Here is a 56,227-nt window from a genome sequence, read left to right as displayed (position 1 = left end):
GTGAAACGTTGCCGCCGGGGGACGCGACCGTCGTCGTCCTGGACGACCCTTCCGAGACAGCGGAGCAGCCGGGCACCCCGCCCGAAGCTCTCGCCGGCCCGGAAGACCCGGCGTACGTCATCTACACCTCGGGCTCGACCGGGCAGCCGAAAGGCGTACCCAACGGTCACCGCGGCATCGTCAACCGGCTCGACTGGATGCAGCGCGCGTACCGCCTCGACGGCACCGATTCGGTCCTGCAGAAGACCCCGGCCGGGTTCGACGTGTCGGTCTGGGAGTTCTTCTGGCCGCTGATCACCGGTGCGCGGCTCGTGCTCGCCGAACCCGGCGGCCACAAGGACGCCGCGTACCTGCGTGAGCTGCTCGCGTCGGAAAACGTGACCACCGCGCACTTCGTGCCGTCGATGCTCACGCTTTTCCTGGCCGAACAAGGCGTCGAGACCTGCACCGCGCTGCGGCGGGTCGTGTGCAGCGGCGAGGAGCTGCCGCTCGACGCCGCCCGGGAGTTCGTCCGGCGGCTGCCGGGCTGCGAGCTGCACAACCTCTACGGCCCGACCGAAGCCGCCATCGACGTCACCTCCTGGCACTGCACGCCCGCCGCGCTCGCCGACGTCGCGTCGGTACCGATCGGGGCGCCGATCCAGAACATCCGGATCTACGTGCTCGATCGTGCCGGGCGGCCCTGCCCGGTCGGCGTGCCCGGTGAGCTGTACATCGCCGGCGTCGGCCTGGCCCTGGGGTACCACAACCGCCCGGAGCTGACGGCCGAGCGGTTCGTGGAGGACCCGTTCCACAGTGGACGGATGTACCGCACCGGAGACCTCGCGCACTGGCGCGCGGACGGGACGATCGCGTTCCTCGGCCGGATCGACCACCAGGTCAAACTGCGCGGCCTCCGCATCGAGCTGGGGGAGATCGAGACTACCCTGCGCGCCCAGCCGGACGTGCGCGACGCCGCCGTGATCGTCCGAGAGGACACGCCGGGGGACAAGCGGCTGGTCGGGTACGTCGTCGGCGACGCCGAGCCCGGCGCGCTGCGGACGGCGCTCAAGCAGAGCCTCCCGGACTACATGGTCCCGCCGTCGTTCGTCGCGCTCGACGAGCTGCCGCTCACCCCGAACGGAAAGCTCGACCGCAAGGCGCTGCCCGCGCCGGTCGCGTCCCGGGACGCGACCAAGGAACTGGTCGCGCCGTCGACCTCGGTCGAGACCCTGCTCGCCGAAATCTGGCGGGACGTGCTCAAGGTGGACGAGCTGGGCGTCGACGACGACTTCTTCGACCTCGGCGGCCATTCGATGCTGGCCACCCAGGTGGTGGCGCGGATCGGCAAGGCGGGCGCGGGTCAGGTCGGCGTCATGGACCTGTTCCAGCACCGCACGATCCGCGAGCTGGCGTCCTTCATGGACGGTGACGACGCCGACCGGCCGCGGCACCTGCTCTACGAGCTGACCAAGCCGGCCAAGCAGCGGACGCTGACCTACGTCTGCTTCCCCTACGGCGGCGGCAGTGCGATCGTCTACCAGCCCTTGGCCGATGCGCTCCCGGAGGGCTATTCGCTCTACTCGGTCGCCATCCCCGGCCACGACGTCGGCCTGTCCGAGGAGGCCCTGCCCTTCGACGACCTGGTCGAGCGGCTGGCCGACGAGATCCTCGACCGCATCGACGGTCCGCTGGCCATCTACGGCCACTGCGGTGTCGGCAACGCGCTCGCCGTCGCCGTCTCCCGGCTGCTCGAAGAACGCGGCCGCGAGCTGGAAGTCGTCTACATCGGCGCGATCTTCCCGTTCGCCCGGATGAAAGGCGCGGTGGGCACACTGCGCACGCGGCTGGAGAAGCTGCGCAGCAACCGGTACTACTCGAACTGGCTCAAGGGAATGGGCGTCGACACCGACGACCTCGACCCGGCGCAGGCCGATCGCATCATCACGAACATGCGCGCCGACAGCCGCGCCGCCGAGGAGTACTTCAGCGGCCTGCTCGACGCCCGCGTGGCCAAGCTGCGCGCGCCGATCGTGTCGGTGGTCGGCTCCGAGGATCCCGTCACCGACTTCTACGCCGAGCGGTACCGGGAATGGGAGTTCCTCACCGACACCACCGCGCTCGTGGTGCTCGACCAGGCAGGGCACTTCTTCCTGCGCTACCGGGCCGAAGAACTCGCGGAGATCGTCACGCGCGTGCACCCGGCGCTGGACGATCCCGGTGAGCTCGACGTCCGCGTGCGCGGCGAAGACGCGGGCTGGGCGGTGCACGAGACCCATCGGGCCACTGTGGACGAAAAGCCCGCGGTGCGACCGAGTATGGGCCGGTTCGTCACGATCACGATCGGGCAGCTGGTGTCCTCGACCGGCTCGGCGCTGACGTCGTTCGCGGTGCCGATCTGGCTCTACACCCGCACGGGCTCGGTCGCCGACCTCGGGCTGCTGTGGGCGCTCGCGCTGCTGTTCGGCGTGCTCGTCCTGCCGGTGGCGGGCGCGCTGGTCGACCGTGGTGACCGTCGGCGGATCATGATCGCGGCCAGCAGTATCGCGGGCGGGATCCAGCTGATACTGGCGTTGCTGCTGGTCACCGGGCATGTTCAGCTGTGGTTGTTCTACGTGCTGATCCCGCTCGGGTCGGTGGCCTCCTCATTCCAGCGCATCGCCTATCAATCGTCGGTGGCGCAGCTGGTGCCGAAGCAGTACCTCGGGCACGCGATGGGGCTCGCCCAGCTGTCCACCGGATTCGCCCAGCTGCTGATGCCGGTGATCGCGGCCGGGCTGCTCGCGACGATCCAGCTGTCCGGAATCCTGATCCTGGACATGGCGAGCTACGCGTTCGCGATCGTGGGCCTGCTGCTGGTGCGGTTCCCGGACGTGCTGGGCTGGCGCCCGCGCGAACCGCTGCTGACGGCGATCGCGGGCGGGCTGCGGTACTCGTGGAACCACCGCGGTTTCCGCACGATGCTGCTGTACTTCGCGCTGGCCAACGTCTTCCTCGCCCCGGCGCTGGTGCTGCTCTCGCCGCTCGTGCTGTCGTTCGGCTCGGTCACCGACGTGGCGAAGGTCGCGCTCGCCGAGGCCGTCGGCGCGGTGGCCGGCGGTATCGGGATGGCGCTGTGGGGCGGACCGCGGCACCGGCGGATGGTCGGCGTGCTCGTCGGCAACGTCGGGATCGCGCTCGGCAGCCTGGTGATGGGCCTGCGGCCGTCGCTGATCGTCGTCGCGGCCGGGGTGTTCCTCCTCGCCGCCGCGATGTCCGTGTCGCAGGGCATTTACGCGACGCTGGTGCAGGTCAAGGTGCCGCAGCGGTTCCACGGCCGGGTGTTCGCGATCAACCAGACCATCACGTGGTCGACGCTGCCGATCGGGTTCGCCGTGCTGGCGCCGCTGGCCGTCGGCTGGTTCTCGCCGTTGCTGGCGCCCGGCGGTGCGCTGACCGGGTCGGTCGGCGCCGTGCTCGGCACCGGCGAGACCCGGGGCATCGGGCTCGCCTACGTCGTCTTCGCGCTGATCCTGCTGCTGATCAACGTGGGCGGGTTCTCGATGCGGCTGCTGCGCCGGTTCGACACCGAAGTGCCCGATTCGCTGCCCGACGACCTGGTGGGGGCTCAGGAACGGGAGCGCAAGCTCGCGGGGAAGGAAGCCGCATGAGCACGGCTGTGCTGGTCAGGGAGGCTCGCGGGCACTGGGTCGGCGAGGTCGCGCCGTCGATGCGGGCGGCCGGGCACCGCGTCGTGCTGCTCGCCCCGCCGATGGACGCGGCCGAGCGTGCGTCGCTGGACGGCGTGGTGGACGACATCGTCGCGCTCGACGACGTCCACGACCCGGAAGCCGTCGCGGCGAAGGCCCGGGAGATCGGCGGCGGCGCGTTGGCCGGGATCTTCACCGGCTCGGACGGCGCCATCGCGAGTACCGCCCGCGCCGCGGAACTGCTCGGGGTGGCGCGCTGCCCGGCGTCGGTGTTCGCCTTGTGCGCGAACAAGTTCGCGGTCCGGGAGGCCCTTGCCGCGGCCGGGCTGCCCGGCCCCGCGTACGCCCTGATCTCCTCGGCCGCCGAAGCGGCGTCGGTCGCCGCGCTGGTCGGCTTCCCGGCGATCGTCAAACCGGTCAACGGGGCGGGCAGCAATCTCGTCCGTACGGTGTCCACTGTGGACGAGCTGGCGGCCGCGTACGAGCTGCTGGCCGCACGGTTGCCCGAGTCCGCGGATCCGCGCTACCACCGTCCCTTGGGGACACTGGACCCCTCGGTGACCTTTCTCGTCGAAGGGTTCCTGAGCGGTCCGGAGTACGCGGTGGACGTGCTCGTCCGCGACGGGGTGGCCGAACCGGTCGAGATTCTCGACAAACCGCTGATCGACGAGCGGAAGTTCGAGCTGGCGCTGTCGTGCCCGCCCGCCGGGCTCGCCGCCGACCGGGCCGAGCTGGTCACCGCGGTGGCCGTCGCCGCCGTCCGCGCGCTGGGGCTCGACAACACCTGTGCCCACGTCGAGCTGATCGACGACGTCGACCGCGGCCCGACGATCGTCGAGGTCAACGCGGGCAGGCCCGCCGGATCGATCATGCCGCTGCTGGCGAAGCTGCGCACCGGCATCGACGTGTTCGCCGAGCTGGCCGCGCTCGCGATGGGCGATCCGCCACCGGTGCGGGAACCCGCGAAACTGCCGATCCCGCTGGGCATGCTGATCCTTTACGCGGCCGGTTCGGGCCGGTTGACCGGTATCGGCGGGCTCGACGAGATCGCCGACCTGCCCGAGGTGATCGACGTCGTCACCACGGTCTCGCCGGGGCAGGTGCTCACCGACGAACAAGAGATCTACGCGGTCAACCTCGTCGTGGCCGGGTTCGCCGATCACGACGACCTCGCCGCCCTGCACGCGGAGGCGAGCAAGCTCGTCCGGCTGGAACTGGAGGAAGTGTGAGCACCGCGTTCGTGGTCTGCGAGACCGCAGGCCAGTGGATCGCCGACTTCGTGAGCGCCATACGCGCGAACGGACCGAGGGTCGAGCTGGTCACGCAACCCCTGGAGCCGGCCGAGCTGGCACAGATGGCGGAACTGGTGGACGGCGTCGTCGTCGTCGACGACGTCCGTGACGCCGAAGCCGTGGCCGCGGCGATCCGGGAGCGGACCGCGAGTCCGGCCGGGGTGATGACCGCCGCCGAAGGGATCATCGCGAGCGTCGCCCGCGCGGCCGAGCTGCTCGGTGTCGTGCGCTGCCCGGCGTCGGTGTTCACCTTGGCGCACAACAAGTTCGCGGTCCGGCAAGCGCTGGCCGCCGCCGGATTACCGGGCCCGCGCTGCGCGTTGATCTCGGCCGAGTCCGAGGCGGCGTCGGTGGCTTCGGCGGTGGGGCTCCCGGCGATCGTCAAGCCGGTGAACGGCGCGGCGAGCAATCTCGTGCGCACCGTGTCCACTGTGGACGAACTGGCGGCGGCGTACCGGCTGCTGGCCGAGCGGTTGCCGCTGTCGGAGGACGCCCGGTACCACCGGCTCGTCGGGTCGATCGACCCGCTGAAGGTGTTCCTCGTGGAGGGCCTGCTGCGTGGGCCGGAATACGCGGTCGACGTCCTGGTGCGCGACGGCGTCGCGGAACCGGTGGCCGTGGTGGAGAAGCCGCTGATCGACGAGCGCAAATTCGAGCTGGGCATGGTCTGTCCGCCGCTCGAACTGTCCGAAAAGGACACCGAGCGGCTGTTCGCGGCGGCGACGGCCGCCGCGCTCGCGCTGGGCCTGGACAACACCTGCGCGCATCTGGAGCTGATCGACGACGCCGAGCTGGGCGCGACGATCGTGGAGGTGAACGCGGGCCGCCCGGCCGGTGGCGCCCAGCCGGTGCTGCTGAAGCTCGCGACCGGCATCGACGTCATCGCCGAGGCCGTTTCGCTGGCACTGGGCACGCCGCCGCCCGCGCGAGGTGCGGGCCTGCCGGTGCCGGTGGGCTACCTGATCTTCTACGCCGAGGGCACCGGGCGGCTGGTCCGCGTCGACGGCACCGGCGAGGTCGCCGACCTGCCCGAGGTCCTGGAGGTCGTCACGATCGTGCGCCCCGGCCAGGTGCTCACCGACGACCAGGAGATCTACGCGGTGAACGTGCTCGCCGCGGGGTTCGCCGACACCGAAGACCTCGCCGCGCTGCACGCCGAGGCCGCCAAGCTGATCCGATTCGAACTGGAGGAGTCATGACCGCCGAACTCACGGCGAACCTCGGTCACGTCGAGGGCAACGACCACACGAAGATCACCGTGTACGCGGCCACAGGCCTGGACTGGGTGCGCGCGCACCGCGAAACGCTGCAGGACCGGCTGCGCGAGCACGGCGCGATCCTGCTGCGCGGGATGCCCGCCGACCTGACGGTGTTCAACCAGATCACCGAAGAGGTCGGCGGCTTGCTGCTGACGTACACGGAGCGGTCGACGCCGCGTTCGGCGGTCTCGGGCAACATCTACACCTCGACGGAGTACCCGCCCGCCGAGTCGATCCCGATGCACAACGAGAACTCGTACTCTGCGCACTGGCCGGACCGCCTGTTCTTCCTGTGCGACAAGGCGGCCGAAACCGGCGGCGCGACGCCGATCGCGGACAGCCGCGCGCTGTACCGCCTGCTGCCGGAGGATCTGCGCGAGCGGTTCGCGGGCGGCGTCACCTACACGCGGGCGTTCCGCGAGGGCCTCGGCCTGACCTGGCAGGAGGCGTTCCAGACCGACGACCGCCAGGTGGTGGAGGACTACTGCGCTGCCAACGGGCAGACGTTCGAGTGGACCGACGAAGGCCTGCGGACGCGGCACGTGCGCCCGTCCTTCGTCGAGGAACCGCATACCGGCGCGATGGTGTGGTTCAACCAGGCCAACCTGTTCCACGTGTCGAGCCTGGGGGAGGAGGTCAGCGAGGCGCTGCTGGAGCTGTACCCCGTGGAAGACCTGCCCCGCAACGCTTTCTTCGCCGACGGCGCACCGATCCCGCAGGCGGACCTGGACGCGATCAAGGCGGCGTACGACGAGGTCAGCTACGCCTTCCCGTGGCAGCCGGGTGACATCATGGTGATCAACAACATGCTGATGGCACATGGGCGCGAGCCGTTCACGGGTACGCGTCGGACGCTGGTCGCGATGACCTGAGCTTCGTCCTCCGGCCTCAGGGTCGGATGCGGGCTGCGATCGTGTCGCGAAAGCCACTTTCGGGACATCAGACGTCGCGAAAGTGGCTTTCGCGACGCGTCGGGCCAGACGGCACGCCGGAGAGGTGGTGAAGCGCCCCTTACCTACCCTGGTTGACCGAGTTGAACAGTACGTGAAGGCCCCCTTCATTGCGCCTAGCGCAATGAAGGGGGCCTTCACGTACTCCGACCAACCGAACGACGCGAGACCACGACCACTTCCCGCGGATGCCACAGCCAGAGTCACCCCGCCCTGGCATTGACCTTCAGCGTTGGCAAGGAGGCCTTCACCACCTAGGCGGATCACTTCGCAACACGCCACACTCGCCGAACCCGAGCTTCATTCCCGCCGGGCGGGCATCGTGACGACGAATCCCGTGCTGCGCCCCAGATCGTCCAGCAGCCAGCCCATCCGTTTGGCCGTCCGCAGGATCAGCGCCGAGTCGACGATCGACAGCGGGGCCAGGTCCTGTTCCAGATGTTCCTGCATCCGCATCGATTCCTCGATCGAACGCATCCAGGTGGTCACCAGCAGATTCGCCGGGCCGGGCAGGCTCGCGATCTGACGGATGGCCGGGTTGGCCCGCAGCCGGTCCACGCAGGTCGGCACGTGCGCGACGGGCACCTGGCACCACCAGTTGACGACGATCGGCGACGGGGTGAGCCCTTGCGCGATCTCGCAGCGGAACGTCAGTGCGTCGGCGGCGATCAGGTGACCGAGCTGGCGCCGGACGGTCGACACCGGGCGGCCGGTGAGCCGGGCGAGATCCGCGGCGGTACGGCGGCCGTCTTCGCCTAGTGCCGCGGTCAGCGCGGCGTACGGCTCCTGCCACGGCTGTAGTGCCGTTTGCCGTCCGCCTCCGCCACCGGACGGCGGCAGCTGCGACAACGCCTGCACACGCTCCCGGTCCAGCGCGCCCACCCGCCACGAGCTGCCTTCGACGTGCAGCCGCGACACGAGATGCGAACGGATGTTGAGGACGCCGGGAAGCCCCGGGATCGCGTCCAGCAGCAGCGTGGAGAGATCGTGCATGCCGAGGCCGAACACGGTCAGCACCAGGCTGTACTCGCGGGACGCCTCCTCGATGCTGACCACCGACGGCCAGGTGGACAGTTCGCCGATGAGTGCCCGGACCTGGCCGCTCGCGCAGCGGATCTCGACGTAGGCGGCCTGCACCCGTGACCGCCCGGGCACGCGTGGATACGCCGTCACCCAGGCGCCGCCTCCGTCGCGCAGCCGCTCCCACCGCCGCGCCAGCGTCACCGGCGACGAGCCGAGGGCGTCGCCCAGCTGCGCCCAGGTCGCCCGAGGGCGGAGTTGCAGAGCGTGGATGAGCGAAAAGTCCTCCTCATCCAGGGTATCGATCACCATTTGTGCTTCCAGGGCCCGATCGTTGAGCGATTCCGACAATTCTAGCGCGATATCGGACGCGGATTCGCACACTCGACGACCAAGACGCCGACGTCCGACGAAGAGGAGATCGACCGGTGGACCTTCACGACGACGCTCGAAGCCTGCAGGACGAGCTGGTCCGGTTGCGCAGCGACCTGCACCGCGAACCCGAGATCGGTCTCGACCTGCCCCGCACCCAGGAGCGGGTTCTGCGCGAACTCGACGGGCTCGGCCTGGAGGTCTCCACCGGGACCGGCACGACGTCGGTGACCGCCGTGCTGCGCGGGACAGGCGCGGCCAGGGACTCGGCCAGGCCGCGCACGGTCTTGCTGCGCGCGGACATGGACGCGCTCCCGGTGGCCGAAGAGACCGGGCTGGACTTCGCCGCCACGAACGGCGCGATGCACGCCTGCGGCCATGACCTGCACACCACGTCCCTGGTCGGCGCGGCCCGGCTGCTGCACACCCACCGCGACCGCGTCAACGGCGACGTCGTCCTGATGTTCCAGCCCGGTGAGGAGGGCTGGGACGGCGCCGGTGTGATGCTCCGGGAAGGCGTGCTCGAGGCGGCAGGCAGGCGCGCCGACGCGGCCTACGGGCTGCACGTCTTCTCGTCGATGCTGCCCAGCGGGCAGTTCGCCAGCCGTCCCGGCACGCTGATGTCCGCGTCGTACCGGCTGCTCGTCACCGTGCACGGTGAAGGCGGCCACGGGTCGATGCCGCACCGCGCCAAGGATCCGATCTCCGCGACCGCGGCGATGATCACCGCGTTGCAGACGATGGTCACCCGGCGGTTCGACATCTTCGATCCGGCCGTGCTCACCGTCGGCGTCATCCGCGGCGGTACCAAACGCAACGTCATCCCCGCCACCGCCGAATTCGAGGCCACCGTCCGCTGTTTCTCGGACGCCGCCGGCGCGCTGCTCGACACGGCGATCCGCGAGACGATCGACGGCGTCGCGCGAGCGCACGGTGTCACCGCCGACGTCGCGTTCGAGAGCGAGTACCCGGTCACCGTCACCGACGTCGACGAGACCGCGTTCGGCGCGGAGGTCGTCCGGGAAACGATCGGCGAGCGGTACTACACCGAACTGCCCAATCCGGTGGCCGGGTCCGAGGACTTCTCCCGGGTGCTGGCCGAGGTGCCGGGCACGTTCCTCGGTCTCGGTGCGCTGATGCCCGGGCTCGAACCGGACACCGCGCCCAACAACCACAGCCCGTACGCCGACTTCGATCCGTCCGTGCTGTCCAGGGCCGCCACCGTCTACGCCGAACTCGCCGTCCGCCGTCTCGACCGCTTCGCCGAAGGAGCCACCCGATGAGCGCGCCGTCGGGCACGGACCGCCGCCGCACCCTGTTCGGGCTCGGGGCGGGCAACGCGATGGAATGGTTCGACTGGAACATCTACGCGACGTTCGCGTCGTTCTTCGCCGCGCAGTTCTTCAACGCCCAGGACGAGGTTTCGGCGCTGCTGAGCAGCTTGGCGGTCTTCGCGGTCGGCTTCGCCGCCCGGCCCCTCGGCGGCTTGGTCTTCGGCTGGATCGCCGACCGCAAGGGCCGTCAGCTGGCGATGACACTAACGGTCGCGATCGCCGCCGGAGGCAGCCTCGTCATCGGCTTTTCCCCTACGTACGGCCAAATCGGCGTGTGGGCGTCGGTGATCCTCGTGGTGGCACGGCTGGCCCAAGGTCTCGCGCACGGCGGTGAGCTGCCCTCGGCGCAGACCTACATCGCCGAGGTCGCCCCGCCCGCCCGGCGAGGGCTCTGGTCGAGCCTGATCTATTTCTCCGGCACCTGCGGCGTGCTCGCCGGCACGCTGCTGGGCGCGGTCCTCTCCGGTGCGCTGAGCCACGATCAAATGCTCTCCTTCGGCTGGCGGATCCCGTTCGTGCTCGGTGGCGTCTTCGGGCTCTATTCGCTCTACATGCGGATGCGCATGCGGGAAACCGGCGTGTTCCTCGCCGAGACGGCCAAGGACGACGCCGCCGGCAAGAAGGCCGAGAAGGGCCGGATCTGGCAGACGATCAAGCGGCATCCGAAGCTGCTCGTTCAGGTCGTCGGGCTGACCGTCGGCGCCACGGTCATCTACTACATGTGGGCCGTCGCCGCGCCGTCCTACGCGATCACCGTGCGGGGCGTCGACCCGACGGGCGCGCTGTGGGCGGGTGTGTTCGCGAACGTGATCTTCCTGATCGCCTTGCCGCTGTGGGGAAGGCTGTCCGATCGCATCGGCAGGAAGCCGGTCCTGTTCATCGCGATCGCCGGTCTCCTGGTGCTGAGCTTCCCGCTGAACGCGATGGTCGGCGACCAGGCCTGGCAGCTGTTCCTGGCGATGTCGATCGCGCTGGTCTTCATGGCCGGGTTCTCCTCCATCGGCCCGGCGGTCTACGCGGAGATCTTCCCGACCCGTATCCGCACCATCGGCGTCGGCGTGCCGTACTCGATCGCGGTCGCGGCCTTCGGCGGTACGGCGCCGTATCTTCAGACGCTCCTCGCCAAGAACGGCTACCCGTCGCTGTTCGTCGTCTACGGCATGGTGCTCATGGTCGTCAGCGCCTTGGTCGTCTTCACCCTTCCTGAAACCAGGGGTGTCGACCTGCACGAGAAGGCCGACGCGGAAGCCGGGGCAAGGACCGCCGTCTGAGCCTGGACGCCCACCCGATGACCTGCTCACTGCAGACGCGGGTGGGCGTCCTCGCCGGCGGGGAAGGCGGTACCGGTGAGTTCTTCGGAGATCCGCCAGATCCGTGCGGCGTCGTCCTCGCCGCGGAGTCGCGAGTAGACGGGCTGCTCGGCGGGCGCGCCCGCCAGATGCCCGAGCCCGCTGGGGCCGTACAGGCGGCTGCCGCGTGCCTCGGGCGAGGTGGCGGCCATCAGGGCGGGGAGCAGCGCCGTCTCGACCGTCCCGAGGAGGATGCCGCGGCCGGCGAGCGCGCGGATGACGCGGACACCGATGGTGTCCCGGGTCCGGCCGACCTCGGGACGCGCGGCGAGGAGGTTGGTGGCGGCGACACCGGGGTGGGCGAGGTTGCTGGTGATTCCCCAGCCCCCGGCCTGGCTGCGCCGGTCGAGTTCGAGCCCGAACAGGCCGAAGGCGATCTTGGACTGGCTGTACGCGTGGCGGCCGTTGTACGACCGTTCCCAGTTGAGGTCGGCCCAGTTGACGGCGTGCTGGTTCGCGGCGACGCTGATCTGCGAGGTCACCCGCGCGCGGCCCTCGCGCAGCAACGGCAGCAGGTGGGCGACGAGGGCGAAATGGCCCAGATGGTTGCTGCCGAATTGCAGCTCGAATCCCTCGGCGGTGGTCTGCCGGTCCGGTGGGGTCATCACACCGGCGTTGTTGACGAGCAGGTGGATCGGCCGGTTCTCCTCGCCCAGCGTGGCGCCCAGCGCGGCGACCGAGCCCAGCGACGACAGGTCCAGGTCCCGGAGGGAGACGTTCGCTTCGGGGTGCTGCTGTCGGATCTTCGCGATGGCCGCTTCGCCCTTGCGGGGATTGCGGACGGGCATGACGACTTCGGCGCCGGCGGCGGCGAGGCGGGCCGTCAGTCCCAATCCGACCCCGTCGCTGGCGCCGGTGACGACGGCGAGCTTCCCGGACAGATCGGGAACGGTGATGTCCGGTCGGGTGCGTGCCATGTGCTGCTCCTGGTTCTCCTGCCGTGGACGTGTTCTTTCAGCCTGCGCCGGATCGACGACGACAACCACGGCCTGTCGATCCCAGGCAAACCTCCGGCGGCGGAGGCAGACTGAACCGGCATCGGGACCAGAGAGGAAGCAGCCGTGATCGATCGAGCCGGGCTCGCCGGGTTCCTGCGCCGTCGCCGCGAGTCGCTCCAGCCCGAAGACGTCGGGCTCCCGCGCGGGCAACGGCGCAGAACGGCCGGCCTGCGCCGCGAAGAGGTCGCCACGCTCTGTCATATTTCCACCGATTACTACAGCCGGCTGGAGCGGGAGCGCGGACCTCACCCGTCCGAGCAGATGATCGCCTCGATCGCGCAGGGCCTCCACCTGTCGCTCGACGAGCGAGACCACCTCTTCCGGCTCGCCGGGCACAACCCGCCCGCGAGGGGCACGACCAGCGAACACATCAGCCCGGGCCTGCTCCGCATCTTCGACCGGCTCACCGACACACCCGCCGAGATCGTCACCGAGCTCGGCGAGACGCTCCGGCAGACCCCGCTCGGGGTCGCCCTGACCGGCGACACCACCCGGTACACCGGCCCGTCCCGCAGCATCGGCTACCGGTGGTTCACCGACGAGGCCACGCGGACCCTCTATCACCCCGACGACCACGCGCTGCACACGCGCGTCTTCACCGCGGGGCTCCGCAAGATGGTCACCCTCCGTGGACCCGCCTCACGGGCGGCACATCTCTTGGACCTCCTGCTCGACCGCAGCGAGGAGTTCCGCACCGCGTGGAACGACCACGAGATCGGCGTCCACTACAACGGCGTCAAACGCTTCGTGCACCCCGAGGTCGGCCCACTGGAACTGACCTGTCAGACCCTCCTCGATCCCGACCAGTCCCACATGCTCCTCGTCTACACCGCGGTCCCCGGCAGCGAAAGCCACGAGAAACTCCGGCTGCTCGCGGTCATCGGGCCCCGGCACGCCGTCGCGTACGCGCCGCCGGACGCGTGAGAATCGTGCTGGATCGCATGGCCGGGAGCGGGGTCATGGCCGGAGATCCAGCACCACGTGCTCAATGCCCGGCCAGGTCCATCGTGAACAGAAGCAGCCCGAAGAACAGTTGCAGGGCGGCGACGCAGGCGCCTGCGACGACAAGGCCGTCCAGCCGATAGTGACGGTCGGTGAACACCGACCACGCCGCGGCGGCCAAGGCCAGCACCGAGGCCACCTCGCCGTAGGGGAGCAGCCAGGCGAGCAAGCCGAGCACGAGACAGACAGGACCGAGCAAGCCCTTGGCACCGGGACGATCCTTCGCAGCCAGCCGTCGTGTCACGCGCCGATCTCCCCTGCAGCTCGTCTGGCGCACACGCTACCGCTGAACTCGGACCGGCCGGTTCGCCGTCCCGCGGTCACGCGAAAAATGATCCGCCGCGCGCTGCGCACCAGATCCGACTGTGGACAGGAACCCCGCGGCCATGTTGGGCTGTGGTCGGCGATTTTCTTCCTGCGACGTCGAGGAGTGGCGCCCTGAGCCTGTCGGAGTACCTCCGGGAGAACTGGATCGACGTCGTCAACGACGCGATCCTGCACGTGGATCTCACCCTGGCGGCGATGGCACTGGCCGTGCTGATCGGAATGACGATCGGCCTGCTCACGTACCGGCGCCGGTGGCTCGGCGCGCTGGCGACCACGACGACGGCGGCGTTCCTGACCGTGCCGTCGATCGCGCTGCTGGGCATCCTGATCGGCCCGTTCGGGCTGGGACTGACGAACGTGCTGTGCGCGCTGGTGCTCTACGCGCTGCTGCCGATCACGCGCAACACGATCGTCGGGCTGCGTGGTGTCGATCCGGCCGTGGTGGACGCGGCGCGGGGGATGGGGTTCGGCCGTCTCCGGCTGCTGTTCCGCGTGCGGCTGCCGCTCGCCTGGCCGGTGATCCTTTCCGGTATCCGTGTCTCGACGCAGATCACGATCGGTATCGCGGCCATCGGCGCGTACGTCAAGGGCCCTGGCCTGGGCAACCAGATCTTCGACGGGCTCGGCCGGTTCGGCTCGGTCAACTCCCTGAACCAGGTGCTCACCGGAACGCTCGGGATCATGGTGCTGGCGCTGCTGTTCGACCTGGCCTTCGTGCTGGTCGGCAAGCTGACGACCCGGCGACGTCCCCTTCCCCGCCGAGAGGTGGCTCCGGCGACGGCCGGGGGAACGACCGGAACGGGCGGCGAGACGATCGAGCTGCGTGACGTCGGCAAGCACTATCCCGGACGAGCGGTACCGGCGGTCGAACACCTGACGATGCGTATCCCCGCGGGCGAGATCGTCGTGCTGACCGGCCCGTCGGGGTGCGGGAAGACGACGACCATGCGGATGATCAACCGGCTCGTGGAGCCCACCTCGGGCGTCGTCACGATTGGCGGCACCGACGTCTCAGCGCTCGATCTCGACGAGCACCGGCGCGACACCGGCTACGTCATCCAGCAGATCGGGCTCTTCCCGCACCTGCGAGTGGACGCCAACATCGGCGTGGTGCCGCGGTTGCTCGGCTGGACCCGGCGACGTATCGCCGACCGGGTGCGCGAGCTGCTCGAAGTCGTCGGCCTGACCCGTGAGCACGGCATCCGTTACCCGCGTGAGCTTTCCGGCGGCCAGCAGCAGCGCGTCGGGGTGGCGCGAGCGATGGCCGCGGACCCGCCGGTGATGCTGATGGACGAGCCGTTCGGCTCCACCGACCCGATCACGCGTGCCCGGTTACAGGACGAATTCCTTCGCCTGCAACGGGAAGTGCGCAAGACGATCGTGTTCGTCACGCACGACTTCGACGAGGCGTTGAAGGTCGGCGACCGGATCGCCGTGCTGCGGCCGCGCTCGGTGATCGCGCAGTACGACACGCCCCAGGCGATCCTCGCCGCGCCGGCGGACGATTACGTCGCGAGCTTCATCGGGCCGAAGCGGAACCTGAAGCGGCTCGCGCTGATCCGGGTGCGTGACCTGGACCTCCGGCAGGAAGAAGGGCCGGACGGCTTGCCCGCGGTCCGGCCGGACGCCACCTTGCGAGACGTGCTGGATGTGATGGTGCGGACCGGTAGCACCGCGGTGATGGTCACCGGGGACAGCGCCGCGCGGCCGCTGGGGGTGTGCGATGTGTCCAGCCTCGTCGCGGCGCTGAAACCCCCCGGCGAGGCGCCCGCGATCCCCGCCGCCGAAGAGGTCCCTGTCGCGGGTCCGGACACCACCGTGCCCACGCGGCCCCGTCGGCGCCGGCTCGGGCTGCTGGTGCGCCCGGTCCTGCTGATCCTCGCCTTGCTGGCGCTGTTCCTGATCGTGCGCGCGCAGCCGCTCGACTCGATCGAACAGCGATTCCTCGACGCCGGCGAGATCTTCACCGAACTGGGCGCGCATCTGCGGCTCACCGGGATCTCGACGGCGTGCACCATCGCGATCGCCCTCCCGCTCGGGATCCTGCTCACCCGCGCCGGCGCCCGCTGGGCCAGGCCGATCGGGCTGGGGCTGGGCAACCTCGGCCAGGCGATCCCGTCGATCGGGCTCGTCGTGCTGCTCGCGCTCTGGATCGGCACGGGCACCGCGACGGCGGTGGCGGCGCTCGTCGTCTACGCGACCTTGCCGGTGCTGCGCAACACGATCGTCGGGCTCGACGGCGTCGACCCGACCGTCGTCGACGCCGCGCGAGGCATGGGCATGGGCAAGACGGCCATCCTGTGGCGGATCGAACTGCCGCTGGCGGTTCCGGTGATCCTCGCCGGGATCCGGACCGCGCTGGTGCTCACCGTCGCGAGCGCGACGCTGGCGACGTTCATCGACGGCGGTGGTCTCGGCGGCGGCCTCGTCGCCGGAATCGGGCTGTACCGCCCGATGCTGAGCTTGACCTTCGGAATCCTCGTCGCCGTACTGGCGCTTTTCGTCGACTGGCTGGGGCTGGTCGCCGAGGAGATCCTGCACCCGCGAGGTATGTAGCTCGACCGATTTCAAGGAGGACCAACCCATGCGGATGCTCCAGCGCACGACCGCGGCGCTCGCGCTCGTCTTGGCGGCGGCGCTCTCGGCCGGCTGCACGATCGGTGGGGACGAAACCGGCGCCCAGGTCGGCGCGGGCTCCATCAAGAAGATCGACGCGCTGAACGGCGCCCAGATCCGGGTCAGCTCGAAGGAGTTCGACGAGCAGCTGCTGCTCGGCCAGATCGCTCTCGTCGCACTGCGAGCGACCGGGGCGAGCCCGCAGGACAAGACCAACATCACCGGCTCGAGCAACGTCCGCCAGGCGCTCACCACCGGCGCGATCGACCTGTACTGGGAATACACCGGCACCGCCTGGATCAGCTACCTCGACCGGACCGAGCCGATCAGCGACCCGCAGGCGCAGTTCGACGCGGTGAAACAGGCCGACACCGCCAACGGGGTCACCTGGTGGGCACGCTCGCCTGCCAACGACACCTACGCCCTCGCCGGCAATCCGGCGACCCTGGCCCGGACCGGCGTCAAAACCCTGTCCGACTACGCGGCCCTGGTGAAGCGGGATCCGGCCGCGGCCTCGATCTGTATGGGACCGGAGTTCAAGAGCCGGGACGACGGGTTCCCCGGCCTGGCGAAGACCTACGGGTTCACCTTGCCCGACCCGCACGTGCACTTGCTCAACGACGCCGTCGTCTACCCGAGCGTCGGCAAGGGGGACCCGTGCGGCTTCGGCTCGGTCGCCTCCACCGACGGGCGCGTGGCCGGGCAGGGGCTCACCGTGCTCGACGACGACAAGCACTTCTTCCCGATCTACAACCCCGCGATCACGATCGCCGCTCCGCTCGCCCGGAAATATCCGGAATTGGAGCAGGTCTTCACGTCGATCGCCGCGAAGCTCGACACGGCGACGCTCACGGACCTGAACAAGAAGGTCAGCGTCGACGGCCAGAAGCCCGCCACGGTCGCCCAGGAATGGCTCAAGGCCGGGGGTTTCATCAGCTGAACCGGTCGGCCATGGCACGGGCCGGGCGGTGGCGCCCGGCCCGTGCGTGCCGTCAGGCCAGGCGGACCTGGAAGACGGCGACCCGGGCGTCGTGCCCGTCCACGCGCATGTCCACGGTCTTGGTGTCGATGAACTGCTCCTGGACGACGCCGTTGCCCGCCAGCCAGTTGATGCGGTCGATCCCGGTGCCGAAGCACCGGCGCTCCGCGTCCAGGTTGGTGGCCTTGTAGTAGTTCGGGTTGTTGGTGTCCGCGGTCCAGAAGACCAGGCGCCCGACGTTGTGGTGCGCGAGCACGCGGCTGGCGTGGATCCTCTTGTGCTCGTTCCACTCGTCGCGCAGGTCGGCGCGCTGGTCGCCGTTGTACGCGTTCGCGATGTAGTGCGAGTTGATCAGCGCGAACTGGAGCGTCGGGTGGCTCTGATGACGCACCACGACCTCGTTGATCCAGCGCGGCGGGGTCACCCCGGTGATGCCGCCGTGCACGTACGTGGTCTTCGCGCTCGCCACTTCCCAGGGCTGCGGGATCGAGATCGGGATCCGGAACGACGAGCTGTGCCGCAGGAACGCGTTGTTGTACAGGGGCCCGAAGTAGTGGTCGATCATCGCGGGCTCACCGGTGTCGCCCTCGTTGATCTCCTGCCAGCCGACCAGCGGCCGCACCTGGGAGTCACAGTTGCGGACGGCGTCGATCGCGGCCTCGCGCGCCCCGAGGTTGTCGCGGCCGACGTTGGCGGTGACGATCGGCAGCCGGAACCATCCCGTCGCGGCGGAAGCCGTGCCGGTACCGGCGGCCATGACGCCGAGCGCGGCACCTCCACCGAGAGCGAGCGCCTTGCGTCTGTTGAGCATTCCGGACACAGCAGATTCCCTTCTCGCGCTGTCACTGCGGGACAAAGCCCGTCAAAGTGTCACAGAATGCGGCGCGATTGTGACCCCTGCGCGCCAAAACTGCCGCTTGCCGGTCACCGGGCTCGTCCTGTCAGGCGATCACGGTCGGACGGAGTCGCCGGAAGCCCGTGTCTGCCGCAGGATCCACGCGACCGCGGTCGCCAGCAGGGCCAGGCGCAAGATCCGGGAACCGCCACGCCGTTCCTCGGCCGGCCGGGTGGGGACGGCCGGTGGCGTGGCCGCCGCGCGGGCTTCTTCGATGGAATGGCTCAGTTCGGCCAACCGCGCCTGCAGCTCCACCACCTGATCCCGGGAAGGCGCGCGGCGGCTGAGGAAGACCTGGAAAAGAACGAAGGTCACCGCCGCGCCGACCAGCCCGGCGCCGACGTTGGCGAGAGCGCTCGACAGAAAGGCGGCCCTGGACTGGCCGTCGGCACTGGCGACGAGAAAGGCGACGATCCCGACGACCAGCCCCGCCGCGAAAGTCCCTGCCGCGAGAAGGGAGTTCGCCGTCTTCTCCTTCATGGCCGCCCAGGTCTGGCCTCGCCGCCAGCCGGCGAGAACGAGCATCGCCGCGCAGACCAGCAAAGCCGCCGCGGAAACCAGGAGTTCGAGAGACTCGGCCCGCGAGTCCGATTTTTCGGTGACGAAGTACGAATGCACGTACCGGACTTCGTCGCCGTATCGGACCTCCAGCCATCGCCGCGAACCATGCGACTCGCCACCGGTGACATCGGCCTTGACGATGATCAGCTGCTGGTCCCGGTGGTAAGTCGCGGTCGACTCGCATTCGACCGACGGGCATCGCCGCATATTCGCCTCGTCACCGGAGATGTAGGCGACGTCCATTCCCGCGACGCTGGTCGCCGGACCTCCGAAGAACAGCGTCACCCCGATGACGAGAACGGCCGCGATGCCGGCGACGCCGAGCCAGAAATCGCCGCGCCGAGTTGAACCTGCCACAGGGAGCCTCCCGCCTGGACCGACGCGAGCGAGCCTAGCGGTGCTCTGTCTTCGGCCGTCTCGCAAGGCGAACGCACGGTCGATCAGGAAAGCGCCCCACCGCTTGCCGCGCGGCTCGCTCGCCCGACGTGGCCGCGTCGGGCGAGCGAGGGCATGTCGACTGTTAGTCGACGGCCCGTTCGGTGAATACGGCTCAGCGCCGGTAGTGCACCTCGCCCCGAAGCGCGGGTGACGTGGGGCTGCCGCAGCGCTGTTCGAACGTCGCGTCGAGGGCGACCAGCCCCTCGGCGCCGCGTTCGATGTGAGCGATCGTGAACGTCGAATAGTCGTCGACGCACCCCAGGCCGTTGGAGACGGCCAGGATGTGCGCTCCCTCCGCGTGGCCGTAAGTTCCTGCTTGCAGGGTTCCGGACGGCGCGGTGAAGTCGAGCGCGATGTAGTCGAATCCGTGGTCGGTCTCGGCGTCCACCCGCAGGGTTCCGTTGTTCTCCCAGAACCTCACCTCGTTCTCCGGCGAGGCGGCCCAGTGACCGCTTCTGCCGTCGACGGGGTGGGCGCCTTGTTCGGCAGTGAAGTCGAGGCTCGCGACGGTTTCGGCGACCGCGGCGGGCGCTGTCGCGGTGGCCAGTCCGGCGGCGATGGCGAGCGTGGTGATGGCACGAGGAAACATCAGGGAACCCCCAGTGTCGGTCGCTCTCTGCGGAGCGAGTCCATACCGATGTTGCCGGTACTCCTCCCGCCTGCCACGAGTAGAACTACTCAACTGGGCGTGCGCTGCCCGGGCGTCGTTCGCCCACTGCGGATCATGTTTTCGACGAGGGCGGGCCTTCCGGCAGGCGTGGGTGTCTGGCAGCATTCCGGGCAGGGTCAAGCTCGTCTGGGGAGGTTCCGTGATGGTCCGCCGTGTTCTGTCCGGTGTGGGTGCGCTGGGCGTGTCCGCCGTATTGCTGGCCGCCACGGCCGGCATCGCGAACGCCCATCCGGGCGGCGACCGCGCCATCTGGTCGGCGCCGACGGTGCCGATCCCGGTCACCATCCACGACCTGAAACCGCGTGTTTGCTACAACGTCCATGGCCTGCTCGGAGAGAAGGCCGACTACCTGGCGAACCGGACCAAGTCGTCGGTGCTCAACCTGTTCTCCGAACCCGATTGCGGCGGCGGCCTGTTCATCGACGCCATCTTCCCGCCGGACGATTCCGGGAACCGGTCGGAGTCCCGCAAGAGCTACTTCAGCTTCAACGTGTCCCCGCTGTCGGGAGGCGGCGGAGTCTGATCGAGCGGGATCGCCGGGCCGGCCCGGACGATTACGGGAGATCGAAGGGCGCGGGGGAGTGGCCTTCCCAGATCTGGCGGGATGCCTGTTCGGGGTAGGGCAGAGTCTTCGGCTCGGTGTCCAGGACGCCGGTGAGGTACCCGCCGGGCCGGTGAGCGGGCCAGCCCGCGTCGCCAGTGGTGACGAAGCGGACCCATGTCTCCTGGAGTTCGCGGGAGACCGCGACGGCTTCGGGAGTGGGCTCCTCACCGATGAGCTGGGTGCCGACGGGGCTGTCCAGCGTGCCGAACGCCAGGGGTACGTCGAGACTGTGGCAGGCGCCCAGGATGCCGCCGAGGGCCGGGGTGACCCAGCACAGTTCGAACAGGTACGAGGTGCCGCCGGCCGCGGCGTTCGCCTCGGCCAGCTTCTGTGACGGCATGCGGAAGAGGGCGTCGGAGTACACCGTCTCCACCAGCTCCTCCGGGCCTGCCTGCGGGAACAGGGCGCGGTAGGCGCGCGCGCCGTCCGGCTGTGGGGCGTGCAGTTCCAGGGCTGCGCGGGCGTCTTCCTCGGTGAAGGTGCCATACCGTCCGCTGATGACGCTGAAGTACCGGAATTCGTCCCGGGCGTGGCCGACGAGCAGTTCGATCCCGCTCGCGCGTGCGCCGGTCAGCGCGGGCCATGGCGTTTCCGTGAGGACCTCGCCGTCGATGACGGGGCACAGCGCGGTGCCGGTCTCCGTGAGGCGTCCCCAGCTGTCCCGGTGCGCCTGGAGGCCGGCGTTGAACGAGGTGAGCTCGGCGGCCAGGTGCCATGGCTCGATGTCGCGCAGGGCCTCGGCGGTGGGGGCCGCCACGCCGAGCCGGTCCGCGAACGTGGCGGTGACCTGCCGTGCCAGCGCGGGCGTGCTGTGCAGCCCCGGCACCGAATGGGCGATGGCCCGCCGGAACAGGCCGCGCGCCGACTTCATCGTCAGCAGGGCGGCGACCGAGCCCGCGCCCGCGGACACCCCGCCGACGGTGACCCGGCCGGGGTCGCCTCCGAAGGCGGCGATGTTGCGCTGCACCCACTCCAGCGCCGCGATCTGGTCGAGGAATCCGCGGTTGGGCGGCACGTCGTCGAGGAACGCGAATCCCTCCGCGCCGACGCGGCAGTTGATGGTCACCACGACGATTCCCGCCTCGGCCAGGGCTGCCGGGTCGTACATCGGGTCGCTCGACGCCGCCGAGAGGTAGCCGCCCACGGGGATCCACACCAGCACCGGCAGTGCCGCCGCGCCGGGATCCGGAGTGCCGACGTTGAGCGTCAGCCAGTCGGTGCCCTGCGGGGGAACGTCGATCGGCAGGGACAGCGGCGCCACGGGGCCGAACTCGACCGCCTGCCTCGTCCCCTCCCAGCGGTCCGGCGGCGCGGGCGCGGCGAAGCGGAGCGCTCCGACCGGGGGCCGGGCATAGGGGATGCCGCGGAACACCGTGTGCCCCTGCCGCCGGAGCCCCTGCACCACGCCTTCCGTGGTCCGTACCTTCGGCTGTTCGGACATGACGTTTCCTTCCCTCGGGCGACCCAGGATTATGGGTCAGGTGTATTATGTCAACTGTATTGAAACACTCCTGGTACGGGGAAGGGCCGGCGATGCCGAAACAGGTGGATCACCGCAGACGCCGCGAAGCGATCGCCCGCGCACTGTGGCGGGTGGTGGAGCGGAGCGGCGTCACGCAGCTGACGATGCGCGTGGTGGCGCAGGAGGCGGGCATGTCACTCGGGCAGCTGCAGCACTACTTCGTCTCCCGGACCGACATGCTGTCGTTCGCCATGGATTTCGCGTCCGAGCAGACCTCGGTGCGCGTACACCAGGGGCTCGAAAAACTCGGTGACCGTCCGCATCCCCGCGACGTGCTGCGACTGACGCTCACGGAAATGCTCCCCCTGCATCCCGAAGCCCGCGCGACCAGCCGGATGAGCGCCGCCTATCTCCTGGAGGCGTTGCACGACGAGGCCATGCACGAACAGGCCCGCCGCGGCCTCGTCCAAGGGCGGGTCCTCGTCGAGCAGTTGGTCCGCCAGGCGATCGCCGACGGGTACATCGACTCCGGCCGCGACCCGGCGACCGAGACCAACCTTCTCCTCGCCCTCACCGGCTTCACCCCCCTGATCGAACTCGACGTGATCGAGCCCCGGGACGCGCTCGCCGCGATCGACGTGCATCTGGACCGGCTGTTCAGGATCACGTGACTGCCTCGGGTCAAGATGCCGTACGGCAGGTCGACCTGCGCGACGAGGGGGCGGGCGTGCATGGCCGGCCCCTGCACAGGTAGGTGACCTACTTGCCTTTGGCCGGCTCCGCCCACCACGGCCTCACAACCAGCCGTTGACCTCCGCGAGCCGGGCCGCTTCCGCGCGAGTCCGGGCCCGGGTTTTGCCGATCGCCGACGACAGGTGGTTGCGCACGGTTCCTTCGGAGATCCCCACGGCTGCAGCGATATCCGCCACCGTGCCCCCGTCGGCGGTGGCTCGCAGGACATCGGCCTCGCGGTCGGTGAGCGGGCTGGCGCCACTCGCCAAGGATTGGGCGGCGAGAGCGGGATCGACGAAACGAAGTCCGGCGTGGACCCGGCGGATGGCGTTCACCAGCTGCTCGGGCGTGGAGTCCTTGACCACGAACCCGGCCGCCCCCGCGGCCATCGCCCGCGACAGGTAACCGGGGCGGCTGAAAGTGGTGCAGATGAGCACGCGGCAGGCCGGTAGGGCGCGGTGCAGCTCGGCGGTGACGGAAAGGCCGTCGCGGCCGGGCATCTGCACGTCCACCAAGGCGATGTCGGGTATGACGCGTTTCGCGGTCGGCACCACCTCGATGCCGGAGCCGACCTCGGCGACCACGTCCAGGTCGGGTTCCATCCGCAACATCGACGCCAGCGCGCCGCGGACGAGCGCCTGATCGTCGGCCAGCAGAATGCGGATCATGCCGGGCTCGTTCCGGCTGGGCCGCGGGCGATCACCCGGAAGCCGCCGCCGGGGGACTCACCGTACTCGAGGGTGCCGGACACCGAGGCGAGCCGCTCGGCGAGACCGGTAAGGCCGTGCCCGGAGTCCACCGGGCCGGACACGGCGCCGTCGTCGATGACTTCCACCCAGTCGAGGCCAAGCCGGACACGGCAGGCCCGGGCATTCGAGTGCCGCAGCACGTTCGTGACCGCTTCCCGCACCACGTAACCGAAAACGCCTTGCAGCTCGGACCTGACGTCGTCGGCCGCGGCAGGCAGTTCGGCGAGTACACCGGCGGCTCGCAAGGCCACCCCGGCGCCGGCGATCTCGTTGGCCAGCGACACCGCGCGATAGTCCGAGACGGTCGCACGCACGTCGGACAGCGTTTGCCGGGACAGGGTCTCCAGATCGCGGATCTCGGCGAGCGCGGGCGCCGGGTCGGTGGCGGACTCCAGGATCCGCCGGGTCAGCGACAGTTTCACGGTCATCGTCGAAAGGCTGTGCCCGAGGACGTCGTGCAGATCTCGCGCGACGCGCTCCCTCTCCTGGTTCACCGCCATCCGCCGGACCTGTGCGCGCGCGGCACGCAGGTGCCCGATCGTGAAGTTGAGCGCGAAAACGACGCCCAGCGCGGCGGTGACGACGACGAGCGTGGCCACGGGACCCCACTCCACGTGGCCGTCCCTCACCTGCATCCAGCCGATCTGTCCGACGGCCACGGCAAAGCCGAGCGGTAAGGAGAAACGCAGAGGCAGCACCATGAGCCCGACCGCGATGGCGTAGGTCAGATCGGTCAGATACGCGGGAGTGGCGAGCATCAGGGCGGGCGCACTGCCGAGGGCGCACATCACGGCCACGATCACGATCCGCTGCTTCCGCGGCGCGAGCGGGCCGTACCACGGACCGAGCAGGCAGCTGACGCAATAGCCGAGGAGAAAGGCGATCGCCGGACCCTTCACCGGTTCGTCCGCGCGACCGGCGATGTCGGCGATCCGCGCGATCAGGAACAGCGACGAAAGGCTGGTGATCGCCACGACGGTGCCACGTCCCCGGCGGCCGCCGCGGCCGTCCCGCCAGAAATCCCAATCCGGCCACTGCCGGGCCGAGAACTCGTCGGGATCTCGTTCACGCACGACGGTCATGCTACGGCGGCGGCTCCCCATATCGATCATGATCCGGCCCTCGGCGTGCCGGTGCGTCGCTCATCCGTCACCGGACGGGCCATGACAGATGGCACGGATCCGGCCGCCCCGGCGATGGTCCCGTAGGAGCATGCTGACCGCGACGAAAACAAGTTCGCTGGGCCACGAGTACACGGTCACTCGCGACGACTCGGAACTGGGCACGTTCTCGCTGCGAAAAGGCCGGATCGTTGTCGACGGAGTCGAATACCGAATCCGGCGGCGCCGGTTCAGCGGCGTTCACGAGCTGCTCGCCGCCGACGGGACGGCCCTGGCCACCACTGGCCGGATCCGTCGCAGTTGGACCCTGCACGTGTCCGGACGGGACTTCGAATTCCGACGGACCGCGACGGCCGACCGGGGCTACACGATGGCCGGCGGCCACGGCGCGACGGCGGGGACAGTCGGCCGGAACGGGTCGGCCGCGTTCGTCGACGTGCCCGGGCTGAAGGCGGAAGTGCAGGTTTTCGTGCTCGTGGTGGTCCTGCTACGCCGCCGCCGTAAGCGCGCCGCGGCGGCGGTTCGCGGCAGCGCATCGTCGGGCGGCTGAGCTCCGCAAGTCCCTCACGAACACGGCCGAAAGGAGTCCAAATGTCCAGATTTCGCAGTGAGCGATGCAAAGGCGTGCGGCTTGCCTTCGCAGGTGTCGTCCTGGCGGCGATGACCATCAGCACGCCCCCTGTCTTCGCGGCCGACGATCCGGCGAGTGCGTCAGGCGTTCCCGGCGGTTACGACAGCCAAGCGGTTTGCGGGGGCGCACTGGTGATGTTCGGTTGCCAATCCCGGGTCGCCACGGCGAAGGGGTCGCAGATGATGGTGCGCGGTGCCGAGCCGATCGGCTGGGGCGCCGCCGATCTCCGCGCCGCGTACCGGCTTCCCTCGTGGTCTCCCCACCGCGGCACCGTCGCGCTGATCAACCTCGGCCCCTACCCGACGCTGGCGGAGGACCTCGCGGTTTACCGGAAGCAGTACGGACTTCCCCCGTGCGGCCCCGCCGACGGTTGCTTTCGTCAGATGGACTTCGCGGGCGGCCCGGCCCTGCCACCACCGGCCACCAGCGAGGAGAAGGAGATCGCACAGGGCTCGGCCATCGAGACCGCCCTTGACGTGGACATGGCTTCGGCGACGTGCCCGTCCTGCCGGCTGCTTTCGGTGCAGATCCCGATCGGGAACGGGCCGACGGACCCCACCAAGGCCAGTGGCTACGACCGCTACGCCGCCGCGTTCGGCAAGGCCGTCCGCACCGCTATCGCCGGCGGGGCGGACGCCATCAGCATCTCCTACACCCTCCCGGGGAGTGAAAACGCGCTGCGCGGGCCGATCGCCGAGGCACTGGACCACCGCGGCGTGGCGATCACCGCGGCGGCCGGGGACCGCGGTTTCAACGGCAACGGCAACACCTCGGCCGGCTTCACCCCCGGCTTCACCGGGAGCGCCGCCGTGTGGCCACAAGCGCTCCCCACCGTGACCGCGGTCGGAGGCACCACACTCGTCAGGCGGAACCACCGGTACCTGCAAGGCGCGTGGGCACAGGGAGGTTCCGGCTGCACCCCCGGCGTCACTCCGCCAGAGAACCAGCCATCGGCGCTTTCGGCGCTGTGTCAAGGTTCGCGAGCAGGTACCGACGTGTCCGCGGTCGCCGAGAACCTTGCGACCTACACCTCGTACCGGCCGGCGGATCATGCGGAGGCCGGCTGGCTGGTGCTCGCGGGAACGAGCGCGGCGGCCCCGCAAATCGCGGGAATGTACGCGGCCGGCGGGAACCTGCGGGACGTGCACGGGCCCAACACCTTGTACCGGGCGCCATCACGTGCGTTCTCCGACATCGAATCCGGCGCCAACCTCATCCCGCCGTTGAGCGGAACCGATGGCCAGTGCTCCGCGGCCTGGGAGACGAAAGCGAACCTGCCTCTCACCCGGTTCGACCAGCGGATGTGCCGGGCACAGCCAGGCTGGGACGGACCCACCGGCCTAGGCGCCCCGCGCGGCCTGCTCGGGTTCTGACAGATATCGGACGGCTGGTCTTCGAAGTGCACACCTATCGGGAAATCGGCGAACTGCCGCATATTTCCGGTAAGACCGTGGAACACCACATGGCACGCATCCGTGCCGAACTCGAGGCCAGTGACCGCCGAACCATCATCGCCTTGCTGAGTGGAAGGCTCGCCGGCGGTGAAGGTGGGTAAATCGCGCCTTCACCGCCCACGACCTTTCGGGCTAGCGGAGCTGAATCCCGCCCTTTGCGACATTGCCCCGGTTCGTGCAGTCGGCGACGGAGCCGATGTACACGCTCTCCGCCACTGTCTTCCAGATTCCGTACGTGGTGGAACCGTTGCCACACTGCGCCACCGCCCGGTACTGCGAGATGCCGGCGGGCAGGCGCGAGCACTTGACGTGGAAGTTCACGCCGCTGGCACTGGTGTTGTAGGTGCAATCCTCGGTGACGGTGGCGCCGGCCACGCCGGGCAGCACCGTCATCGCGCCGCCGACGAGAACGGCCAAGGTCAGCAATGAGTTGCGAATTTTCATCGGTTTCCTTCCCCAGAAAACGACTTCGCCGAAGTAAGCCCCCATGTCCACCGGTGGCATTACGTGAAGCCGCTCGATTGACATTGCGTGCCGAAGCGTAGCAGGAACGGAACAGTTCGTGTCAAGGATTTCCTTGTCTTCCGAACGGTCATGGATGAGAAAACAGAAAATGCTGGGCGCTATCGAATCGTTCAGTTCCAAATGTCCTGATAAAGGGCATGAAAGAATAGGCCTCACCCGATCGGAGTCGGGCGGCGATGGCCGAGCCGGCCTTGTGTTTTCGAGCTCTCGCCCCGTTCGGCTTGGTCATATCGCTGGATAGGCTGAACTTCAGCGGTTCAGCCTTGACGGGGCGAGTGTTCGTGCTAGGGCAAGCCCCTGCTCACCGGCCCCGACCGATCCGGGCCCCCACAATCCGGGCGCCAGCAGGCTTGTCCTCGAAGATCATGAGCAGAAACCCCTCACCGTCGCCGGTATCGCCGGCGTCGCGCTGCCTCATGCCGAACTGGCCTATCTGTCGGCATGCAGCACCACCGACACGGCAGCGGACTACACCGACGAGGCCGTCACCCTCGCCACTGCGTTCCAGCTGGCCGGATACCGCGCCGTGGTCGGGGCACCTTGGCCGATCAACGACCATGCCGCCGGCTCCATCGCCCATGACTTCTACGCCTACCTCACTGCGAACGGCAGTACAGAACCGGATACCGCGGCGGCGGCCGCGGCACTGCACCACGCCCTCCGGAAGCACCGCGCGCGGCGACCCCACCTGCCGACCCAATGGACCGCCTACGTGCACACCGGCGCCTGACAAGTCTTTGCTTCCGGCGGACGCTCGGAGAGCCGCCGCGGGCGAGGGCTGAGCGATGTGGTCACGCGTTTCGGGCGGCTCGGTCCTGTGGCCGGCGCGGACGGTCCCTTAGCGTTGGGGACCACTACGTCGGAACTCGGAGGGACAGGCTCGTTGCCGAGGCGGGGCTCCGCTGGCCGGTCTCCGACGACGGCGAAACCGGGGAACGGTCGTCAGCCGGGCCGGACACCACAGTGGACAGAGACAAAGAATTTCGTGGCACTCCACAGCATTTCGGCGAGACTTCCGGATAGGTCGTCCGGCAGACTGGATTTCGGATCCGAAAGGAGCTCGTCCTTGCGCACTGCCCGGCCATCGGCACGTCTGCCGTCCGGGCTCGGTTTCGCCGATGGCGACTGGCTTCACGCTTGCCGAGTGGCGGTCGGCCTGCTCGTCCCGGGATTGGCACTGCTCTTCGCCGGGCGGCCGGAGCTGATCATCTTCGCCGCCTTCGGTTCGTTCACCGGGATGTATGGGCGGGCCGAGTGCCGGGGGCTCCGTCTTCGGCATCAGGTGCAAGGGGGAGCGATCCTGCTGACCGGCGTCGCCTTCGGGACGCTCCTCTCCGCCTGTCACGCCCGGCCGTGGGTCCTGGTGGTCACCGAGTCGGGTTTCGCGTTCGCGGGCGCGCTGGTGGCGAACCGGCTCGACCTCGTCCCCCGAGGACCGTTCTTCGGGATCTTCGCGCTGGGGGCCATCGCCCTCGTTCCCGCCGACCCGGCGGGGTTGCCGATCTGCGCCGGGACGGCCGTGTTCTGTGTCCTCATCGGACTCACCGGCCCGAAGAGAACTGTTGGCAGGCAGGCGGTTCCACCGCCGGGCGTGATGTGCGGGCCGGATGCCTGCGCACGAGGGCGCCGAAGGTCGTGTGCTCTGGTCCACGCCGCTCGCTACGTGCTGGCGATTTCGGCGGCGGGCTTCTGCGGCCTGCTGCTGGGCGTCGAGCACGCGAACTGGGCGATGGCCTCCGCGGCGGTGCCGTTGGCCGCCGTCGATACGCGCAACCGGCTCCATCCCGGCGTCCGCAGTGTCGTCCACCGCAGCGTTCACCGGGTCCTGGGCACGTTCGCCGGACTCGGCGTCACCGCGCTGCTGCTCCTTCCCGATCTCGGTGGGACGCTGCTGGCCTTGTCGGTGATCGTGCTCCTGTTCCCGACGGAACTGTTCATGTCCCGTCACTACGGACTGGCGACCGCCGGGCTGACGTCGCGCCGCTTCGGCGATCGAGCCGGGACTGTGGGCCCGGCTCGCCGGGACTTCCGTCTCTCCTCCTGAACTCCTCACTGGTCGAAGCTGGGAAGTGACCAGACGGGAGAGCGAAATGAAGATCCTCGTAGCGGCGGCCAGCCGCCACGGTGGGACCTGGGAGATCGCGGAGGAGATCGGCCGCGCCCTCGCTTCGGAATTGCGCGGACACGCCACTGTGCGGGTGTCGCGGGCCGAGGATGTCACGACGGTCGACGAGTTCGACGTCGTTCTGGTGGGCAGTGGCGTCTATCTGGGGCAATGGCTCGAGGCGGCCAGAGACGTCGTCGGCGACCACGCCGAGGCCCTCAGGGCCAAGAAGGTGTGGCTCTTCTCCAGCGGCCCGGTGGGGACGCCGCCGAAGCCCGCGGAGGATCCCGTGGATGTGGCCGGGCTGATGGTGTCGTCCGGGGCACGCGGGCACGTGGTGTTCCCGGGCCGGATCGACCGGAGTCTGCTGCGGTTCGCCGAACGAGCGGTCGTGACAGCGCTCCGGGTCAAGGACGGTGACCACCGGGATTGGCCGGCGGTGCGGGCTTGGGCGGGCGAAGTCGCCGCCGCCTTGACGCCTGCTTGGACGGGAGAGGTGAGTGGCCATGTCGAGCGTGGCTGAAGGCGCGGTGGTCGTGGGAATCGACGGCTCGGGGTCCGCCCGGCGGGCCGCGGTGTGGGCGGCAGGTGAGGCGGCCAGGAGGGGGAAGCGGCTCCGCCTGGTCCACGTGTACATCGTTCCTCCGGTGCGGATGCCCGGGGTGGTGCCGTCGGCCGAGGCGATCCGGTCCGCGTTCGAGGCGCAGGGGGCGCGATGGCTCGCGGAGGCCTGTGATGCGGTGGCCGAGCGCTATCCGGACCTGGTCGTCGAGACCGCGGCACGGGAATGGGCTCCGGTGGCGGCGCTGATCCAGGAGTCGCGGGCGGCGACCATGATCGTGCTGGGCTCCCGTGGGCTGGGTGGGTTCACCGGTCTGCTGGTCGGATCGACCGCGGTGGCGTTGGCGCAGCACGGTCATTGCCCGGTCGTCGTCGCGCGAGGGAAACGCCCGGAAGACGCTCCACCGGAGGCTGGCCCCGTCGTCGTGGGCACGGATGGTTCCGAGTCGAGTGACGCCGCGTTGGCCTTCGCCCTCGACGAAGCGTCGCTCCGTGGCACGGATCTGATCGTCGTCAGGGTGTGGAACGAGGTCACCGAGCACGAGTCGGCCCTGACAGTGAATCCGGACGCGGTCGAATCCTCGGAGCGGCGAGCGACCGATGAGCAGCTGGCGCCATGGCTGGCCAAGTTCCCGGACTTGACCGTGGAGACGGTGATCGCCCGGGGCCGCCCGGTCCGTGCCCTGCTCGGTTTCGGCGAGCGTGCCCAGCTGCTCGTCGTCGGATCGCGGGGCCGCGGCGGGTTCCAGGGGATGTTGCTCGGCTCGACGAGCCAGGCCCTCGTCGCGCACTCGGACTGCCCGGTGGCCGTCGTCCGTCCGGCTCTGACCGGCCGAGAAAGCGAGTGAGGAGCATGCGAGCACGGGATTTGATGTCCGCCCCGGTCGTCACGGTGACGCCCGGCACCACGGCCAAGCACGCGGCCGAGCTCTTGGCGGAGAACGGATTCACCGCGTTGCCGGTGGTCGACGAGGACGATCGGCTGATCGGCATCGTGACCGAGGCGGACCTCATCAGGAACCAGTTCCCGCACGACGTCCGCTCGGGCCCGGAGCACGAGGCACGGCCGAGGCCGGGGTTGACCGTCGCCCAGGTGATGACGACGCCCGCCACGGGGATGAGCACGGGCGCGGACGCCGCCGATGTCGGCAGGGCTCTGCTCGACGGACGTATCCGCGCGATGCCCATTGTGGACGGTGCCAAGGTGGTCGGAATCCTCACGCGAGGCGACTTCGTGCGTGCCTTCGCCCGCTCCGACGAGGCGATCGCGGCGGACGTCCGCCATCACCTGGCGATCTACGGCGGCCCGGGCCGGTGGACGGTCGAAGCGCGCGACGGTGTCGTGCGGATCGGCGACGCCTACGACAACGACACCGATCGTCACGTGGCCAAGCTGCTGGCCGAGGCGGTTCCCGGTGTCGTGGAAGCGAAAGTGACCTACCAGGAGGACGAAGGATGAACACGACGGACCGGAAGATCGTCGTCGGGGTGGACGGGACCGAGCCGGGAAGGGCGGCCGTGCGGTGGGCCGCCGCCGTCGCCGAGGAACGACTGCTGAAGATGCTCATCGTGCACGCTCTGCGCGTCGACAAGCTGGCTTACGGAGCCGGGTTGGCGGGCCCCACCCCGTGGTACGACGTCCTCGCCGAGGAAGGCAAGCGGGTTCTGGAAGAGGCTGTCGCGCAGGCGCATTCGGTGGCGCCCGGCGTCGAGGTGGACACGCGGATGCCGGCGGACTCGCCGGTGCCCACCTTGATCGACGCGTCGAAGTCGGCGGCGATGGTGGTCGTCGGCGGTACCGGGAAAGGCTTCTTCGGGGAGATGACGATCGGTTCGACCGCGTCGGCGGTCGTCGCGCACGCTCATTGCCCCGTGGTGGTCATGCGGGGCCGGAAGAACACCTCCGCGTATCCGGCGGAGGGGCCGATCGTGGTGGGGCTCGACGGCAGCCCGCTGAGCGAGCGTGCCCTGGAGATCGGCTTCGAAGAGGCCGCGTGGCGGAAGGCCGGTCTCGTCGTGGTCCACGCGTGGCGGGACGTCACCTACGACGACGCATACGGGATGGCGAGGCTCGTCGTGCAGTGGGAGTCGATCGAGGAAGAGGAACGTCGGCTGCTGGCGCAGCGTCTCGCGGGCTGGCAGGAGAAGTATCCGGACGTCAAGGTCGAGCGGGTCCTCGTGGAGGACCGGCCGCGGCACGCGCTGCTGGAGTGGAGTGCCAAGGCGCAGCTGGTGGTCGTGGGCAGCCGGGGGCGTGGCGGATTCACCGGGCAGTTGCTCGGTTCGACCAGCCAGGCGCTCGCGCACCACGCGGAATGCCCGGTGATGGTGGTCCGGCCGGAGAAGTCGCGGTGACCGTTCTCGGCGCACCTGCCGCTCCGGCGGTCCTGACTTCGGGCGAGTTGTCCCAAGTGGACGCTCAGTGGCGGGCGGCGAACTATCTCGCCGCCTGCCAGATCTACCTGATGGACAACCCGCTGCTGGAGACTCCGCTCCAGCCCGAGCACGTGAAGCCGCGCCTGCTCGGTCACTGGGGTACGTCTCCGGGGCTGAACTTCGTCTACGTCCACCTCAACCGGGCCATCGTGCGGCGGAACCTGAACGCCATGTTCGTGACCGGACCCGGCCACGGCGGTCCGGCGCTGTACGCGAACACGTGGCTCGAAGGCAGCTACTCGGAGGCGTGGCCGGAGGTCTCCTACGACAAGAGCGGCCTGCGAACACTGTTCCGGCAATTCTCCTTCCCCGGTGGGGTGCCCAGTCACGTCGCGCCGCAGGTGCCGGGGTCGATCCACGAAGGTGGCGAACTCGGTTACTCCCTCGCGCATGCCTACGGGGCCGCGTTCGACAACCCGCACCTCGTCGTCGGTTGCGTCGTCGGCGACGGCGAGGCGGAAACCGGCCCGCTGGCCACGAGCTGGCATTCGGGGAAGTTCCTCAATCCCGCTCACGACGGTGCGGTGCTGCCGATCCTGCATCTGAACGGCCACAAGATCGCCAACCCGACCGTGCTGTCGCGGATCAGCGGCACCGAGCTCGACGAATTGCTGCGGGGCTATGGGTATGCCCCGCGCTACGTCGAGGGCGACGATCCGGCGGTCATGCACCAGGCGATGGCCGCGGCGCTGGACGGCGCGCTGGACGAGATCGACGGGATTCAGGTGCGGGCCCGCGCCGCGGCCGGGCCGGCGGGGCCGGTGACCTGGCCGATGATCGTGTTGCGCAGTCCCAAAGGCTGGACCGGGCCGTCCCTTGTGGACGGTAAGCGGGTCGAGGGAAGCTGGCGCTCGCACCAGGTGCCGATCCCCGACGCGCGCGGAAACGCGGAGCACCGGCGGCAACTGGAGGAATGGCTGCGCTCCTACCGGCCTGAACTGCTCTTCGACGAAGAAGGCAGGCCGACGTCCGAGGTCACCGCGCTGATCCCGCGGGGCGACCTCCGGATGGGTTCGTCACCGCACGCCAACGGCGGCCTCGTCTTGCGGCCGCTGAGGTTGCCGGAGGTCTCGGCGCACGCCATCCCGCTCGTCCGCCCGGGCGGCGCGGTCGCCGAACCGACCCGGGTGCTCGGCCGTTGGCTGCGGGATGTGTTCGCGCTGAACCGCAAGGCGGCGAACTTCCGGCTGTTCGGCCCGGACGAGACCGCTTCCAACCGCCTCGACGCGGTGTTCGACGTGACGGGAAAGACCTGGCTGTGCGGGATCGAACCCGTCGACGAACATCTCGCCCCGGACGGCCGGGTCATGGAGCTCCTTTCGGAACACCTTTGCCAGGGCTGGCTCGAAGGCTATCTGCTTTCCGGCAGGCACGGCCTCTTCTCCTGCTACGAGGCGTTCGTGCACATCGTCGACTCGATGCTCAACCAGCACGTCAAATGGCTCAAGGTGCACCGGGAGATCCCATGGCGGCGGCCGGTCGCGTCGCTGACCTATCTGTTGACCTCGCACGTCTGGCGGCAGGACCACAACGGTTTCTCCCATCAGGACCCGGGTTTCGTCGACCATGTCGCCAACAAGAGCCCGGAAGTGGTCCGGGTCTATCTGCCGCCGGACGCGAACACCCTGCTCTGGGTCGCCGAGCACTGCCTGCGCAGCCGGGACTACGTCAACGTGATCGTGGCGGGAAAGAACGACAGCCCTGTCTGGCTCGACGGCGAGGAGGCGGCCGTGCACTGCGCACGCGGTGCCGGGATCTGGGAGTGGGCGGGTACCCATCCGGACTCCGAACCCGACGTCGTCCTCGCCTGCGCCGGCGACGCGCCGACGGTCGAGGTGCTCGCGGCGGCCAAGATCCTCCGGGAGTACCTGCCCGAACTCGCGGTCCGGGTGGTGAACGTGGTCGACCTCATGCGCCTGCAGCCCGCCGCGGAACACCCTCACGGGATGACCGATCGCGAATTCGACGCCCTGTTCACCACCGACCGGCCGGTGATCTTCGCCTACCACGGCTATCCCTGGCTGATCCACCGGCTGGCCTACCGGCGGGCGAACCACGACGAGCTCCACGTGCGCGGCTACATCGAGCACGGCACCACCACGACACCGTTCGACATGCTGGTGCGCAACAACATGGACCGCTTCCAGCTCGTGACCGATGTGATCGACCGGGTGCCCGGACTGCTCGCCCGTGCGGGTGCCGTCCGGCAGCTGATGACGGACGCGCATGTACGGCATCGCAGGTGGATCGTCGAGCACGGCGAGGATCTTCCCGAGGTTCGCGATTGGACGTGGGAAGCATGACGGATCGACAAAGGAAGGAAGTACGGATATGACAACCCTGGTACCCGGTTCCCGGATGACCCTGCCCAGCATCGCGGCCTGGCTGGAGAACCCGTGGCCGTTCGCCGAACACAACCCGGTGCGCATCGAAGAGTCCGTCGAGGACGGCAAGTACCTCGTCCGGGCCGAGCTTCCCGGATTCGACCCGGAGAAGAACATCTCGGTCACCGCGCACGAGAGGCTGCTGACGATCACCGCCGAACGCGAGGCCAGGACCGCGGAGCACGGCCGCAGCGAGTTCTACTACGGCAAGTTCAGCCGGACCGTCTCCCTGCCCTCCGGTGCGCAGACGGCGAAGACCACCGCGGGCTACAAGGACGGAATCCTGGAAATCTCCATGCCGGTCGAGGACAAACCGCACGAGAAGCAGGTCAAGATCCAGGTCGGCAAAGGCTGACCATTCCGGTCCGGGCGGGCGCGCGTCCCCCAGGGCGCGCCCGCCCGGCACACTTGTGCCCGAGGGAGTCTTCATGCGTGTGCTGACGTTGAATCCCGGCTCTTCGAGCCTGAAATCGTCCTTGGTGGTCGACGGCACGCCGGTCGGGTGGGCCGCGACGGACCTCGACGACGCGGAACAGGCTCTCGGCCGATGGTCCACAGTGGACGTCGTGGGCATCAGGTTCGTGCACGGCGGGTCCAGGACCGGTCCGGTCCGGCTCGCACCGGACGTCGTGGACGCGCTCGAACACCTCAACCCGTTCGCGCCGCTTCACCAGCCGCAGGCGGTCCGCCTCGCCCGGGAGGTGTTCCGGTCGCGCCCTGGCTTGCCGGTGATCGCGTCCTTCGACACGGCCTTCCACTCCCATCTCCCCGATGAGGCTTCGAGATACCCGCTGCCCAGGGAATGGACGAGGCAGGGGCGCTTGCGGCGCTACGGTTTTCATGGTCTTTCGTGCCGTCACGCGGCGCGTCGTGTGCCGGAACTGCTCGACGCCGAGGAGCCGCGGTTCCTGTGCTGCCACCTCGGCGCCGGTGTCTCGGTGACGGCGATCCAAGCCGGCCGGAGCCTCGACACGAGTATGGGCTTCACCCCGTTGGAAGGGCCGGCGATGGCGACCAGGTCCGGTTCGCTGGATCCCGGGCTGGTGCTGCACGTCATGCGAACGGCGCCGATGTCGGTCGAGGAGATGGAAGACGCGCTGAACCACCGTTCCGGTCTCGCGGGGATGAGCGGGACCGACGGCGACCTTCGTTCCGTGCTGACGCGGGAAGCGGCCGGGGATCCCGACGCGTTGTCGGCTATCGCCGTCTACCTGCACCGGATCCGCCGAGAGATCGGCGCGATGGCGGCAAGCCTCGACCGGATCGACGCCGTGGTGTTCACCGGTGGTGTCACCGAGCATCAACCTGAGCTGCTCGCGCGACTGACCGACAGGCTGGGCGTCTTCGGGATCGCGGTGGATCCGGCTCGGTGTCTCGGGGACGGCGACCGGGTGATCAGCCCGAACGGTGCGCCGGTGACCGTCTTCGCCATGGGAACCGGGGAGGACGTCGAACTGGCGCGGGACGCCGAGGCGGTCATCTCGGTGGACCACGTGTATTAAAGGGTGAAGCAAGGGGGCGCGGAGTCGGTCAGACCCGTGATGCTGCGGGATGTCGCGAAAGCCAGGCGGATTCATGCGGTGGTCGCAACGTGCTCTGTTTAGGACAGTAGCGTGGTGAGTTTTTCGAGTGGGGTGTGCCAGTCCAGTGTTTTGCGGGGGCGGCTGTTGAGTCGTGCGGCGACTGCGGTGAGGTGTTCTGCGGTGTGCTGGTGCAGGTTGGTCCCTTTGGGGAAGTACTGGCGAAGCAGGCCGTTGGTGTTCTCGTTCGTCCCGCGTTGCCATGGGGAGTGCGGGTCGCAGAAGTAGATGGCCAGGTCGGTGGCGAGGGTGATGTCGGCGTGACGGGCCATCTCGTTGCCCCGGTCCCAGGTCAGTGACCGCCGCAACTGGTGCGGGAGGGTCTGGATCGCGTCGATCATCGCGTCCCGGACCTGGATCGCATCGTGGCCGTGGGGCAGGTGCAGCAGTATGACGAACCGAGTGGAGCGTTCCACGAGGGTGCCGATCGCGGACTTGTTACCGGCACCGGTGATCAGGTCGCCTTCCCAATGCCCCGGGACTGCCCGGTCCTCGGCTTCGGCCGGCCGTTCGCTGATCTCGACGAGGTCAGGGATCCGTGACCGTCGTGCCTGTGCTTGCTTGCGCGGGCGGCGCAGCGCCCGTCCTGTCCGCAAACACGCGGTGAGCTCGCGGCGCAGCGCTCCCCGGCTCTGCACATACAAGGACTGGTAGATCGTCTCGTGTGACACTCGCATCTCCGGCCGGTCGGGGAACTCCATCGCCAGCCTGGCTGTGATCTGCCCCGGAGACCACTCCTGCAGCAACCGCGCCTGCACATGATCCCGCAACTCGCGATTACCGGCCTCGGCCAGCTTCGCGGTCTTCGGCCGCCGGGCCCGATCCCGCGCCGCCGACTCCGCCCGATGCGCTCGATACCCGCCCCGGCCACCGTTGTTCGTCACCTCCCGGCTGATCGTCGACGGGGCCCTGCCCAGCTGCCGAGCGATCTCCCGATACGAGAGACCCCCGGACAGACCACGAGAGATCTCCTCCCGCTCAGCCAAACTCAGATAGCGCTCACCCAACGAGCCAGGTGCGTTCCCGATCACCCCACCAGCCTGCGCGAACCACCGCCGCCCGGTCTCGTGCGACACATCCACCAAACGGGCGGCACGCTTAGGCAGACACCCCGCCCGCACCGCATCCCAGAACCGCACCCGCACCACACGCGGCAACACCAACCCACCAGCCACCACAACTCCCAGCTCACGAAGGATGTTGCAACGACCCCATGAATCCGCCCCACTTTCGCGACACTGGATGTCCCGGAAGTGGCTTTCGCGACATCGTCGCCGGCGAGGAAACGCTCAAGGGCCGACCGCCAGCCAGGCACTGGAGGGGACTTTCCCCTCGTCTCGTGCGGTGAAAGTCCCCTTCATCCCACAAGAACTTATGGCGCGAACTGATGACTCGGGACACCAGGCGTGCGCCGAGGCCTTAACTGACAGTCCAAAGATCAGGAAGCGGTCGGACTGAACCGGTGAACCGCCTGCGTCGACACCAGCACGACGGGACACGTCGCATGCCTGACACAGGCCGTGGACACGCTGCCGAAGACGAGCCTGCCGACCGCGCTCTTCGTGCCCGTGCCCAGCACGAGCATGTCCGCGTCGCGCGCCGCCGCGAGCAGTTCCGACGTCGGATTCCCTTGCCGCAGCAGGGTCTTCACGTCGATGTCCGCGTGAAGCTCACTCTGGATCCGTGCGACCGCTTCGTCGAGCGAGTAGTGCTTCCTCACCGGAACCCTGCCGTGTGGCTGGAGGGCGAACGACGTGCCGGGAAGGAGTTCCTCCCTCGGCAGGACCATTAGGACCTCGACCTTGTCGCCGACTGCGGTGGCTTCGGTGATGGCCCACCGGATCGCTTCCTCGCTCTCGGCCGAGCCGTCGGCGCCCACGAGAAGGTGTCGGGTGGTGTCGGGATTCGTGTTCATGGTTGATTCCTTTGCGCGGATGGCCCGGCACGGAGAAGGTCCTGCCAGGTGATGACGCCGATCACGCGGCCGTTTTCGAGGACCGGGACGGATCGGAGCCGGCGCTCCAGCATCTTCGCCGTCAGATCGGTCAGGTCGCCATCGGGATGGGCACCGGCCGCCGGTCGCCGCATCAGGGCGCTCACTTTGGTGCGCCCGCTGAGCATGACGCCGCTGTCCGGATCGCCGTCGGAAAGGTAACGCGCCCGGAGCAGGTCCTCTTCGGCCAGCACGCCGAGCAGCTCGCCGGTGTCGCCGACGACCGGCAGCGAGGTGAATCCCTTGCCGGTCAGCACGGCGATCGCTTCGCCGATCGTGGCCGCGGGCGTCACCGCGATGACCGGTGTGGTCATGACATCACGTACTCGCATGTAGCCAGTCTCGGTTCGCCGGGTGGGTCCGGAATACGGCAGGAGGTCCCGGCCCGGCGGGACCGTCGCCTCTCTTGCCGGGCGGTGTCGCCGAGTGATGGTGGTGGCAACACGTTTCCGGCGATCCGCAGCGGAGGTCCAGGTCATGAACACGTCGTCTCGCTGGTCGCGAGCCTGGCACATGGTTCATCCAGGGCGGAATCCGCTCGCTCGCCGCGAAGATCGCATCGAAGCGTTCACGGTGCTTCTCGCGGTTGCCCTAGTGGTCCTTGCCTTGCCGGTCGCCGCGGTGGTCGCTTCCGGGGTGTTCGCGGTCCGCGCCGAGCAGGTGGCGACCGAGCAGGCCACCAGGTACCGCGTGGAAGCGACCCTGCTCGAAGGCGGCGCGCCCATCGCCATCGGAGGCCGGTCGGGTGTCGTCCACGACACCTCGCCTGCCAAAGCGACGTGGGTCACTCGTGACGGGGACAGCCGAGCCGGCGAGGTCCAGGCGACGCGGGGGAGCCGAGCCGGCGCGAAGGTCCCGGTCTGGCTCGACGAGTCGGGGAACCCGGTCGCCGCACCTCTCACCGGTCTCGACGCCCGCCTCATCGGTTTCGGGACGGGAGTCGGCCTTTGGCTCGCCTTCAGCGTGGTCGTGCTGGCCGGTTACGGCTGTGGCCGGGTGCTGCTCGACAGGGCTCGATGGGCGCGATGGCAGGAGGAATGGCGCGAGTTCGCGTCGCACTAGCGGGGTGCCGAAGGTCCCGGCACACCGGGCCCACGGCCACTGCCGCCCTCGTTCGCGACGCGAGACGCTGAGATCGTCGAAAGGCAGGTGCAGCAGGATGTTCCTCACTCGTTCGCCGGTCGTCGCGGACGCGTTGCGTGCCGCGGTACGGGCGCCGTCACCGCACAACTCCCAGCCGTGGATCTTCGAGCTGGCGCCGGACACGATCGACGTCGTGCTCGACGAAAGCCGGATCCTCGACGCCTGCGATCCGGAGGCGCGTGAGGCGCGGCTGTCCTGTGGCGCGGCGTTGCTGAACCTGCGCCTCGCCATCGCCGCCGCGGGCCGGATCAGCGAAGTCGAGCTGGCGCCTACACGCGACAGGCCCGCTCTGCTGGCACGGGTCACGCTTGGTCCTCGCCACCGTCCCACCGCGAGCGAACGACGTCTGGCCGCCGCGATTTCCCGGCGATACAGCAATCGCCGCCCCTTCACGGACGAGCCGGTGCCACTCCGCGTACGGACCGCCGTGCGGGAGGCGGCCCGTGAGGAAGGTGCACGTCTGGTCCTGCTCGACGAGGCCGGCCTGCTGGAGGCGGCCGCGGGACTCATCCGCCGCGCCGATCACGTCCAAACCCTGGACGCGGCCTTCCAGCGAGAACTCCGGGCATGGACTCGGCGAAGCGCCGAGGACGACGGTGTGCCGGCCTACGCGGGAGGTCCTCGCTCAGCGGGCGGGCTGCTGCCTGGGCGGTACGTCAAGGAGGACGGTGCTCCCCGCGTCTTCGAGCAGGACCCGGTGGTCGCGGTGTTGACCATGCCGAACGACGCGCCGATGTCCCAGGTCCGCGCGGGGTGCGCGATGCAGAGGGTCCTGCTCACCGCCACGGACGCCGGACTGAGTGCTTCGTTCTACTCCCAGCCGATCGAGATCACCGCCGTACGCGCCGAGCTGCGTGACTTGCTGGGGGGCTCCAGCCATCCCCAGGCCGTCTTCAGGCTCGGTTACGGCTCTCCGGGTGTGAAGACGCCGCGCCGCCCGATCGAAGCGGTCGCCCGCGACAGGATCGAGGAGGAACGGCAGTGACGACTTCGGCCACCGGAGTCCGGGTGCATGCCTGGTCGACTGAGGAAAAGCGGATCATCGTGGCGGCCGCACGACAGGTCCCGAAGCGATGGATCGACGACGTCTGGACGCTGTCGGTCCACGAGGACTCGCTCGACTTGTACGAACGGCTCGCGAACAACCACTGGGTGCGGGACCGGGGTGGGCGTACGCGGCTGATCGTCTGCGGGGCGGTACTGGCGAATCTCGAATGTGCGATCAGGATGCTGGGTTGGGCGCCGCTCACCGATCCGAGTTGCGACGTCCTCGCCCTGGATCGGGTCGCCAGGCTCACGGCGCGGCGGCGGGCCCGCCCTGTGGCGGCCGATTTCGCCCGTTTCGCCGCGCTGTCCGGGCGGCGGACCAAGCCGGCTCCGTCCTCGGTGTCGACGTGGGGACGAGACGTCGCCGAGGCGACCGAGGGCGGCGGCATCCGGGTCCGGGTGCTCACGCCGTCTGATGTTCGTGATCTGCCCAAGGTGGGCAGGCAGGTCGCCAGGAAGGTGACTCCGGAAGCCTCCTGGACGGCCTTCCTCGTCACCATCGTGACCGAAAGCCGTGAACAGCTCGTCCGGTCTGGCGCGGTCGCGCAGCGATTGTTGCTCACGGCCACCGAGTACGGCCTGGAGGGTACCGCTTTCCCGAGCCTTTCGACGCTCCCGCCATCCGCGGAGCGCTCGCCGCCATCGACGGTGTCCCCGGATTCCCGCAGATGGTCGTCGTGGTCGAAGAACCTCGGAAAACACCGGCACAGAGGGGAAGAACGTCATGACGGACAGTGCGACCGAGAACCGGATCGTCGTCGGTATGGACGGTTCGGCGGGTTCTGCCGCGGCAGTGCGCTGGGCGGCCGACCAAGCGGTCAGGCAGGGTGCCGCCTTGCAGGTGGTCACCGTGTGGGTCCACGACGAGATGCTGGACGACGCGTCGGCCGACCGGACCGTGGCGGAGGCGAGAGACGTCCACTTGAAGGCGCTGGAAGCCGCTACCGCCAAGGTCCTCGATGCCCATGAAGGGCTCGACATCACCTACGACGTCGCCCAGGGGGATCCCGGCGAAACGCTGGTCGAGCGTTCGAAAGGTGCCGCTCTCCTCGTGCTGGGCAGCCATGGCACGGGCAAGATCCGTGAACTGCTGGTCGGCTCGGTGTGCAAGACGGCCCTGCGGCACGCGACCTGCCCGGTGGTGGTGATCCCGCCGCCCGCGGCGGCGCCGGAAGGCAGGCTCGGCCGGCTGCTGAATTCCGTTGCCTACGAGCCCGGTCCGATTCTCTGAGCAAAGCCGGAAACAGGAGACAGCCATGAAAGCGCGGCCCGAGTTCGTCACCGTGATCACGCGGCGAAACCCGCTCATCCGCTGGTCCGACCGGCTCGAAGCCGCGCTGAAAGTCGGCGCCTTCCTGCTGGCTCTGCTGGCGATCCCGTTCGCCGCGGCCGCCGGATCCGCGGCCTACGCCGAAGGAAGGGAGCGCGCGGCGGAACAAGCGGCGAGCCGTCAGGAGACGACCGCGGTGCTGATCGCCGACGCCCCGCCCGTACACGTGCGCCTCGACGGTGTGCCGCTCGACGAGAAGGTCGAGGTCGCCGCCCGTTGGACGGGGCCCGGCGGGCTGATTCGTGAAGGCGTGGTGACCGTCGATGCCGGGATGGTGACCGGGAACGAGGTGCGGATCTGGCTCGACGCGCGCGGGTATCCCGTCGAGGCGCCGGTCACCGACGCCGATGCCCTGAGCCAGGGCATCGGCGTCGGCACGGGGCTGTGGCTGGGCTGGCTCACCCTGGTCGCGGTGGTCTTCCTGGCGTGCCGGGCGGGGCTCGGCCGCGGCCGTGCCGCCGAGTGGGCGCGCGAATGGGAACAGCTGGCCTGGAAGGAGAAAAGATGAGAATCCTGGTGACAGAAGCCACCTTCGACGAGTCCCGGGAGATCGCGGCCGCGTTGCGGGACCTGGGGTGCCGGGTCAGCCCGTGCCATGTCCGGTCCGGGGTGTGCCGAGCGCTCGCACCCGGCGGGACCTGTCCGCTGGACGAAGCGGACCGGCCGGATCTCGCCGTCGACGTCCGCGGTGCCGAGCCCGGTCTGACCGCACGGGAATTCGGCGTGGTGTGCGCGCTGCGGAAGCGGGTGCCGGTCGTGATGACCACGGCACGGGACACGGGTGGTCCGGTCGTCCCACCGGGTTTCGAAGACCGCGTCACGGCTTGTCCGCCGGAAGACCTCTTCGAAGCGTGCAGGGGATTCCTGCGCTCACGTGCTTGACCGAGAACGATCACAAGGAGGTTTCGATGCGTGCTTCGGAGATCATGACCAGCCCGGCGGTGGCGACCACACCCGCGACATCCCTTCGCGAGGCGGTGGCAGTGCTGACCGAGAAGGGATACGCCGGTCTTCCGGTCGTCGACCACGAAGGCCGGGTGCTGGGGACATTCACCGAATTCGACGCGTTGCGGGGAATCCGGGCGGGCGGTGACGGAATCACGGTCGGCGCGTTGATGTCCACGCCGGTGGAGGTGATCTCGCCGTCCACCGACGTCACGGAGATCGGCAGGCGGATGCTGGCCGACCGGCTGCGTTGCCTGCCGGTCGTCGAAGAGGGCGTGCTGGTCGGTGTGGTGAGCAGACGCGATCTGCTCCGCCCGCTCGTCAGGCCCGACGACTCGATCGCCGCACAGGTGCACGGCCTGATCAGCGACTACGCCGGACATCGTCCGAAGTGGACTGTCGAGGTCGACGGCGGTTACGTGAACATCGCCGGTGAATTCCGGGACGAGGCCGAACGGCGGGTGCTCGACGCGCTCGCCCGGACGGTGCCGGGCGTGGTCGCCGTCGTACTGGTCACCCGGAATCCGGCGGCGACATGACGGCCGGGACGAGTGCCTTGCTGGCGGACGGCGACATGGTCACCGTCCGCCGCTTGCGTGCGGGGGACTTCGACGCCGTTCTGAAGCTGCATCAGCGGCTGGACGAGCACGACCGCTATCTTCGCTTCTTCACCGCCCATCCGGGGAGACTGGATCTGCTGAGCCGGTTGGCGATCGAAGGCCCGGGAATCGGTGCGTTCCGGGGGGAAGACCTCATCGGTATCGCCCATTACCGCCCACGGTCCGCGGACGACGCCGACGACGCGGCCGAAGTCGCCCTGGTCGTCGACCGCGAGGTACAGGCACATGGGGTCGGCACCCTGTTGCTCGAACACCTCGTGTCCTTGGCCCTGGCCCAGGGACTCCACCGCTTCGTCGCACTGGTGCTCGCGGAGAACACCCGGATGATCAAAGTGTTCTCCGACCTCGGCCTCCCGTACGTCATCGGAAGGGGAGGACCGGAGCTCGACGTCGAGATCGAGCTCGGCGAGCCCGACCGATACCTCGAGCGCGTCGAGGAGCGGGAACGGCTCGCCGACGTGGCGAGTCTTCGCGCGGTACTGGCCCCGGCCTCGGTAGCCGTCGTGGGGGCCGGCAGGCGTGACGACTCGGTGGGCAGGGCGATCCTGCGGAACCTTCTCGCCGCCGGCTATACCGGCGACGTGTACGCCGTGAACCCGCACGCCAAGGAGATCCTCGGCGTTCCCTGTACCCCCTCGGTGTCCTCTTTGGATCCCGCGGTCGAACTGGCGGTGATCTGCGTACCGGCGGAATCCGTTCCCGACGTCGTCGAAGACTGCGGACGGGCGGGTGTGCGCTCGATCGTGCTCGTCACGGCGGGGCTGACCGGGACGCCGCTGGAACATCGCGTCCGCGAACTCGTCGCCCGGTACGGGATCCGGCTGGTCGGGCCCAACTGCTTCGGCGTGGTCAACAGTGCTCCGGCGACCCGTCTCGACACGACCTTCGCGCGCCGTGCCGCGCGGGCAGGCCGGATCGGGGTGGTGACGCAGTCCGGCGGTTTCGGGATCGCGCTGATGGACGCACTCGCCGGGCTGGGGCTCGGACTGTCCACTTTGGTGTCCGCCGGTGACAAGTACGACGTGAGCGGCAATGATCTCCTGCGGTGGTGGCGCGGCGACGGGGAAACCGACATCGCGGTGCTGTACCTGGAGTCCTTCGGCAATCCGCGAAAATTCAGCAGGCTTGCCCGCACTCTCGCGAGGGAGAAGCCGGTTGTGGCCATTCGCGGGGCATCCGCCCCGGCGGCACAGCGGGCCGCGGCCGCGCACACGGCCGCGCGAGCGGTCCCGGCCGCGACCAAACTGGCGTTGTTCGGCCAGGCCGGTGTCCTCGTCGTCGACACGGTGACCGAAGTCCTCAGCATGCTCGCCGCGCTCTCGTGGCAGCCGCTCCCATCGGGTCCGCGGGTGGTCGTCGTGAGCAACGCCGGGGGTGCGGCGGTTCTGGGGGCGGAGGCCTGCGTTCGCAACGGTCTGGTCCTGCCCGAGCTGAGCCGGAAGACGCACGACACGCTCCGGCGGCTGTTGCCCGAGCACGCGAGCGTGGGCAACCCGCTGGACACGAGCGCCGCGGTCACGGCCGACATCTTCGCTTCGTGCGTCACCGAGGTCTTGGCTGACGAAGGTGTGGACGCGGTGATCGCCGCCGGCGTGCCGACCGGCGTCGGAGATCCGCTGGCCGGGCTGGTCGCACGACCGGAGAGCAAGACCGTCCTCGCCGTGCGGCTCGGCCAGCTGGAGTCCGTCGCCGCCCACAGCGGGATTCCTTGCTACGCCGATGTCGAGGAGGCCGCGGCCGTCATGGCGAAGCTGTCCGAACGGACCCGCTGGCTCGAGGCGGGGAAGGGCGGCCTGCCCCGGCTCACCGGGATCGATCTCGCGACGGCGACCCGGTTGGTGGGCGAATACCTCTCCGCGCATCCGAGCGGTGGCTGGTTGTCCCGAAAGGACGGTGAGGATCTGCTCGGCTGTTTCGGGGTCCGGGTGACCCTGCGGCGATTCGGTGATCGCGAGCTGCTGGTACGCGGCCAATCCGACGACGTGTTCGGTCCGGTCGTCGTCCTGGGGCTCGGCGGTATCGACGGAGCCTTGCTCGACGACAGATCGACCGGCCTGGGGCCGCTCGGCACCAACGACGCCGAAGCGCTCATCGACAGCCTGCGCGCGAGCAAGACGCTGTTCGGCGGGAACAGCGCTCTCGACCGATCCGCGCTCGCCGACGTGCTCCTGCGAACCGACCGGATCATGGAGCCGGTGCCGGAGGTCGTCGACGTCGACCTCGACCCGGTCTTCGTGTCGGCGGAAGGAGCTACTGCGGGCGCTGTCCGGGTGCTCGTCCGGCCGCGGCCATGGACCGATCACCACCTTCGCCGGCTGTGAGAAGAACGAAGTCCCGGCACCGGGAAACGGTGCCGGGACTTCGGTTTCCGGACTGTCACCGGAGCCAAGGGTTCCTGTCCACGAAGGACAGTCGAGTCCAGCGCTCTCCGAGCCCCCAGGTGTTTCCGGCGGCGGTCGCGGCGAGCGCGATGAGCACGAGGGCGTAAATCACGTGGTACTCGATGAGGGGGTTCGTCGACATGGTCGGCTCGCCGGCGCCGTTCGTCCGGTCGAGCGGCCATTCGGCGATCCACATCAGCAGCATCATCACGGTGCCGGTGATGGCGGAGATCCGCATCCCGATCCCCAGGGTGACGGCGAGACCGATGCCGAGCAGACCGGCCGTGAACAGCCAGTCCGCCCACCAGGTTCCGCCCCAAGAGCGCAAGGTTTCGTCGAACGGGCCCACGTCGACCCGGCTCAAGAAGCCCTTCGTCGGCGAGCCACCGTTGATCCAGGCGTTGCCGGAAGCGGTGGCGTAGCCGAGGCCGAAGGTCTTGTCGACGAACGCCCACAGGAACAGCAGACCGGTGGCGACACGGAGCACGGCGAGGCTCATGGCACCGGCCGACCGGCCGGAATGGGCTTCCTGATGCTGGACGGGAACGCTGCGCCGGTGTCCGCTTTCGGTGGTGGCCATCGACTTCTCCTCTGTTGGCAGTTTCACGATCGCTTCGAGTGTGTTACGACACGGCAGGCTGCTCTGGGGTCGAAAGGCCCAGGTACGCGAGGCCATCGTCATGCGCCGCGGCGAGACTCGCGCGGCATGCGCGAATCAGCTGCCGGGTCGCCCGCGTCGGCGCCGCCCGTCCACAGCCCGGGCAGGAGAAGGTGACGTCCCCGGCCAGTTCGTCGACCGCGACGGAGAGCGCGAGAGAGCAGGAGCGGCACCAGCGGTGGCCGGTCACGACGATGACGTGCAGCGGCGAGGACACACATTGGTGCAGCCAACGGCGATGGGTCCGGCAGGTGATCCGATCGAGAGGATCTCGATCTTTCTCTTCCTCGAGGTCTTCCCGTGACAAGGTGATCGCGAGCCGCCGGTCCTTCAGATCCGCATAGCGAGCGAGGGGAGCCTGTTCCCGTTGGTTCTTCGTGGCCGGCATGGGAGGGTCCTCGCTTCCGATCCGCGGGTTGTTGACCTGTACTCCCATCGTGCTCGGCTCGTCGGCGACTCAGGAGAGGCGGACGCCCCGGGTGAACCGGCCCTTCGGTCCGTCCGGATCCCGCCGAGAGCGGGCCGAAGGTCCCGCCGCTCAGATGCCGAGGGAAGCGGGCCGGATGACGTCGTCGTCCCAAACGAAGTCGAGCCGGTTCCGGACGTCGACCACGCCGGGGACCTCGCTCGCCAGGGCGCCCGCGCGTTCGACCGCGCCGCGGTTGTCCAGCCTGCCGAGAAGCGTCACCACACCGTCGGCGACCGTGACGGACGCCTGTCCTGGTGTCACCCACAGGGTGCCGACGAGGATGTCGTGTTCGATCTCGCCACGGATCTCTTCGTCGGGACGCCGGAACGAGGACAGCAGGTCCCGGCGCGACACGACACCGACCAGCTTCGCGTCCTCGACCACGAACAGCCGTCGTACGTGCTTCCTGGCCAGGAGGATCGCCGCGGCGGCGAGGGAGGCGCCTGCTTCGATCGTCACCACGGGTGCGGTCATCAGGTCCCTGGCGAGCAAGGCCTTCGCTTTGCGTGACTCGTCTTTGGCGTGATGTCCGGCGAAAAAGGCAGGGCGGGGGTCGCGAAACCGGGCCAGGAGGTCAGCCTCGGAGACCACGCCGACCGGTGCTCCGGAGTCGTCGACGATGGGGACCGCGCTGATCCGCTGCCTCGCCATCAGCGCGGCGATCTGTTTGTAGCCGGCGTCCGGCCCGACCGTGATCGGATCGGTGGTCATGACTTCGGAAACGGTGCTGCACATGGATCGCTCCTTCGTTCTCAGGAATCCGCGGTGCGGGAGATCAGCACCGGGCAGGCGGCGTGATGGATCAGGCTCTGTCCGGTCGAGCCGAGCAGGAGACCGCGGAATCCGCCGCGGCCCCGGCTGCCGACCACGACCAGTTGGGCTTTGACGCTCCAGCGCAGCAGTTCCTGGCGGGGTTCGTCGTGCACGACCACCTGGTGCACTTCGACGTCGGGATAGCTGTCGCGGAACTTCGACACCTGCTCGGTGAGCATCCGTCGAGCGGATTCGGTGAAGGCACTCCAGCCGTAGTTGCCCGCGGGATCACCGAAGGACCGGGAAGCCGAGACGTCCTCCCAGGCGTGCACCGCGACCAGGTCCGCTCCCCGGGCGCACGCCTCGTCGAAGGCCGCGGCGATCGCGACCTCGGCGGAGGGGCTTCCGTCGACGCCGACCACGACGGGTTGTTTCCACGCCGCGGGGAGGTCCCAGGTGCGGCCGCGTACCGACACGACGGGACAGTGCGCGTGCCCGGCGAGGGCGGTCGTCACCGATCCGCCGAACAGGGCGGTGAAGCGGCTGTGCTCGGTGGAACCGAGAACGACCAGCCGAGCGGTTTCAGAAGCCTCTATCAGCGCCGGGGCGGGGGAGTCGTCCGAGAGGTGTGTCGTGACGACGGGGCCGTATGCGTGGCCCACGGTGTCCGCTGTTTCGCGGAGAATCGTTTCTCCGCGGTTCTTGACCTTGCGCAGGAGCTCATCGGACGGCGGCACACTACCCAGGTAGTAGTCCGAAATTCCCAGCGCGTGCCAGAGTTCGAGGGAGGTTTCGTGGTGGTCGGCTGCCTGCATGCCCCAGGTGGCGGCGGCACGGGCGCCGGTGGATCCGTCGGCACCGACCATGATCGGCCCGGTCAGCCGGAAGGTTCGGTTCATCATCGGCTCTTTCCGCTCAGCACGTCCCTACGGGGCCAAAGCTAAGCGGGCGGACGTGTGCGGTCCGGTGCCGTTGGTCCCGGATTCCGAGGACCTCGGGTGCGCCTCAGGTCACTGGTGCGTGCGCGCGTGGAGCCGCTTCACTCGATCGATGACGATCCTCATCGCCGGCGGAGGTCTCAGCGGCCTCAGCCTCGTGGCACACCTGGTGGCACGACCGGAATCCCCGGGACCGATCGTCGTCGTGGACGACGGTAGCCGTGAGCTCGCGACCACGGGTTGGGCCTACTGGTCCGCTGAGCCGGGAATCCTCGACCAGGCGGTGTCGCGAACGTTCGATCGGTTCCGCGTGCACGCGGCCGGACGTAACCGGATCGTCGGCCTCGGCCGGTACGAATACCGCTTCGTCCGTGGTGACGATCTGGCGGCGGCGGTCGGCATGGCCGCGGCGAGACGTGGCGATGTCGTCTTCCGCCGCGGACGGATCACCGAGATCCGGCAGGCGGGCCAAGGGGCGGAAGTCCTGGTGGACGGTGAATCCCTCCGGGCGGATTGGGTGTTCGACAGTGTTCTCCGGCCTGGCCCGGCGCGGGTGGACGGCTGGCTGATCTTCCGCGGTTGGCACGTGCGCACGGCCGCTCCGGCGTTCGACTCGGCCGTGCCCACCTTCTTCGACTTCCGAACGTCTCAGAGCCGCGCCGCGAGCTTCGTCTACGTCTTGCCACGGGGGCCGCATGAAGCACTGGTCGAGCACACGTCCTTCGCGCCGCCCAGCTCGCGGGGTGTCGCGTATCCCCAGGAGCAGCGAAACGCTTTACGTGAATACCTCGCCACGATTCTCGGCGTGCGGGAGTACGCGGTCACCCGTGAGGAGTCCGCCTCCCTGCCGCTCTCCGCTTCCGCCGTCGACCGCAGACGCGGTTCGATCCTCGCCATCGGGACCAAAGCCGGCCTGGTGAAGGCATCGACCGGCTATGCCTTCCAACGCATTCAAGCCGACAGCGCGGCGATCGCGAGGTCGTTGGTGGTCCACGGTCATCCTTTCGAGCTGCCGAAACCCAAACCGAGGCATCTGTTGTTCGACGCCACGCTCCTCGACGTCGTGGCCCGTGACCCGGCTCAGCTCGAACGGGTCTTCGCGGCGTTGTTCGACCGGCCCTCGGCCGAGCCGGTACTGCGATTTCTCGACGAGGAAAGCTCCCTGCCGCAGGAGGGAAGACTGTTCGCGCGCCTGCCGCCTTCGTTGTACTCAGCGGTGAGCCGGAGGCATCGATGAGATTCTCCCTCACCCGCTATCGGCGGTCTTGGCTACGAGGTGATCTCTTGGCCGGGGTGACCGTCGCCGCGTATCTGGTGCCGCAGGTGATGGCGTACGCGGAGGTGGCGGGACTGCCGCCGGAAGCCGGCCTGTGGGCGGTGATCGGGCCTTTGGCGGTCTACGCGGTGCTGGGCTCGTCGAAGCTGCTTTCGGTGGGCCCGGAATCGACGACCGCCTTGATGACGGCCGTCGCGCTCGGCCCGCTCGCCGCAGGAGATCCTGCCCGCTACGGAGCGCTCGCGGCAGTGCTGGCGCTCATGGTCGGCGGCCTGTGCCTGTTGGGAGCCTCGGCCCGGCTCGGGGTGCTGGCCGACCTGCTGTCGAAGCCGGTACTGACCGGCTACATGGCGGGGATCGCGGTGCTGATGATCGTGAGCCAGCTGGGCAAACTGACCGGCGTCCCCGTGACCGGCGAAGGGGTCCTCGCGGAACTGGGTTCGTTCGTCAAGAACATCGGGCATCCGCACTGGCCGACCGTGGTCCTCGGCGGTCTCGCTTTGGCTTGCCTGCTGGCGGTACAGCACTGGCTTCCGCGGTTTCCCGGACCCTTGGCCGTCATCCTGCTGGCCGCCGCCGTCGTCACCGGTCTTTCCTTGACGGAGAAAGGGATCCGAGTGGTAGGGCCGGTTCCGGATTCGCTGCCGGTACCCGAGATCCCCGTGGTGAACGGTGCTGACCTGGCGAGTCTGCTGCTGCCCGCGCTGGGGATCGCCCTCGTCGGCTTTTCCGACAACGTCCTGACCGCCCGCGCCTTCGCCGACAGGCACGGCGGGCGGGTCGAATCCGATCGCGAGCTGCGCGCGCTGGCCGCGTCGAATCTCTCCTCGGGACTCCTGCACGGGTTCCCGGTCAGTTCGAGCGGCAGCCGGACCGCGCTGGCATCCGCGATGGGCGCCCGGACCCAGCTGTATTCCCTGACCGCGCTCGCGACGGTCGTGCTGACGGTACTTTTCGCGGGACCGTTGCTGGCGGGTTTTCCCAAGGCGGCGTTGGCGGCGATCGTCGTCTACGCGGCGTTGAAGCTGGTCGATCCCCGGGAATTCCGGCGCATCGCGAAGTTCCGCCGCAGCGAGTTCTTCTTGGCGGTGTCGACCTTGCTGGCCGTCGTCGCACTGGGCGTCCTCTACGGCGTGCTGGCCGCCGTCGGCCTGTCCATTTTGGATCTTCTGCGCCGGCTGGCGCGGCCGCACGGCGCGGTGCTCGGTTTCGTGCCGGGAGTGCCCGGGATGCACGATGTCGGCGACTATCCGGACGCGACGACCGAACCAGGCCTGGTGATCTACCGGTACGACGCACCCTTGTGTTTCGCCAACGCGGACGACTTCCGGCGGCGAGCCCTCGCCGCCCTGGACGGCGAAAAGCGGGTCGAGTGGTTCGTCCTCAACGCGGAAGCCAACGTCGAACTCGACATCACGGCGGCGGACGCCTTGCGCGGGATCTGCGACGAGCTGCGTCACCGCGGGATCACGTTCGCGCTCGCCAGAGTGAAACAGGAGCTACGAGAAGATCTGAAAGCCGCAGACCTACTCGGGCTGATCGGTTCCGGGTCGCTTTACCCGACGCTGCCCAGTGTCGTCGAAGCGTTCCGTGAGAGGGGGAAGGCACATGCCGAACCAGGATGAGCGCATGTGGTCCGGGAGCGAGGTCGAGATCCTGGCCCGAGCCGTCATCCGTGCGCCGTCGGTGCACAACATCCAGCCATGGTCGCTGAACCTGCCCGGTATGCGCGCGGAGCTGAGTGAACGGACCGATCTCTCCTTGCCCGAGCACGACCCGACCGGTCGCGACCGGCTCATCTCCTGTGGAGCGGCCTTGGGCAACCTCGTACTGGCTGTCCGGGTACTGGGGTGGGCCACCGACGTGGAGATGCCTCCGGGGCCGGAACCGCTGGTCGCCGTCGTGACCACCTCGGGCCGTGAGCCACCGTCCGACCGCGAGCTGCACGCGTACGCCGCCATCTCGCGGAGGCGGAGTCACCGCCGCCCGTTCGCCGCGATCCCGGTGGCGTCATCGATGCTCGCACCGGTCATCGGGCAGCTGCCACCCGGAGTCGGCTGCCGGGTCCTGAGCGCCGGTGACAAAGGCATCCTCGCAGTCTTGCTCGAGCAGGCTTCTCGAACGATTCAGGGCCGCGGCGGCCTCCAGCGAGAGCTCGAGGAATGGACAGGGGAGTGGCGGTCCGATGGTGTCGGTGACGGCCTGCTCCGGCCTGGCTACGACAAGGCGGGCCTTCCGTGGGCAGGCCTGGTTCGCCGGACCAGCCTGATCTCCGACGTCCGGACCCTCGTGTGCAGGCTGGACGCGGAGACCATCTTGATCTTCTGCGCGAAGGATGACGATCGCACCGGCCACCTCACCACGGGAGTGGCCATGCAACGCTCCTGGCTCGCGGCCGTCGACGGGGGCCTGGCCGCGTCGGTACTGACCCAGCTGCTGCACGAGGAACCCGTCCGGGAGCGGATGACCGAGGAACTGAACCTACCGGGACACCCTCAGCTCATCATGCGGCTCGGCTATCCGGACGGGCCGGTTCGGCACGCCGCCCGCCGCCGGCTCGGGGAGGTCTTGCGGCATCCGGACGATCACCGTCCGTCCTGACGGTCGCGTGACTTGGCAGAGGCGGCCGGTGATGAAACGCTGGAGCCGTCCGGGCGAGGGAGACCTGCCACTGCGCCGACCTGAGGAGTGATCGGATGCCGTCGGAGCGAGCTTCGGCCGACGAGACGCCACCGAGCGCGGCGGTCTTGACCGGGCTGCGGCTCGACGAACTGCTGCACGAGGTCCAGGAGCGCCTGTCCGAGATCGTCAAGACCCGGGATCGGCTTCAAGGCCTGCTCGACGCGGTCCTGGCCGTGGCCACCGGGCTGGAACTCGACTCGACCCTGCAGAGAATCGTGCAGGCGGCGGTCGAGCTGGTCGACGCCCGGTACGGCGCGCTCGGTGTGCTCGGTGACGAGGACGGGCTTTCGGAGTTCGTCTACGAGGGCATCGACGCGGAAACCCGGTCGCATATGGGCCACTTGCCCGAAGGCCGCGGCCTGCTCGGACTGCTCATCGCGGAGCCTCATCCCGTCCGGGTCCAGGATCTGTCCCAGCATCCGGCCTCGGTCGGGTTCCCGGCGAACCATCCGCCGATGCACAGCTTCCTGGGTGTCCCGGTCCGCGTCCGGGACGAGGTCTTCGGCAATCTGTACCTGACGGAGAAGCGGGGCGCCGCCGAATTCACCGCCGATGACGAGGTCGTCCTGCAAGCACTCGCCGCGGCCGCCGGGGTCGCGATCGACAACGCCCGGCTGTTCGAACGATCACGGACGAGGGAACGCTGGCTGGAAGCGGTCGCGGAGGTCAACGGCGAACTCCTCGGGGGCGCTTCGGTCACCGACACGCTGAACCTGATCGCCGCCAGGGTCCGCGAAATCTCCGCCGCCGACCAGGTGCTGATTCTCCTCGCCACCGAAGTCGGGCAGCCGTTGACGGTGAGCGTCTTCACAGGGGAGCGGAAGACCGCTCTGGAGGGTGCGTCGCTGGCGGGTGGGCATCCGGCCATCGACCAGGTGCTCGATTCCGGTCAGCCCAGTCTCGTCCCTGACCTGGGTACGGTCTCCTCCGGTCAGGCCGAGCCCGCTTTCGAGGGTCTCGGACCGGCCGCCGTAATCCCGTTGAACAGCGCTTCCGGTGTCGGAGGGGTCCTCATCTCGGGGAGGGACAAGGGCTCCGCCCAATACAAGGCCGATCAGCTTCCCATGCTGTCGTCGTTCGCCGACCAGGCCGCGGTCGCGTTGGAGTTCGGTGAGAAACAGCGAAATCAGCGGCTGCTGGACGTTCTCGCCGACCGGGACCGGATCGCGCAGGACCTGCACGACCACGTCATCCAGCGGATGTTCGCGACCGGCATGAGCTTGCAGAGCATCGTGCCGCGAGTACCCGACGCGTTCGCGCGGGACAGGGTGACGCAGGCGGTGGAGCAACTGGATCGCACGGTCCGCGAGATCAGGACGTCCATCTTCGACCTGCACACCTCGGGCTCGGACGCCTCGAAGAGCTTGCGTCGCCGGCTGCTCGACGCCGTCACGGAGCTGACGACCGAGAGCACGCTCACCCCTTCGGTCCGGATCGCCGGGGCCGTCGACACACTCGTGCCGCAGACGCTGCACGAACATGCCGAGGCAGTGGTCCGCGAGGCGCTGAGCAACGCCGTCCGGCATTCCGGCGCCGACGAGATCACGATCAGTGTGGAGGCCGACCGTGAGCTGACCATCGAGGTCGCCGACAACGGCATCGGTATCTCGCACGAGGGCAGGCGAAGTGGTCTGTCGAACCTCGCCGACCGGGCGGAGAGGTGTGGTGGCGAAGCCGAGTTCGGCGACCGTGACGGTGGTGGCGCACGGGTGCTCTGGCGTGTTCCGCTGGTCTAGCCGTCACCGAATACCGGGGGCGCCGCGGTCCTCTTGAGTTCGGTCGCGAGGACCGCGGCCTGCGTCCGGCGCTGGATGCCGAGCTTGGCCAGGATCCGGGAGACATAGTTCTTCACGGTCTTTTCCGCGAGGAACATCCGCTCACCGATCTCGCGGTTGGTCAGGCCTTCGCCGATCAGGTCGAACACGGTTCGTTCCTGCTCGGACAGGGCGGCGGTCGGATCGTTCTGGTCGCGCTCACGCCGGATGCGGTTCATCAGCGCGGCGGTGGTCCGGCTGTCGAGCAGTGAGCCGCCACTCGCGATCGTGCGGATGGCCGAGACGAGGTCGTTGCCGAGCACCTGTTTGAGGACGAATCCCGAAGCGCCGGCCATGATGGCGGTGAAGAGTGCCTCGTCGTCGGCGTACGAGGTGAGCATCAGGCACCGTAGCTCCGGCTCGGTGGACAGCAGATCCCGGCAGAGCTCGATGCCGGTCCCGTCGGGGAGCCGCACGTCGAGCACGGCGATGTCCGCATCGCTTTGGGGGACACGGGCGAGTGCTTCGGCGACGGACGCGGCCTCGCCGGCGATTTCGATGTCGGGTTCGTTCCCGAGCAGATCCGCCAGCCCTCGCCGGACGATCTCGTGGTCATCCACGAGGAACACCTTGGTCGTCATCTCGTCCCTCCTGCGGGGTCCCGGCATCTCAACCGACGGTACCCGTGTAGTTCGGCCGATACAGCCACCTAGACGTCCCAACGAACCGGGACTTTGGACCCTAGTGGGACCCGCGCCGGGTATTTGGTCCCGGTGATCGATGCCCTCGGTACCTGCTCGGTCCTCGCGGGACAGGTGCACCGTGGAACTCGAGTTCATGACGACTGAGGACGGGACACATGGCGAACGGGTGGACGAGGGCCGAGACCGAGGTACTGGCGAGGACGTTGCTGCGGGCGCCCTCCGTGCACAACACCCAGCCGTGGCGACTGGAACTCGACGGCGGCCGGCTTCTCCTGCGCGAGCGCCGTGACGTTGCCCTGCCCGAACACGACACCCGGGGCCGAGACCGGCTCATCTCGTGCGGTGCCGCCCTCGCGAACGTGGAACTCGCGGTCCGGGTTCTCGGCTACGACCTGACGACGCGGATGTTCCCGGAGAACGGCGAGCCGGACCTCGTCGCCGCGATCGAGACCACGGGGCGTTCGGCGCCATCCGATGTCGACCTGCACCGGTACTCGGCGATCGCCCGGCGAGGAAGCTACCGCCACCCCTTCTCAGGCAGGCGAGTCTCCCGGGAGAAGATCGGCGACCTGATCGCCGCCGCGACCGAGAGCGGGGTCGAAGCCAGGCTGATTTACGACGAGCTGGAACTCTCCCGGGTCGCGGATCTGCTCGAATTCGCCGCCGGGGCGTATCAGCACGACTTGGCGTACCAGCGCGAACTGGCCTTGTGGACCATCCACGACGAGCAGTATCACCGCCATGGCGTCGGACTGGCCGCGAGTACGCTACCCGCCGGATCGCTTCCCTGGGCGGGGCTGGTCCGTCCAGGGACGGCTCTTCCGGATCGCCGAGTTCTCCAGCGTCGCCTCGCCGGCGAGACCTTGCTCGTCTTCCTCACCATCGACGACAGCCGATTTGACCACCTGCACGCGGGACACGCGCTACAGGACACCTGGCTCGAAGCGGTCGACGACGGTCTGGCCGGTTCTGTCCTGACCCAGCCGTTGCACCTGCCCGAAGTCCGTTCCGCGTTGGCGGAGGATCTGGAACTTCCCGGGTTTCCGCAGGCCGTCATGCGCTTCGGTTACCCCACCGGGCCGGTACCGCCGAGCCCGAGCCGCGCCGTCGACGAAATCCTCGGAAACGGCTTCTGAGCTCCTCACGAGAAAGGTGGCATCGTGACCATCGCGCTGACCTTCCATGGCGGAGCCGGAACCGTCACCGGCAGCAAGTACCTGCTGGAAACACCCGGATCCCGCGTCCTGGTCGACTGCGGCCTCTTCCAGGGGCTCAGCGACCTGCGCCGCCGGAACTGGGCACCGCTGCCGCGTGCCTTGACCGACGTCGACGCCGTGGTGATCACTCATGCCCACCTGGACCACTGCGGGTACCTGCCGGTCCTGGTGCGATCCGGCTGGCGCGGACCGGTGTACGCGACGCCGGGCACCGCGGCGCTCGTGCCGATCGTGCTGGAGGACA

The 56,227-nt window shown here is 69.0% G+C and carries 52 protein-coding genes and 1 pseudogene (2 of these 53 only partly in view); 35 read left to right on the top strand and 18 right to left on the bottom strand.

Annotation, left to right across the window (positions count from 1 at the left end; genetic code table 11):
* The 4 genes in view from ACOCEP_RS35200 to ACOCEP_RS35185 are tightly spaced (each overlapping or abutting the next) and all read left to right on the top strand, a layout consistent with a single transcriptional unit that may run on beyond the window.
* On the top strand, window positions 1–3,629 hold the 3' portion of the coding sequence (locus tag ACOCEP_RS35200; RefSeq protein ID WP_482333812.1) for a non-ribosomal peptide synthetase/MFS transporter. It extends 1,801 nt beyond the left edge of the window; the window shows 3,629 of its 5,430 coding nt (coding positions 1,802–5,430); its start codon lies off the left edge, out of view; its stop codon occupies window positions 3,627–3,629.
* Window positions 3,626–4,897, top strand: a complete 1,272-nt coding sequence (locus tag ACOCEP_RS35195) for an ATP-grasp domain-containing protein (protein ID WP_482333810.1) — start codon at window positions 3,626–3,628, stop codon at window positions 4,895–4,897. The genes ACOCEP_RS35200 and ACOCEP_RS35195 overlap by 4 nt, the downstream gene beginning before the upstream one ends.
* The gene (locus tag ACOCEP_RS35190; RefSeq protein WP_482333808.1) at window positions 4,894–6,159 is read left to right on the top strand and encodes an ATP-grasp domain-containing protein; all 1,266 of its coding nucleotides are present in this window, start codon (window positions 4,894–4,896) and stop codon (window positions 6,157–6,159) included. Before ACOCEP_RS35195 ends, ACOCEP_RS35190 begins: the two co-directional genes overlap by 4 nt.
* Window positions 6,156–7,091, top strand: coding sequence for a TauD/TfdA family dioxygenase (locus tag ACOCEP_RS35185; RefSeq protein WP_482333807.1), 936 nt, complete (start codon window positions 6,156–6,158; stop codon window positions 7,089–7,091). The genes ACOCEP_RS35190 and ACOCEP_RS35185 overlap by 4 nt, the downstream gene beginning before the upstream one ends.
* 378 nt (window positions 7,092–7,469) lie before the next feature.
* Here the strand turns inward: ACOCEP_RS35185 and ACOCEP_RS35180 are convergent, their stop codons facing one another.
* A complete protein-coding gene (locus ACOCEP_RS35180) occupies window positions 7,470–8,501 on the bottom strand; it encodes an AsnC family transcriptional regulator (protein WP_482333805.1) in 1,032 nt (343 codons plus the stop codon).
* Window positions 8,502–8,617: 116 nt separating this feature from the next.
* On the opposite strand from ACOCEP_RS35180, the gene ACOCEP_RS35175 reads away from it, so the two are divergent.
* The gene (locus tag ACOCEP_RS35175; RefSeq protein WP_482333803.1) at window positions 8,618–9,844 is read left to right on the top strand and encodes a M20 metallopeptidase family protein; all 1,227 of its coding nucleotides are present in this window, start codon (window positions 8,618–8,620) and stop codon (window positions 9,842–9,844) included.
* Window positions 9,841–11,166, top strand: a complete 1,326-nt coding sequence (locus ACOCEP_RS35170) for an MFS transporter (protein WP_482333801.1) — start codon at window positions 9,841–9,843, stop codon at window positions 11,164–11,166. Before ACOCEP_RS35175 ends, ACOCEP_RS35170 begins: the two co-directional genes overlap by 4 nt.
* Window positions 11,167–11,192: 26 nt before the next feature.
* Here the strand turns inward: ACOCEP_RS35170 and ACOCEP_RS35165 are convergent, their stop codons facing one another.
* Window positions 11,193–12,161, bottom strand: coding sequence for an SDR family oxidoreductase (locus ACOCEP_RS35165; RefSeq protein WP_482333799.1), 969 nt, complete (start codon window positions 12,159–12,161; stop codon window positions 11,193–11,195).
* A 144-nt stretch (window positions 12,162–12,305) separates the two neighbouring features.
* Between ACOCEP_RS35165 and ACOCEP_RS35160 the strand changes: the two genes are divergently transcribed.
* On the top strand, window positions 12,306–13,166 hold the full coding sequence (locus ACOCEP_RS35160) for a helix-turn-helix transcriptional regulator (protein WP_482333798.1): 861 nt from the start codon (window positions 12,306–12,308) through the stop codon (window positions 13,164–13,166).
* Between the two features lie 61 nt (window positions 13,167–13,227).
* Here ACOCEP_RS35160 and ACOCEP_RS35155 read toward each other — a convergent pair whose 3' ends face one another.
* Window positions 13,228–13,488 (bottom strand): hypothetical protein, encoded by a 261-nt coding sequence (locus tag ACOCEP_RS35155; RefSeq protein WP_482333796.1) that lies wholly within the window; start codon window positions 13,486–13,488, stop codon window positions 13,228–13,230.
* A 152-nt stretch (window positions 13,489–13,640) separates the two neighbouring features.
* On the opposite strand from ACOCEP_RS35155, the gene ACOCEP_RS35150 reads away from it, so the two are divergent.
* Both ACOCEP_RS35150 and ACOCEP_RS35145 read left to right on the top strand, forming a co-directional pair.
* Window positions 13,641–16,127: an ABC transporter permease subunit gene (locus tag ACOCEP_RS35150; RefSeq protein ID WP_482333794.1), complete on the top strand. Its 2,487-nt coding sequence runs from the start codon at window positions 13,641–13,643 to the stop codon at window positions 16,125–16,127.
* A 28-nt stretch (window positions 16,128–16,155) separates the two neighbouring features.
* Entirely contained in the window at window positions 16,156–17,127 is a 972-nt protein-coding gene (locus ACOCEP_RS35145; protein ID WP_482333792.1) for a glycine betaine ABC transporter substrate-binding protein, read from the top strand.
* Between the two features lie 52 nt (window positions 17,128–17,179).
* Here ACOCEP_RS35145 and ACOCEP_RS35140 read toward each other — a convergent pair whose 3' ends face one another.
* The 3 genes from ACOCEP_RS35140 to ACOCEP_RS35130 form a co-directional block, all read right to left on the bottom strand.
* Entirely contained in the window at window positions 17,180–17,977 is a 798-nt protein-coding gene (locus tag ACOCEP_RS35140; RefSeq protein ID WP_482333790.1) for a hypothetical protein, read from the bottom strand.
* Between the two features lie 138 nt (window positions 17,978–18,115).
* On the bottom strand, window positions 18,116–18,979 hold the full coding sequence (locus ACOCEP_RS35135; protein WP_482333788.1) for a hypothetical protein: 864 nt from the start codon (window positions 18,977–18,979) through the stop codon (window positions 18,116–18,118).
* A 193-nt stretch (window positions 18,980–19,172) separates the two neighbouring features.
* Window positions 19,173–19,649, bottom strand: coding sequence for a hypothetical protein (locus ACOCEP_RS35130; RefSeq protein WP_482333786.1), 477 nt, complete (start codon window positions 19,647–19,649; stop codon window positions 19,173–19,175).
* A gap of 223 nt (window positions 19,650–19,872) precedes the next feature.
* Here ACOCEP_RS35130 and ACOCEP_RS35125 point away from each other — a divergent pair, with 223 nt between their 5' ends.
* Window positions 19,873–20,253 (top strand): hypothetical protein, encoded by a 381-nt coding sequence (locus ACOCEP_RS35125; RefSeq protein WP_482333784.1) that lies wholly within the window; start codon window positions 19,873–19,875, stop codon window positions 20,251–20,253.
* Between the two features lie 31 nt (window positions 20,254–20,284).
* Here the strand turns inward: ACOCEP_RS35125 and ACOCEP_RS35120 are convergent, their stop codons facing one another.
* Window positions 20,285–21,775, bottom strand: coding sequence for a carboxylesterase/lipase family protein (locus ACOCEP_RS35120; RefSeq protein ID WP_482333782.1), 1,491 nt, complete (start codon window positions 21,773–21,775; stop codon window positions 20,285–20,287).
* Between the two features lie 92 nt (window positions 21,776–21,867).
* Between ACOCEP_RS35120 and ACOCEP_RS35115 the strand changes: the two genes are divergently transcribed.
* Window positions 21,868–22,467 (top strand): TetR/AcrR family transcriptional regulator, encoded by a 600-nt coding sequence (locus tag ACOCEP_RS35115; RefSeq protein ID WP_482333780.1) that lies wholly within the window; start codon window positions 21,868–21,870, stop codon window positions 22,465–22,467.
* Window positions 22,468–22,590: 123 nt separating this feature from the next.
* On the opposite strand, the gene ACOCEP_RS35110 is transcribed toward ACOCEP_RS35115, so the two are convergent.
* Both ACOCEP_RS35110 and ACOCEP_RS35105 read right to left on the bottom strand, forming a co-directional pair.
* Window positions 22,591–23,196: a response regulator transcription factor gene (locus ACOCEP_RS35110; protein ID WP_482333778.1), complete on the bottom strand. Its 606-nt coding sequence runs from the start codon at window positions 23,194–23,196 to the stop codon at window positions 22,591–22,593.
* On the bottom strand, window positions 23,193–24,350 hold the full coding sequence (locus tag ACOCEP_RS35105) for a sensor histidine kinase (protein WP_482333776.1): 1,158 nt from the start codon (window positions 24,348–24,350) through the stop codon (window positions 23,193–23,195). The genes ACOCEP_RS35110 and ACOCEP_RS35105 overlap by 4 nt, the downstream gene beginning before the upstream one ends.
* 139 nt (window positions 24,351–24,489) lie before the next feature.
* Between ACOCEP_RS35105 and ACOCEP_RS35100 the strand changes: the two genes are divergently transcribed.
* Together ACOCEP_RS35100 and ACOCEP_RS35095 are read left to right on the top strand one after the other, a co-directional pair.
* Window positions 24,490–24,948, top strand: a complete 459-nt coding sequence (locus ACOCEP_RS35100) for a hypothetical protein (protein ID WP_482333774.1) — start codon at window positions 24,490–24,492, stop codon at window positions 24,946–24,948.
* A gap of 41 nt (window positions 24,949–24,989) precedes the next feature.
* Window positions 24,990–26,402: a S8 family serine peptidase gene (locus ACOCEP_RS35095; protein WP_482333772.1), complete on the top strand. Its 1,413-nt coding sequence runs from the start codon at window positions 24,990–24,992 to the stop codon at window positions 26,400–26,402.
* A gap of 213 nt (window positions 26,403–26,615) precedes the next feature.
* Here the strand turns inward: ACOCEP_RS35095 and ACOCEP_RS35090 are convergent, their stop codons facing one another.
* Window positions 26,616–27,011: a hypothetical protein gene (locus ACOCEP_RS35090; RefSeq protein WP_482333771.1), complete on the bottom strand. Its 396-nt coding sequence runs from the start codon at window positions 27,009–27,011 to the stop codon at window positions 26,616–26,618.
* A 337-nt stretch (window positions 27,012–27,348) separates the two neighbouring features.
* On the opposite strand from ACOCEP_RS35090, the pseudogene ACOCEP_RS35085 reads away from it, so the two are divergent.
* The 9 genes and pseudogenes from ACOCEP_RS35085 to ACOCEP_RS35045 form a co-directional block, all read left to right on the top strand.
* Window positions 27,349–27,738, top strand: a pseudogene (locus tag ACOCEP_RS35085) (CHAT domain-containing protein); the annotation flags it as partial.
* 336 nt (window positions 27,739–28,074) lie between these two features.
* On the top strand, window positions 28,075–29,052 hold the full coding sequence (locus ACOCEP_RS35080) for an FUSC family protein (protein WP_482333769.1): 978 nt from the start codon (window positions 28,075–28,077) through the stop codon (window positions 29,050–29,052).
* 46 nt (window positions 29,053–29,098) lie between these two features.
* The gene (locus tag ACOCEP_RS35075; RefSeq protein ID WP_482333767.1) at window positions 29,099–29,635 is read left to right on the top strand and encodes a flavodoxin domain-containing protein; all 537 of its coding nucleotides are present in this window, start codon (window positions 29,099–29,101) and stop codon (window positions 29,633–29,635) included.
* Window positions 29,619–30,521 (top strand): universal stress protein, encoded by a 903-nt coding sequence (locus ACOCEP_RS35070; RefSeq protein WP_482333766.1) that lies wholly within the window; start codon window positions 29,619–29,621, stop codon window positions 30,519–30,521. Before ACOCEP_RS35075 ends, ACOCEP_RS35070 begins: the two co-directional genes overlap by 17 nt.
* A 5-nt stretch (window positions 30,522–30,526) precedes the next feature.
* Window positions 30,527–31,132, top strand: a complete 606-nt coding sequence (locus tag ACOCEP_RS35065; RefSeq protein WP_482333764.1) for a CBS domain-containing protein — start codon at window positions 30,527–30,529, stop codon at window positions 31,130–31,132.
* Entirely contained in the window at window positions 31,129–32,028 is a 900-nt protein-coding gene (locus ACOCEP_RS35060) for a universal stress protein (RefSeq protein ID WP_482333763.1), read from the top strand. Before ACOCEP_RS35065 ends, ACOCEP_RS35060 begins: the two co-directional genes overlap by 4 nt.
* Window positions 31,989–34,412 (top strand): phosphoketolase family protein, encoded by a 2,424-nt coding sequence (locus ACOCEP_RS35055; protein WP_482333762.1) that lies wholly within the window; start codon window positions 31,989–31,991, stop codon window positions 34,410–34,412. Before ACOCEP_RS35060 ends, ACOCEP_RS35055 begins: the two co-directional genes overlap by 40 nt.
* Window positions 34,413–34,440: 28 nt before the next feature.
* Window positions 34,441–34,848 carry an Hsp20/alpha crystallin family protein gene (locus tag ACOCEP_RS35050; protein ID WP_482333760.1) on the top strand — a complete coding sequence of 136 codons (408 nt, stop codon included), beginning with the start codon at window positions 34,441–34,443 and terminating at the stop codon, window positions 34,846–34,848.
* 73 nt (window positions 34,849–34,921) lie between these two features.
* On the top strand, window positions 34,922–35,995 hold the full coding sequence (locus tag ACOCEP_RS35045; protein ID WP_482333759.1) for an acetate/propionate family kinase: 1,074 nt from the start codon (window positions 34,922–34,924) through the stop codon (window positions 35,993–35,995).
* Window positions 35,996–36,093: 98 nt separating this feature from the next.
* On the opposite strand, the gene ACOCEP_RS35040 is transcribed toward ACOCEP_RS35045, so the two are convergent.
* The 3 genes from ACOCEP_RS35040 to ACOCEP_RS35030 all read right to left on the bottom strand — a co-directional run bounded on the left by ACOCEP_RS35040 (window position 36,094) and on the right by ACOCEP_RS35030 (window position 38,398).
* Window positions 36,094–37,251, bottom strand: a complete 1,158-nt coding sequence (locus ACOCEP_RS35040; RefSeq protein ID WP_482332473.1) for an IS30 family transposase — start codon at window positions 37,249–37,251, stop codon at window positions 36,094–36,096.
* A 260-nt stretch (window positions 37,252–37,511) separates the two neighbouring features.
* Window positions 37,512–37,988 carry a universal stress protein gene (locus ACOCEP_RS35035; protein ID WP_482333757.1) on the bottom strand — a complete coding sequence of 159 codons (477 nt, stop codon included), beginning with the start codon at window positions 37,986–37,988 and terminating at the stop codon, window positions 37,512–37,514.
* Window positions 37,985–38,398 carry a CBS domain-containing protein gene (locus ACOCEP_RS35030; protein WP_321183111.1) on the bottom strand — a complete coding sequence of 138 codons (414 nt, stop codon included), beginning with the start codon at window positions 38,396–38,398 and terminating at the stop codon, window positions 37,985–37,987. The genes ACOCEP_RS35035 and ACOCEP_RS35030 overlap by 4 nt, the downstream gene beginning before the upstream one ends.
* Before the next feature lie 97 nt (window positions 38,399–38,495).
* On the opposite strand from ACOCEP_RS35030, the gene ACOCEP_RS35025 reads away from it, so the two are divergent.
* The 7 genes from ACOCEP_RS35025 (at window position 38,496) to ACOCEP_RS34995 (ending at window position 45,472) form a co-directional block, all read left to right on the top strand.
* On the top strand, window positions 38,496–39,128 hold the full coding sequence (locus tag ACOCEP_RS35025) for an Rv1733c family protein (RefSeq protein ID WP_482333754.1): 633 nt from the start codon (window positions 38,496–38,498) through the stop codon (window positions 39,126–39,128).
* A gap of 97 nt (window positions 39,129–39,225) precedes the next feature.
* Window positions 39,226–40,194 carry an Acg family FMN-binding oxidoreductase gene (locus tag ACOCEP_RS35020; RefSeq protein WP_482333753.1) on the top strand — a complete coding sequence of 323 codons (969 nt, stop codon included), beginning with the start codon at window positions 39,226–39,228 and terminating at the stop codon, window positions 40,192–40,194.
* A 786-nt stretch (window positions 40,195–40,980) separates the two neighbouring features.
* Entirely contained in the window at window positions 40,981–41,487 is a 507-nt protein-coding gene (locus tag ACOCEP_RS35015; RefSeq protein ID WP_482333752.1) for a universal stress protein, read from the top strand.
* Between the two features lie 25 nt (window positions 41,488–41,512).
* Window positions 41,513–42,094: an Rv1733c family protein gene (locus ACOCEP_RS35010; protein WP_482333751.1), complete on the top strand. Its 582-nt coding sequence runs from the start codon at window positions 41,513–41,515 to the stop codon at window positions 42,092–42,094.
* Entirely contained in the window at window positions 42,091–42,468 is a 378-nt protein-coding gene (locus ACOCEP_RS35005; protein ID WP_482333750.1) for a hypothetical protein, read from the top strand. The genes ACOCEP_RS35010 and ACOCEP_RS35005 overlap by 4 nt, the downstream gene beginning before the upstream one ends.
* Before the next feature lie 26 nt (window positions 42,469–42,494).
* Entirely contained in the window at window positions 42,495–43,070 is a 576-nt protein-coding gene (locus ACOCEP_RS35000; RefSeq protein WP_482333748.1) for a CBS domain-containing protein, read from the top strand.
* Window positions 43,067–45,472, top strand: coding sequence for a bifunctional acetate--CoA ligase family protein/GNAT family N-acetyltransferase (locus tag ACOCEP_RS34995; RefSeq protein WP_482333746.1), 2,406 nt, complete (start codon window positions 43,067–43,069; stop codon window positions 45,470–45,472). Before ACOCEP_RS35000 ends, ACOCEP_RS34995 begins: the two co-directional genes overlap by 4 nt.
* A 55-nt stretch (window positions 45,473–45,527) precedes the next feature.
* Here the strand turns inward: ACOCEP_RS34995 and ACOCEP_RS34990 are convergent, their stop codons facing one another.
* From ACOCEP_RS34990 to ACOCEP_RS34975, 4 genes are all read right to left on the bottom strand, one after another.
* Window positions 45,528–46,112, bottom strand: a complete 585-nt coding sequence (locus ACOCEP_RS34990; RefSeq protein WP_482333744.1) for a hypothetical protein — start codon at window positions 46,110–46,112, stop codon at window positions 45,528–45,530.
* 43 nt (window positions 46,113–46,155) lie between these two features.
* Entirely contained in the window at window positions 46,156–46,578 is a 423-nt protein-coding gene (locus ACOCEP_RS34985; protein WP_482333741.1) for a hypothetical protein, read from the bottom strand.
* Between the two features lie 150 nt (window positions 46,579–46,728).
* Entirely contained in the window at window positions 46,729–47,394 is a 666-nt protein-coding gene (locus tag ACOCEP_RS34980; RefSeq protein ID WP_482333738.1) for a CBS domain-containing protein, read from the bottom strand.
* Window positions 47,395–47,411: 17 nt separating this feature from the next.
* Window positions 47,412–48,314 carry a universal stress protein gene (locus tag ACOCEP_RS34975; RefSeq protein WP_482333736.1) on the bottom strand — a complete coding sequence of 301 codons (903 nt, stop codon included), beginning with the start codon at window positions 48,312–48,314 and terminating at the stop codon, window positions 47,412–47,414.
* A 148-nt stretch (window positions 48,315–48,462) separates the two neighbouring features.
* Here ACOCEP_RS34975 and ACOCEP_RS34970 point away from each other — a divergent pair, with 148 nt between their 5' ends.
* The 4 genes from ACOCEP_RS34970 (at window position 48,463) to ACOCEP_RS34955 (ending at window position 54,044) form a co-directional block, all read left to right on the top strand.
* Complete coding sequence (locus tag ACOCEP_RS34970; protein WP_482333735.1) at window positions 48,463–49,587, top strand: lycopene cyclase family protein; 1,125 nt, start codon at window positions 48,463–48,465, stop codon at window positions 49,585–49,587.
* A complete protein-coding gene (locus tag ACOCEP_RS34965) occupies window positions 49,584–51,251 on the top strand; it encodes a SulP family inorganic anion transporter (RefSeq protein WP_073843819.1) in 1,668 nt (555 codons plus the stop codon). Before ACOCEP_RS34970 ends, ACOCEP_RS34965 begins: the two co-directional genes overlap by 4 nt.
* Window positions 51,235–52,227 (top strand): nitroreductase family protein, encoded by a 993-nt coding sequence (locus ACOCEP_RS34960; protein WP_482333733.1) that lies wholly within the window; start codon window positions 51,235–51,237, stop codon window positions 52,225–52,227. Before ACOCEP_RS34965 ends, ACOCEP_RS34960 begins: the two co-directional genes overlap by 17 nt.
* A 95-nt stretch (window positions 52,228–52,322) precedes the next feature.
* Complete coding sequence (locus ACOCEP_RS34955) at window positions 52,323–54,044, top strand: sensor histidine kinase (RefSeq protein ID WP_482333731.1); 1,722 nt, start codon at window positions 52,323–52,325, stop codon at window positions 54,042–54,044.
* Here ACOCEP_RS34955 and ACOCEP_RS34950 read toward each other — a convergent pair.
* Entirely contained in the window at window positions 54,041–54,703 is a 663-nt protein-coding gene (locus tag ACOCEP_RS34950) for a response regulator transcription factor (protein WP_073843813.1), read from the bottom strand. The genes ACOCEP_RS34955 and ACOCEP_RS34950 overlap by 4 nt on opposite strands.
* Before the next feature lie 218 nt (window positions 54,704–54,921).
* On the opposite strand from ACOCEP_RS34950, the gene ACOCEP_RS34945 reads away from it, so the two are divergent.
* A complete protein-coding gene (locus tag ACOCEP_RS34945; protein WP_482333728.1) occupies window positions 54,922–55,902 on the top strand; it encodes an Acg family FMN-binding oxidoreductase in 981 nt (326 codons plus the stop codon).
* A gap of 24 nt (window positions 55,903–55,926) precedes the next feature.
* Window positions 55,927–56,227, top strand: partial view of an MBL fold metallo-hydrolase RNA specificity domain-containing protein gene (locus ACOCEP_RS34940; RefSeq protein WP_482333726.1) — the 5' end (the start) only. The gene runs 1,073 nt beyond the window's last position; the window shows 301 of its 1,374 coding nt (coding positions 1–301); its start codon is at window positions 55,927–55,929; its stop codon lies off the right edge, out of view.

The organism is Amycolatopsis sp. CA-211722 (genome assembly GCF_056828465.1).
Note: the sequence above shows the minus strand (reverse complement) of the source record. Positions and strands in the feature narration are given on the sequence as shown.

Coding starts and splice junctions, on each gene's coding strand:
- ACOCEP_RS35055 (WP_482333762.1), top strand. CDS start 31,989: ATGCCCGGTGATGGTGGTCCGGCCGGAGAAGTCGCGGTGACCGTTCTC.
- ACOCEP_RS35170 (WP_482333801.1), top strand. CDS start 9,841: ATGAGCGCGCCGTCGGGCACGGACCGCCGCCGCACCCTGTTCGGGCTC.
- ACOCEP_RS35195 (WP_482333810.1), top strand. CDS start 3,626: ATGAGCACGGCTGTGCTGGTCAGGGAGGCTCGCGGGCACTGGGTCGGC.
- ACOCEP_RS35050 (WP_482333760.1), top strand. CDS start 34,441: ATGACAACCCTGGTACCCGGTTCCCGGATGACCCTGCCCAGCATCGCG.
- ACOCEP_RS35110 (WP_482333778.1), bottom strand. CDS start 23,196: ATGATCCGCATTCTGCTGGCCGACGATCAGGCGCTCGTCCGCGGCGCG.
- ACOCEP_RS35035 (WP_482333757.1), bottom strand. CDS start 37,988: ATGAACACGAATCCCGACACCACCCGACACCTTCTCGTGGGCGCCGAC.
- ACOCEP_RS35095 (WP_482333772.1), top strand. CDS start 24,990: ATGTCCAGATTTCGCAGTGAGCGATGCAAAGGCGTGCGGCTTGCCTTC.
- ACOCEP_RS35005 (WP_482333750.1), top strand. CDS start 42,091: ATGAGAATCCTGGTGACAGAAGCCACCTTCGACGAGTCCCGGGAGATC.
- ACOCEP_RS35070 (WP_482333766.1), top strand. CDS start 29,619: ATGTCGAGCGTGGCTGAAGGCGCGGTGGTCGTGGGAATCGACGGCTCG.
- ACOCEP_RS35015 (WP_482333752.1), top strand. CDS start 40,981: ATGACGGACAGTGCGACCGAGAACCGGATCGTCGTCGGTATGGACGGT.
- ACOCEP_RS35075 (WP_482333767.1), top strand. CDS start 29,099: ATGAAGATCCTCGTAGCGGCGGCCAGCCGCCACGGTGGGACCTGGGAG.
- ACOCEP_RS35145 (WP_482333792.1), top strand. CDS start 16,156: ATGCGGATGCTCCAGCGCACGACCGCGGCGCTCGCGCTCGTCTTGGCG.
- ACOCEP_RS35165 (WP_482333799.1), bottom strand. CDS start 12,161: ATGGCACGCACCCGACCGGACATCACCGTTCCCGATCTGTCCGGGAAG.
- ACOCEP_RS35020 (WP_482333753.1), top strand. CDS start 39,226: ATGTTCCTCACTCGTTCGCCGGTCGTCGCGGACGCGTTGCGTGCCGCG.
- ACOCEP_RS34945 (WP_482333728.1), top strand. CDS start 54,922: ATGGCGAACGGGTGGACGAGGGCCGAGACCGAGGTACTGGCGAGGACG.
- ACOCEP_RS35140 (WP_482333790.1), bottom strand. CDS start 17,977: ATGCTCAACAGACGCAAGGCGCTCGCTCTCGGTGGAGGTGCCGCGCTC.
- ACOCEP_RS35100 (WP_482333774.1), top strand. CDS start 24,490: ATGCTGACCGCGACGAAAACAAGTTCGCTGGGCCACGAGTACACGGTC.
- ACOCEP_RS34980 (WP_482333738.1), bottom strand. CDS start 47,394: ATGTGCAGCACCGTTTCCGAAGTCATGACCACCGATCCGATCACGGTC.
- ACOCEP_RS34970 (WP_482333735.1), top strand. CDS start 48,463: ATGACGATCCTCATCGCCGGCGGAGGTCTCAGCGGCCTCAGCCTCGTG.
- ACOCEP_RS34950 (WP_073843813.1), bottom strand. CDS start 54,703: ATGACGACCAAGGTGTTCCTCGTGGATGACCACGAGATCGTCCGGCGA.
- ACOCEP_RS34975 (WP_482333736.1), bottom strand. CDS start 48,314: ATGATGAACCGAACCTTCCGGCTGACCGGGCCGATCATGGTCGGTGCC.
- ACOCEP_RS35180 (WP_482333805.1), bottom strand. CDS start 8,501: ATGGTGATCGATACCCTGGATGAGGAGGACTTTTCGCTCATCCACGCT.
- ACOCEP_RS35065 (WP_482333764.1), top strand. CDS start 30,527: ATGCGAGCACGGGATTTGATGTCCGCCCCGGTCGTCACGGTGACGCCC.
- ACOCEP_RS35000 (WP_482333748.1), top strand. CDS start 42,495: ATGCGTGCTTCGGAGATCATGACCAGCCCGGCGGTGGCGACCACACCC.
- ACOCEP_RS35130 (WP_482333786.1), bottom strand. CDS start 19,649: ATGTTTCCTCGTGCCATCACCACGCTCGCCATCGCCGCCGGACTGGCC.
- ACOCEP_RS35010 (WP_482333751.1), top strand. CDS start 41,513: ATGAAAGCGCGGCCCGAGTTCGTCACCGTGATCACGCGGCGAAACCCG.
- ACOCEP_RS35115 (WP_482333780.1), top strand. CDS start 21,868: ATGCCGAAACAGGTGGATCACCGCAGACGCCGCGAAGCGATCGCCCGC.
- ACOCEP_RS34990 (WP_482333744.1), bottom strand. CDS start 46,112: ATGGCCACCACCGAAAGCGGACACCGGCGCAGCGTTCCCGTCCAGCAT.
- ACOCEP_RS35060 (WP_482333763.1), top strand. CDS start 31,129: ATGAACACGACGGACCGGAAGATCGTCGTCGGGGTGGACGGGACCGAG.
- ACOCEP_RS35120 (WP_482333782.1), bottom strand. CDS start 21,775: ATGTCCGAACAGCCGAAGGTACGGACCACGGAAGGCGTGGTGCAGGGG.
- ACOCEP_RS35025 (WP_482333754.1), top strand. CDS start 38,496: ATGGTGGTGGCAACACGTTTCCGGCGATCCGCAGCGGAGGTCCAGGTC.
- ACOCEP_RS35125 (WP_482333784.1), top strand. CDS start 19,873: ATGGTCCGCCGTGTTCTGTCCGGTGTGGGTGCGCTGGGCGTGTCCGCC.
- ACOCEP_RS34965 (WP_073843819.1), top strand. CDS start 49,584: ATGAGATTCTCCCTCACCCGCTATCGGCGGTCTTGGCTACGAGGTGAT.
- ACOCEP_RS34955 (WP_482333731.1), top strand. CDS start 52,323: ATGCCGTCGGAGCGAGCTTCGGCCGACGAGACGCCACCGAGCGCGGCG.
- ACOCEP_RS35045 (WP_482333759.1), top strand. CDS start 34,922: ATGCGTGTGCTGACGTTGAATCCCGGCTCTTCGAGCCTGAAATCGTCC.
- ACOCEP_RS35030 (WP_321183111.1), bottom strand. CDS start 38,398: ATGCGAGTACGTGATGTCATGACCACACCGGTCATCGCGGTGACGCCC.
- ACOCEP_RS35185 (WP_482333807.1), top strand. CDS start 6,156: ATGACCGCCGAACTCACGGCGAACCTCGGTCACGTCGAGGGCAACGAC.
- ACOCEP_RS34960 (WP_482333733.1), top strand. CDS start 51,235: ATGCCGAACCAGGATGAGCGCATGTGGTCCGGGAGCGAGGTCGAGATC.
- ACOCEP_RS35090 (WP_482333771.1), bottom strand. CDS start 27,011: ATGTCAATCGAGCGGCTTCACGTAATGCCACCGGTGGACATGGGGGCT.
- ACOCEP_RS34985 (WP_482333741.1), bottom strand. CDS start 46,578: ATGCCGGCCACGAAGAACCAACGGGAACAGGCTCCCCTCGCTCGCTAT.
- ACOCEP_RS34995 (WP_482333746.1), top strand. CDS start 43,067: ATGACGGCCGGGACGAGTGCCTTGCTGGCGGACGGCGACATGGTCACC.